Source organism: Pantoea sp. BAV 3049 (assembly GCF_009765445.1).
Lineage (GTDB): Bacteria > Pseudomonadota > Gammaproteobacteria > Enterobacterales > Enterobacteriaceae > Erwinia.
Genome location: NZ_WHOY01000031.1, coordinates 2256971 through 2314641, shown reverse-complemented (window position 1 = coordinate 2314641; position 57671 = coordinate 2256971). Strand labels below are relative to the sequence as shown.

53 protein-coding genes, 1 other RNA gene and 2 pseudogenes are annotated in these 57671 nt (G+C 51.7%); 38 read left to right on the top strand and 18 right to left on the bottom strand.

Annotated features, from left to right (window positions below; all coding sequences use genetic code 11):
- Positions 1-221 precede the first annotated feature (221 nt).
- Entirely contained in the window at positions 222-1823 is a 1602-nt protein-coding gene (nadB, locus tag GSQ70_RS11695) for an L-aspartate oxidase (RefSeq protein WP_158782699.1), read from the top strand.
- Here the strand turns inward: nadB and GSQ70_RS11690 are convergent, their stop codons facing one another.
- Positions 1824-2561, bottom strand: a complete 738-nt coding sequence (locus GSQ70_RS11690) for a tRNA1(Val) (adenine(37)-N6)-methyltransferase (protein ID WP_158782698.1) — start codon at positions 2559-2561, stop codon at positions 1824-1826.
- Between the two features lie 132 nt (positions 2562-2693).
- On the opposite strand from GSQ70_RS11690, the gene srmB reads away from it, so the two are divergent.
- Entirely contained in the window at positions 2694-4025 is a 1332-nt protein-coding gene (gene srmB / locus GSQ70_RS11685) for an ATP-dependent RNA helicase SrmB (protein WP_158782697.1), read from the top strand.
- A gap of 243 nt (positions 4026-4268) precedes the next feature.
- Here srmB and grcA read toward each other — a convergent pair whose 3' ends face one another.
- Positions 4269-4652, bottom strand: a complete 384-nt coding sequence (gene grcA / locus GSQ70_RS11680; RefSeq protein WP_158782696.1) for an autonomous glycyl radical cofactor GrcA — start codon at positions 4650-4652, stop codon at positions 4269-4271.
- 287 nt (positions 4653-4939) lie between these two features.
- On the opposite strand from grcA, the gene ung reads away from it, so the two are divergent.
- The gene (gene ung / locus GSQ70_RS11675) at positions 4940-5650 is read left to right on the top strand and encodes a uracil-DNA glycosylase (protein WP_158782695.1); all 711 of its coding nucleotides are present in this window, start codon (positions 4940-4942) and stop codon (positions 5648-5650) included.
- Between the two features lie 25 nt (positions 5651-5675).
- Here ung and grpE read toward each other — a convergent pair whose 3' ends face one another.
- Positions 5676-6257 (bottom strand): nucleotide exchange factor GrpE, encoded by a 582-nt coding sequence (gene grpE, locus GSQ70_RS11670; protein ID WP_158782694.1) that lies wholly within the window; start codon positions 6255-6257, stop codon positions 5676-5678.
- A 124-nt stretch (positions 6258-6381) separates the two neighbouring features.
- Between grpE and nadK the strand changes: the two genes are divergently transcribed.
- The 3 genes from nadK to bamE all read left to right on the top strand — a co-directional run bounded on the left by nadK (position 6382) and on the right by bamE (position 9509).
- The gene (gene nadK / locus GSQ70_RS11665; RefSeq protein ID WP_158782693.1) at positions 6382-7260 is read left to right on the top strand and encodes an NAD(+) kinase; all 879 of its coding nucleotides are present in this window, start codon (positions 6382-6384) and stop codon (positions 7258-7260) included.
- Between the two features lie 88 nt (positions 7261-7348).
- Entirely contained in the window at positions 7349-9010 is a 1662-nt protein-coding gene (recN, locus tag GSQ70_RS11660) for a DNA repair protein RecN (protein WP_158782692.1), read from the top strand.
- 151 nt (positions 9011-9161) lie between these two features.
- On the top strand, positions 9162-9509 hold the full coding sequence (gene bamE / locus GSQ70_RS11655) for an outer membrane protein assembly factor BamE (RefSeq protein WP_158782691.1): 348 nt from the start codon (positions 9162-9164) through the stop codon (positions 9507-9509).
- A gap of 56 nt (positions 9510-9565) precedes the next feature.
- On the opposite strand, the gene GSQ70_RS11650 is transcribed toward bamE, so the two are convergent.
- Together GSQ70_RS11650 and GSQ70_RS11645 are read right to left on the bottom strand one after the other, a co-directional pair.
- Positions 9566-9862 carry an RnfH family protein gene (locus tag GSQ70_RS11650; protein ID WP_158782690.1) on the bottom strand — a complete coding sequence of 99 codons (297 nt, stop codon included), beginning with the start codon at positions 9860-9862 and terminating at the stop codon, positions 9566-9568.
- Entirely contained in the window at positions 9855-10289 is a 435-nt protein-coding gene (locus GSQ70_RS11645; protein ID WP_199257253.1) for a type II toxin-antitoxin system RatA family toxin, read from the bottom strand. The genes GSQ70_RS11650 and GSQ70_RS11645 overlap by 8 nt, the downstream gene beginning before the upstream one ends.
- A gap of 158 nt (positions 10290-10447) precedes the next feature.
- On the opposite strand from GSQ70_RS11645, the gene smpB reads away from it, so the two are divergent.
- The 3 genes from smpB to GSQ70_RS11630 all read left to right on the top strand — a co-directional run bounded on the left by smpB (position 10448) and on the right by GSQ70_RS11630 (position 12728).
- On the top strand, positions 10448-10930 hold the full coding sequence (gene smpB / locus GSQ70_RS11640; protein ID WP_158782688.1) for an SsrA-binding protein SmpB: 483 nt from the start codon (positions 10448-10450) through the stop codon (positions 10928-10930).
- A gap of 47 nt (positions 10931-10977) precedes the next feature.
- Positions 10978-11341, top strand: a transfer-messenger RNA (tmRNA) gene (gene ssrA, locus GSQ70_RS11635).
- Between the two features lie 193 nt (positions 11342-11534).
- A complete protein-coding gene (locus tag GSQ70_RS11630) occupies positions 11535-12728 on the top strand; it encodes an integrase domain-containing protein (protein ID WP_158782687.1) in 1194 nt (397 codons plus the stop codon).
- A 474-nt stretch (positions 12729-13202) separates the two neighbouring features.
- Here the strand turns inward: GSQ70_RS11630 and GSQ70_RS11625 are convergent, their stop codons facing one another.
- The 3 genes from GSQ70_RS11625 to GSQ70_RS11615 form a co-directional block, all read right to left on the bottom strand.
- Positions 13203-14765, bottom strand: a complete 1563-nt coding sequence (locus GSQ70_RS11625) for a hypothetical protein (protein WP_158782686.1) — start codon at positions 14763-14765, stop codon at positions 13203-13205.
- 301 nt (positions 14766-15066) lie between these two features.
- Entirely contained in the window at positions 15067-15879 is an 813-nt protein-coding gene (locus GSQ70_RS11620; RefSeq protein WP_158782685.1) for a hypothetical protein, read from the bottom strand.
- Positions 15880-15896: 17 nt separating this feature from the next.
- Positions 15897-16172 (bottom strand): ogr/Delta-like zinc finger family protein, encoded by a 276-nt coding sequence (locus GSQ70_RS11615; protein WP_158782684.1) that lies wholly within the window; start codon positions 16170-16172, stop codon positions 15897-15899.
- Positions 16173-16704: 532 nt separating this feature from the next.
- Between GSQ70_RS11615 and GSQ70_RS11610 the strand changes: the two genes are divergently transcribed.
- From GSQ70_RS11610 to GSQ70_RS11590, 5 genes are read left to right on the top strand one after another with little or no spacing between them, the layout of a single operon-like run.
- Complete coding sequence (locus GSQ70_RS11610; protein WP_158782683.1) at positions 16705-16971, top strand: AlpA family transcriptional regulator; 267 nt, start codon at positions 16705-16707, stop codon at positions 16969-16971.
- Positions 16972-16999: 28 nt separating this feature from the next.
- Positions 17000-17539: a host cell division inhibitor Icd-like protein gene (locus tag GSQ70_RS11605; RefSeq protein ID WP_158785291.1), complete on the top strand. Its 540-nt coding sequence runs from the start codon at positions 17000-17002 to the stop codon at positions 17537-17539.
- Entirely contained in the window at positions 17536-17760 is a 225-nt protein-coding gene (locus tag GSQ70_RS11600; RefSeq protein ID WP_158782682.1) for a hypothetical protein, read from the top strand. The genes GSQ70_RS11605 and GSQ70_RS11600 overlap by 4 nt, the downstream gene beginning before the upstream one ends.
- Entirely contained in the window at positions 17757-18080 is a 324-nt protein-coding gene (locus GSQ70_RS11595; RefSeq protein ID WP_158782681.1) for a DUF5375 domain-containing protein, read from the top strand. The genes GSQ70_RS11600 and GSQ70_RS11595 overlap by 4 nt, the downstream gene beginning before the upstream one ends.
- Positions 18081-18094: 14 nt before the next feature.
- The gene (locus GSQ70_RS11590) at positions 18095-20284 is read left to right on the top strand and encodes a primase-like DNA-binding domain-containing protein (protein WP_158782680.1); all 2190 of its coding nucleotides are present in this window, start codon (positions 18095-18097) and stop codon (positions 20282-20284) included.
- Between the two features lie 283 nt (positions 20285-20567).
- Here GSQ70_RS11590 and GSQ70_RS11585 read toward each other — a convergent pair whose 3' ends face one another.
- Positions 20568-21413 (bottom strand): DUF2971 domain-containing protein, encoded by an 846-nt coding sequence (locus tag GSQ70_RS11585; RefSeq protein WP_158782679.1) that lies wholly within the window; start codon positions 21411-21413, stop codon positions 20568-20570.
- A gap of 161 nt (positions 21414-21574) precedes the next feature.
- Positions 21575-22363: a malate dehydrogenase gene (locus GSQ70_RS11580; RefSeq protein ID WP_158782678.1), complete on the bottom strand. Its 789-nt coding sequence runs from the start codon at positions 22361-22363 to the stop codon at positions 21575-21577.
- Positions 22364-23207: 844 nt separating this feature from the next.
- On the opposite strand from GSQ70_RS11580, the pseudogene GSQ70_RS11575 reads away from it, so the two are divergent.
- Positions 23208-24286 (top strand): annotated as a pseudogene (locus GSQ70_RS11575) (integrase domain-containing protein); the annotation flags it as partial.
- Between the two features lie 17 nt (positions 24287-24303).
- Here GSQ70_RS11575 and GSQ70_RS11570 read toward each other — a convergent pair.
- Positions 24304-25213: pseudogene (locus GSQ70_RS11570) on the bottom strand (integrase core domain-containing protein).
- A 444-nt stretch (positions 25214-25657) separates the two neighbouring features.
- On the opposite strand from GSQ70_RS11570, the gene GSQ70_RS11565 reads away from it, so the two are divergent.
- The 3 genes from GSQ70_RS11565 to GSQ70_RS11555 all read left to right on the top strand — a co-directional run bounded on the left by GSQ70_RS11565 (position 25658) and on the right by GSQ70_RS11555 (position 27488).
- Positions 25658-26350 carry a hypothetical protein gene (locus tag GSQ70_RS11565; RefSeq protein WP_158782677.1) on the top strand — a complete coding sequence of 231 codons (693 nt, stop codon included), beginning with the start codon at positions 25658-25660 and terminating at the stop codon, positions 26348-26350.
- Positions 26347-26571, top strand: a complete 225-nt coding sequence (locus GSQ70_RS11560; RefSeq protein WP_158782676.1) for a hypothetical protein — start codon at positions 26347-26349, stop codon at positions 26569-26571. The genes GSQ70_RS11565 and GSQ70_RS11560 overlap by 4 nt, the downstream gene beginning before the upstream one ends.
- A 443-nt stretch (positions 26572-27014) precedes the next feature.
- The gene (locus GSQ70_RS11555; protein ID WP_158782675.1) at positions 27015-27488 is read left to right on the top strand and encodes a hypothetical protein; all 474 of its coding nucleotides are present in this window, start codon (positions 27015-27017) and stop codon (positions 27486-27488) included.
- A gap of 641 nt (positions 27489-28129) precedes the next feature.
- Here the strand turns inward: GSQ70_RS11555 and GSQ70_RS11550 are convergent.
- Positions 28130-29167 (bottom strand): aldo/keto reductase, encoded by a 1038-nt coding sequence (locus GSQ70_RS11550; RefSeq protein ID WP_158782674.1) that lies wholly within the window; start codon positions 29165-29167, stop codon positions 28130-28132.
- 232 nt (positions 29168-29399) lie between these two features.
- Between GSQ70_RS11550 and GSQ70_RS11545 the strand changes: the two genes are divergently transcribed.
- The 3 genes from GSQ70_RS11545 (at position 29400) to speG (ending at position 33195) form a co-directional block, all read left to right on the top strand.
- The gene (locus GSQ70_RS11545; protein ID WP_158782673.1) at positions 29400-30305 is read left to right on the top strand and encodes a LysR substrate-binding domain-containing protein; all 906 of its coding nucleotides are present in this window, start codon (positions 29400-29402) and stop codon (positions 30303-30305) included.
- Between the two features lie 1310 nt (positions 30306-31615).
- Entirely contained in the window at positions 31616-32482 is an 867-nt protein-coding gene (locus tag GSQ70_RS11540; protein ID WP_158782672.1) for a nucleoside-specific channel-forming protein Tsx, read from the top strand.
- Between the two features lie 155 nt (positions 32483-32637).
- Positions 32638-33195, top strand: a complete 558-nt coding sequence (speG, locus tag GSQ70_RS11535; RefSeq protein ID WP_158785290.1) for a spermidine N1-acetyltransferase — start codon at positions 32638-32640, stop codon at positions 33193-33195.
- A 40-nt stretch (positions 33196-33235) separates the two neighbouring features.
- Here the strand turns inward: speG and GSQ70_RS11530 are convergent, their stop codons facing one another.
- From GSQ70_RS11530 to GSQ70_RS11515, 4 genes are all read right to left on the bottom strand, one after another.
- On the bottom strand, positions 33236-33655 hold the full coding sequence (locus GSQ70_RS11530) for a hypothetical protein (RefSeq protein ID WP_158782671.1): 420 nt from the start codon (positions 33653-33655) through the stop codon (positions 33236-33238).
- A 111-nt stretch (positions 33656-33766) separates the two neighbouring features.
- Entirely contained in the window at positions 33767-34684 is a 918-nt protein-coding gene (gene mmuM, locus GSQ70_RS11525) for a homocysteine S-methyltransferase (protein WP_370521110.1), read from the bottom strand.
- 1 nt (position 34685) lies between these two features.
- A complete protein-coding gene (locus GSQ70_RS11520; protein ID WP_158782669.1) occupies positions 34686-34847 on the bottom strand; it encodes a hypothetical protein in 162 nt (53 codons plus the stop codon).
- Between the two features lie 164 nt (positions 34848-35011).
- Positions 35012-35347 carry a DUF2002 family protein gene (locus GSQ70_RS11515; RefSeq protein ID WP_158782668.1) on the bottom strand — a complete coding sequence of 112 codons (336 nt, stop codon included), beginning with the start codon at positions 35345-35347 and terminating at the stop codon, positions 35012-35014.
- Positions 35348-35509: 162 nt separating this feature from the next.
- On the opposite strand from GSQ70_RS11515, the gene GSQ70_RS11510 reads away from it, so the two are divergent.
- From GSQ70_RS11510 to emrB, 12 genes are all read left to right on the top strand, one after another.
- On the top strand, positions 35510-35836 hold the full coding sequence (locus GSQ70_RS11510; RefSeq protein WP_158782667.1) for a DUF883 family protein: 327 nt from the start codon (positions 35510-35512) through the stop codon (positions 35834-35836).
- Positions 35837-36102: 266 nt separating this feature from the next.
- The gene (nrdH, locus tag GSQ70_RS11505) at positions 36103-36345 is read left to right on the top strand and encodes a glutaredoxin-like protein NrdH (RefSeq protein WP_158782666.1); all 243 of its coding nucleotides are present in this window, start codon (positions 36103-36105) and stop codon (positions 36343-36345) included.
- Positions 36346-36349: 4 nt separating this feature from the next.
- Complete coding sequence (gene nrdI, locus GSQ70_RS11500) at positions 36350-36760, top strand: class Ib ribonucleoside-diphosphate reductase assembly flavoprotein NrdI (RefSeq protein ID WP_158782665.1); 411 nt, start codon at positions 36350-36352, stop codon at positions 36758-36760.
- A complete protein-coding gene (nrdE, locus tag GSQ70_RS11495) occupies positions 36757-38883 on the top strand; it encodes a class 1b ribonucleoside-diphosphate reductase subunit alpha (protein ID WP_199257325.1) in 2127 nt (708 codons plus the stop codon). Before nrdI ends, nrdE begins: the two co-directional genes overlap by 4 nt.
- Positions 38884-38931: 48 nt before the next feature.
- Positions 38932-39891, top strand: coding sequence for a class 1b ribonucleoside-diphosphate reductase subunit beta (nrdF, locus tag GSQ70_RS11490; protein ID WP_158782663.1), 960 nt, complete (start codon positions 38932-38934; stop codon positions 39889-39891).
- A gap of 395 nt (positions 39892-40286) precedes the next feature.
- Positions 40287-41486: a glycine betaine/L-proline ABC transporter ATP-binding protein ProV gene (gene proV, locus GSQ70_RS11485; protein WP_158782662.1), complete on the top strand. Its 1200-nt coding sequence runs from the start codon at positions 40287-40289 to the stop codon at positions 41484-41486.
- On the top strand, positions 41479-42678 hold the full coding sequence (gene proW / locus GSQ70_RS11480; RefSeq protein ID WP_158782661.1) for a glycine betaine/L-proline ABC transporter permease ProW: 1200 nt from the start codon (positions 41479-41481) through the stop codon (positions 42676-42678). Before proV ends, proW begins: the two co-directional genes overlap by 8 nt.
- 77 nt (positions 42679-42755) lie before the next feature.
- On the top strand, positions 42756-43751 hold the full coding sequence (gene proX, locus GSQ70_RS11475) for a glycine betaine/L-proline ABC transporter substrate-binding protein ProX (protein WP_158782660.1): 996 nt from the start codon (positions 42756-42758) through the stop codon (positions 43749-43751).
- A 140-nt stretch (positions 43752-43891) separates the two neighbouring features.
- On the top strand, positions 43892-45082 hold the full coding sequence (locus GSQ70_RS11470) for an MFS transporter (RefSeq protein WP_158782659.1): 1191 nt from the start codon (positions 43892-43894) through the stop codon (positions 45080-45082).
- 568 nt (positions 45083-45650) lie between these two features.
- Positions 45651-46181, top strand: a complete 531-nt coding sequence (gene mprA / locus GSQ70_RS11465; RefSeq protein WP_158782658.1) for a transcriptional repressor MprA — start codon at positions 45651-45653, stop codon at positions 46179-46181.
- 167 nt (positions 46182-46348) lie between these two features.
- The gene (gene emrA, locus GSQ70_RS11460) at positions 46349-47521 is read left to right on the top strand and encodes a multidrug efflux MFS transporter periplasmic adaptor subunit EmrA (RefSeq protein ID WP_158782657.1); all 1173 of its coding nucleotides are present in this window, start codon (positions 46349-46351) and stop codon (positions 47519-47521) included.
- Between the two features lie 17 nt (positions 47522-47538).
- Entirely contained in the window at positions 47539-49074 is a 1536-nt protein-coding gene (emrB, locus tag GSQ70_RS11455; RefSeq protein ID WP_158782656.1) for a multidrug efflux MFS transporter permease subunit EmrB, read from the top strand.
- 49 nt (positions 49075-49123) lie between these two features.
- Here emrB and GSQ70_RS11450 read toward each other — a convergent pair whose 3' ends face one another.
- Entirely contained in the window at positions 49124-50161 is a 1038-nt protein-coding gene (locus GSQ70_RS11450) for a tRNA/rRNA methyltransferase (RefSeq protein ID WP_158782655.1), read from the bottom strand.
- Between the two features lie 257 nt (positions 50162-50418).
- On the opposite strand from GSQ70_RS11450, the gene trxC reads away from it, so the two are divergent.
- The 5 genes from trxC (at position 50419) to GSQ70_RS11425 (ending at position 56220) form a co-directional block, all read left to right on the top strand.
- Entirely contained in the window at positions 50419-50838 is a 420-nt protein-coding gene (gene trxC / locus GSQ70_RS11445; RefSeq protein WP_158782654.1) for a thioredoxin TrxC, read from the top strand.
- Between the two features lie 81 nt (positions 50839-50919).
- A complete protein-coding gene (locus GSQ70_RS11440; protein ID WP_158782653.1) occupies positions 50920-51654 on the top strand; it encodes a tRNA-uridine aminocarboxypropyltransferase in 735 nt (244 codons plus the stop codon).
- Positions 51655-51718: 64 nt separating this feature from the next.
- Complete coding sequence (locus GSQ70_RS11435) at positions 51719-54373, top strand: bifunctional acetate--CoA ligase family protein/GNAT family N-acetyltransferase (RefSeq protein WP_158782652.1); 2655 nt, start codon at positions 51719-51721, stop codon at positions 54371-54373.
- 114 nt (positions 54374-54487) lie between these two features.
- Positions 54488-55843, top strand: coding sequence for a CDP-diacylglycerol--serine O-phosphatidyltransferase (gene pssA / locus GSQ70_RS11430; RefSeq protein ID WP_158785289.1), 1356 nt, complete (start codon positions 54488-54490; stop codon positions 55841-55843).
- A 56-nt stretch (positions 55844-55899) separates the two neighbouring features.
- Positions 55900-56220, top strand: a complete 321-nt coding sequence (locus GSQ70_RS11425) for a YfiM family lipoprotein (RefSeq protein ID WP_158782651.1) — start codon at positions 55900-55902, stop codon at positions 56218-56220.
- On the opposite strand, the gene GSQ70_RS11420 is transcribed toward GSQ70_RS11425, so the two are convergent.
- On the bottom strand, positions 56221-57525 hold the full coding sequence (locus tag GSQ70_RS11420) for an MFS transporter (protein WP_158782650.1): 1305 nt from the start codon (positions 57523-57525) through the stop codon (positions 56221-56223). It abuts the gene before it with no gap.
- Between the last annotated feature and the right edge of the window lie 146 nt (positions 57526-57671).

The following is a 57671-nucleotide window of genomic DNA, read 5'->3' as shown; positions in this document are numbered from 1 at the left end:
ACCCCAAGAAGCCTGTTTTTTCATCTTTAAATCACGGTGATTCGAGTCTGTTCGCAATATTAAACCTCTTACGCACAAAAAACCGTGAATTTGCTGTATTTCCAACAAGAATGAAAATATCGACTGGCTCACGCTCTCCCGGAGGCGGGGAAAAAAGACTTTTTCACCGCCAAAATTGGGTGCTATGCTCAGCAAACAACCTGTTTAGTAAATTAAACAATATGATTTCTTCTCCCCATTACAACTGTGACGTATTGATTATTGGTAGCGGTGCCGCCGGTCTTACACTGGCGCTCCGCCTGGCCGGGAAACATCAGGTCACCGTATTAAGTAAAGGGCCAATCAGCGAAGGCTCAACGTTTTATGCTCAGGGTGGCATCGCCGCGGTATTCGATGAGGATGACAGCATAGAATCCCACGTCGAGGATACGCTGGTCGCTGGGGGCGGTTTATGTGAGCGCGAAGCGGTCTCTTTTATCGCCAGCAACGCCAGACACTGTGTGCAGTGGCTGATCGATAACGGCATGCTGTTTGACAAAGAGAGCCCGGAGAATGGCGATGGCCCCTATCACCTGACCCGCGAAGGCGGGCACAGCCACCGCCGGATACTGCACAGTGCCGATGCCACAGGGCGTGCCGTCGAAAATACGCTGGTAAGCCAGGCCCTTAGCCTCCCGAATATCCGTATCATTGAGCGCAGCAATGCCGTGGACCTGATCGTCTCCGATAAAATTGGCCTGCCCGGCGAGCGTCGTGTTATCGGAGCCTATATCTGGAACCGCAAGCGTGAGAAGGTTGAAACCTGCCGTGCTCGATCCGTTGTACTGGCAACCGGTGGCGCGGCGAAAGTCTACCAGTACACCACTAATCCGGACGTGGCATCAGGTGATGGCATCGCCATGGCATGGCGTGCAGGTTGCCGCGTGGCAAACCTGGAGTTCAACCAGTTCCACCCAACCTGCCTGTTCCATCCTGAGGCACGAAACTTCCTGCTGACTGAAGCATTACGCGGCGAAGGAGCCGTACTGAAGCGTCCGGATGGCACAAGGTTTATGCCTGATTTCGATCAACGTGCCGAGCTCGCTCCCCGGGATATTGTTGCCCGCGCTATCGATCATGAGATGAAACGGCTGGGTGCCGACTGCATGTATCTGGATATCAGCCATAAACCAGCTGACTTCATTCAGGCGCATTTCCCGACCATCAATGAAAAACTGAAAACGCTGGGCTTCGACCTGACCAAAGAACCCATTCCTGTCGTTCCGGCTGCACATTACACCTGTGGCGGCGTGGTGGTTGATCAGCAGGGACGGACGGATGTCTCCGGGTTATATGCTATTGGAGAGGTCAGTTATACCGGTCTGCATGGGGCGAATCGCCTCGCCTCTAACTCTCTGCTGGAATGTCTGGTTTATGGCTGGTCAGCCGCAGAACACATCAATGAACATCTGCAGGCTGTGCCGCCGGTTGAAGATCTTCCTGCGTGGGACGAGAGCCGCGTGGATGATTCGGATGAACAGGTGGTTATTCAGCACAACTGGCACGAGTTACGTCTGTTTATGTGGGATTACGTGGGGATAGTCCGCACCACTAAACGACTGGAGCGTGCCCTGCGACGTATCACTATGTTGCAGCAGGAAATTGACGAATATTACGCCAACTTCCGCATTTCTAACAATCTGCTGGAGTTGCGCAACCTGGTACAGGTAGCCGAACTGATTGTCCGCTGCGCAATGGAGAGAAAAGAGAGCCGGGGTCTGCATTACACGCTGGATTATCCGAATCAACTGGACGATCCCAAACCCACTGTCCTCACGCCATAATCACCGGAACAGATAGAATTCGCGGGTCAGGCTGCAATGCGCTTCAGAATAACGCTGGTCTGGCCCGCGGATGGTCATGCGATCGAGGAACTGTTCGCCCGGACGGGGGGAAAACGCCAGCAGCACGCGGTTAGGCGGCCGCGTTTCATTATCGGAAATATCGGTGCGGAAATGCAGATGCCAGCCGCGCTGCAGCGCCAGCTCCACCAGCTTGTTACCTGCAGATTCGGGCAGGATCACACAGAAATAGCCATCTTCCGTAATGAGATTCTCCGTACAGGCCAGCAATACGTCGTGAGTTAAGTCGCTGGTATAGCGTGCTGAAGCCCGTTCGGGTGTGGCACAATCGACGCCCGGCACAAAATAAGGCGGATTGCTCACGATCAGCGAGTAGCGCTGCCCGCAATTTTTCGCCCACTGCAGAATATCATCCTGATAGACAGTGATTCGTCCGGCCCACGGCGAGGCAGCGGCATTCTCCTGCGCCTGTCCGGCCGCCTGCTCATCCAGCTCAACTGCATCAATTGCCACGGTTTCTGCTGTACGTTGGGCCAGCATCAGAGCAATCAGCCCGCTGCCAGTACCGATATCCAGCACCCGCCCGGCCCCCGCTACCGGAGCCCAGGCGCCAAGCAGCACGCCATCGGTGCCAACCTTCATCGCACAGCGATCGTGGGCGACAAAAAATTGTTTAAAAGTAAACCCGTTGGCGCGGAGAATAGCTTTCTGTTGAGACATTTGACTGACCTGAAAGGGAAACGGCGCTAGCATAGGGCAATTAAGAAATAAGGAAAAGTCATTCAGACCACACAAACAGATGAAGATCGCGTTCAATCTGTCTATAATCAGCGCCCCAAACTGAGGTAGACCATGACTGTAACCACTTTTTCCGAACTCGAACTTGATGAAAGCCTGCTGGAAGCCCTGCAGGAAAAGGGCTTCACGCGCCCCACTGCTATCCAGGCCGCTGCAATCCCGCCTGCACTGGAGGGTCGTGACGTTCTGGGTTCGGCACCAACCGGTACAGGCAAAACGGCCGCATATCTGCTGCCGGCTCTACAGCATCTGCTCGATTTTCCCCGTAAAAAATCAGGCCCGCCACGCATTCTGGTGCTGACGCCTACCCGTGAACTGGCGATGCAGGTTGCTGACCAGGCACGTGAGCTGGCCAAACACACCCATCTGGATATCGCTACCATCACCGGTGGTGTGGCATACATGAACCACGCCGAAGTGTTCAGTGAAAACCAGGATGTGGTGGTGGCGACCACCGGCCGCCTGCTGCAATACATTAAAGAAGAGAACTTCGACTGCCGGGCAGTAGAAACGCTGATCCTGGACGAAGCCGACCGTATGCTGGACATGGGCTTCGCACAGGATATTGAGACTATTGCGGCGGAAACCCGCTGGCGCAAGCAGACCCTGCTGTTCTCCGCCACGCTGGAAGGCGATGCGATCAAAGACTTCTCCGAACGTCTGCTGAACGAGCCAGTGGAGATCGAAGCCGATCCTGCCCGCCGCGAACGCAAAAAGATTCTGCAGTGGTATTACCGTGCGGACGATGTTAAGCATAAAACCGCTCTGCTGATCCATCTGCTACAGCAGCCAGAAGTGACACGTTCAGTCGTCTTCGTTCGCAAGCGTGAGCGTGTGCATGAGCTCTGCGGCTGGCTGCGTGAGGCTGGCATCAACACCAGCTATCTCGAAGGCGAGCTTGAGCAGTTTAAGCGTAACGAAGCGATAAAACGTGTTGTCGACGGCCGGGTGAACGTGCTGGTTGCGACCGATGTGGCCGCTCGTGGTATCGACATTGATGATGTCAGTCACGTCTTTAACTTCGATTTGCCGCGCACTGCGGATACATACCTGCACCGTATTGGGCGTACTGGTCGCGCCGGTAAGAAAGGCACCGCAATCTCTCTGGTGGAAGCGCACGACAACGTGCTGCTGGGCAAAGTCAGCCGCTATGTTAATGAACCGCTGAAAGCGCGTACCGTTGATGAGTTGCGCCCCACTACCCGTGCGCCAAGTGAGAAACTGAGTGGTAAACCTTCCAAGAAGGTTCTGGCTAAGCGTAAAGAACAGAAAGACAAGGATGCTGAAGCAGCCAAGCCGCGCGTGAAGAAACGTCACCGCGATACCAAAAATATTGGTAAGCGTCGCAAGCCAAGCGGAACAGTCAAAACTGAAAGTGCCGAATAATCATACCGCCTGACATAAAAACCGCCTCGAAAGGGCGGTTTTTTAATAACATCAGTGACAGAAACAGCCTGTTTACTCACAATTTTCGGAAAACTGACGAATTACGCTGTCAGCACTCTGCACCCGCAAAAACCACAAGATTTTTCCTATGTTATTCATCATGTTAACAATGCGTTTTCACTGATGATCTTTTCTACTCGCAACCAATTATCCCGGCAGAAAACCGGGATTTTTCAGTCACTATTACAGACTTTCTGTAAAGGTACGCGCGATAACGTCACGCTGCTGTTCTGCTGTCAGAGAGTTGAAACGCACTGCATAGCCAGAAACACGGATAGTCAGTTGTGGGTACTTCTCAGGATGCTTGACAGCCTCTTCCAGCGTTTCACGGCGCAGCACGTTAACATTCAGATGCTGACCGCCTTCCACACGTACCTGAGGTTTGACTTCAAGTGGGATTTCACGGTATTCGATGTCGCCCAGATCACTGACAGACACCACCTGATCTTCGCTGTAATCAGCTTTGGCACAGACGCAGCGGGCTTCAGCTTTTTCATCATCCAGCAGCCAGAACGAATTCAGCAGGGCCGCATTGGTTGCTTTGGTAATTTGGATTCCGGTAATCATGATTGTGCCTCCCAGGCAGTCAGTGCTGAAGGTTATCAGCAGGTCAACGTTCAGAAAATTCAGTGATGCTATTCGACCTGTATATCAGCCTGCCGGAAGAGCCACTTTGATTTAAATCAAAACCGCCCAATGCCTCAGTGGCAACTATATATCAACGTTTTGATTTAGTTCAATTTTGCCAGGAAAAATAATTTCATATTTTTTTGCATATTTTCAACTTTATTTTAAGTTTGTAGCTGCGGCGATCCGCGTTAAGCTACGGGCAGGTTACCCCTAAGGAGGCAGATATGGTCAATGCACTGACCTGGCACGACGTGCTGGCACAGGAAAAAGAGAAGCCCTACTTTATCGACACCCTGTCGTTAGTGGCAAAAGAACGCGCAGCTGGCAAAACGGTTTATCCGCCCCAGAAAGACGTGTTTAACGCCTTTCGTCTGACAGAGCTGAGCGAGGTGAAGGTAGTAATTCTTGGGCAGGATCCTTATCACGGCCCTAACCAGGCGCACGGTCTGTCCTTTTCCGTATTGCCGGGTGTCGCCGTTCCGCCTTCGCTGGTCAATATGTATAAAGAATTGCTCACTGATATTCCCGGCTTCGAACGCCCCCAGCATGGTTTTCTTGAAAGCTGGGCAAGGCAGGGAGTGATGCTGCTGAACACGGTGCTGACAGTTGAAGCCGGACAGGCACACTCCCACGCTCGCTTTGGCTGGGAAACGTTTACCGATAACGTGATAGCGGCGATCAATGAGCATCGTGATGGCGTGGTGTTTTTACTGTGGGGATCGCATGCGCAGAAAAAAGGCGCGATTATCGACAGGAAGCGTCATCACGTGCTGCAGGCTCCGCACCCTTCCCCGCTTTCGGCACACCGTGGTTTTTTTGGTTGCGGACACTTCTCCAAAACCAACGAGTGGCTGGCTCAGCACGGAGAAAAACCCATTAACTGGACGCCCGTTCTGCCAGACCAGAGCGACAGCAATAAAAAAAGCACCTCATAGGTGCTTTTTTACTTTCAGCGGGCAACTACGCTTTGGCTTTAGAGACCGCAACCATCGCCGGGCGCAGCAGGCGACCATTCAGCGTGTAACCACGTTGCATCACCATCAGCACGTGATTAGGAGCCACTTCGTCAGATTCCATCATCGACATCGCCTGATGGATTTCCGGATTAAATGGCACATTGACATCGCCAACCACTTCCACGCCAAATTTGCGCACCGCACCCAGCAGGGATTTCAGTGTCAGATCAATCCCTTCAACCATCGCGGTCAGTTCAGGATTTTCTTTATCTGCCACTTCCAACGCGCGTTCCAGGCTGTCGATCACCGGCAGCAGCTCGTTGGCGAATTTTTCCAGGGCAAATTTGTGGGCTTTTTCCACGTCCAGTTCGACACGGCGACGGATATTTTCGATTTCAGCCTGAGCACGCAGCTGTGCTTCACGCACGCCGCCCTGCGCCTGAGCCAACTGGGCTTCCAGCTCGGCGATACGCTCATCACGCGGATCCACCCCTTCGGCTGTCTCTGCGTCCTGGTGTTGCGTCTGCTCCATCTCAATATCGTCTGAGACTTGCTCGTTTGGTGTGTTCTGTTCTTTACTACTCATGAAATTCTCCGCGTTTGTGCACATTCATCTCGCTGGTTCGCTTATTATGGGGATCAGAATTGCGGTTTCAAGGGAACCGGTCACATTGTCTGAGGTAGTTTACCTCATGAGGAACGCCAGCATCATGAACAACCATTTCAACTGCATTGGTATTGTGGGGCATCCGCGCCATCCTACCGCGCTGACGACGCACGAAATGCTCTACCGCTGGCTGACGACAAAGGGCTATGAGGTGATTATCGAGCAGCAGATTGCCCGTGAGCTGAACCTCTCCGATGTGGAAACCGGAACGCTGGCCGAGATTGGACAGAAGGCCGATTTGGCAGTGGTGGTCGGCGGCGACGGGAATATGCTGGGAGCGGCCCGGGTGCTGGCCCGCTACGACATTAAAGTGATTGGGATTAACCGTGGCAACCTTGGGTTCCTGACGGATCTTGACCCGGACAATGCCCAACAGCAGCTGGCCGATGTGCTGGAAGGAAAATACATCACGGAGAGCCGTTTTCTGCTCGAAGCCCAGGTTTGCAGGCATGGGCGAGACCCGAGAATTGGCACGGCGATTAACGAAGTGGTGCTTCACCCGGGCAAAGTGGCGCACATGATCGAGTTTGAGGTCTATATCGACGAGACCTTTGCTTTTTCGCAGCGTTCAGATGGCCTGATTATTTCCACTCCAACAGGCTCTACCGCTTACTCACTCTCTGCAGGCGGTCCGATACTGACGCCTTCGCTGGATGCCATTGCCATTGTGCCGATGTTTCCACACACGCTTTCCGCGCGCCCTCTGGTGATCAACAGCAGTAGCACTATCCGCCTGCGTTTTTCCCATATGCGCAGCGATCTGGAAGTGAGCTGTGACAGCCAGATTGCTCTGCCAATTCAGGAAGGGGAAGACGTGTTGATCCGCAGAAACGAGGATCATCTGAATTTGATCCATCCTCAAAACTACAATTATTTCAATACGCTGAGCTCCAAACTGGGCTGGTCAAAAAAATTGTTTTAAAATCCAGCGCCAGCTACTTTACTGGTTATAAAACCAGTATATACTGTATGAAAAACCATATCTGTGTTTTCATACAGGAACGCTAACTATGCTGGCACAACTGACCATCAGTAATTTTGCGATTGTTCGTGAACTTGAAATCGATTTTCAGCGCGGCATGACCGCCATCACTGGCGAAACCGGTGCGGGAAAATCTATTGCTATCGATGCGCTGGGTCTGTGCCTGGGCGGCCGTGCTGAAGCAGATATGGTGCGGCAGGGCGCAACTCGCGCGGATATTTGCGCCAGCTTCTCTCTGAAAGATACCCCCTCCGCCCTGCAGTGGCTGCTCGATAATCAGCTGGATGAAGGCAATGAGTGCCTGTTACGCCGTGTGATTAGCAGCGATGGTCGTTCACGCGGTTTTATTAATGGCACCGCTGTTCCTCTTTCACAGCTTCGCGACCTGGGTCAACTCCTGATTCAGATCCACGGGCAGCATGCTCATCAACTGTTACTGAAACCAGAACACCAGAAAACTCTGCTGGACGGTTATGCCGGAGAGAACAGCCTGTTGCAGGAGATGGCTGGCAGCTATCGCCAGTGGCATCAAAGCTGCCGGACTCTGGCTCAGCATCAGCAGTTGTCTCAGGAGCGTGAAGCACGGCGCGAACTGCTTCAGTATCAACTGAAAGAGCTGAATGAGTTCGCCCCACAGGCAGGGGAATATGAGCAAATTGACGAAGAGTATAAGCGCCTGGCGAACAGCGGGCAGCTGCTGTCCATCAGCCAGCAGGCACTGATGCTGCTGGCTGATGGTGAAGATACCACGCTGCAACACCAGCTCTATACTGCCCATCAACTGCTCAGTGAACTGGTGGCAATGGATGACAAACTCAGTGGCGTCTGCACTCTGCTTGACGAGGCCGCCATTCAGATCAGCGAAGCCAGCGATGAGCTTCGCCATTATTGTGAGCGGCTGGATCTGGATCCTAACCGCCTGCATGAGCTGGAACAGCGCCTCTCCCGGCAAATTTCTCTGGCGCGTAAGCACCACATTTCACCGGAAGAGCTCCCCGTCTTTCACCAGCAGCTGCTGGAAGAGCAGGCGTTGCTTAATCAGCAGGAAAGCGATCAGGATGAGCTGGCGCTGATTGTTGCGCAGCATCATCAGGTTGCCCTGACTTGTGCTGAGAAACTGCATCATCGCCGCGTGCACTATGCGCAGGAGCTTAGCCGGCTGATTGGTGAGAGTATGAACGCGCTGTCGATGCCTCATGGCCAGTTGGGTATTGAAGTCCAGTTCAACGCAGACCACCTCACCGCAGAAGGGGCAGACCGGATTGACTTCCGGGTCAGTACGAACCCTGGCCAGCCGCTGCAGCCGCTGTCCAAAGTTGCTTCAGGCGGCGAGCTTTCGCGCATTGCTTTAGCCATTCAGGTGATTACTGCCCGTAAAATGGATACTCCGGCACTGATTTTCGATGAAGTGGATGTGGGCATCAGCGGCCCAACCGCCGCGGTGGTGGGCAAAATGCTGCGCCAGTTAGGTGAGTCTACTCAGGTCATGTGCGTAACCCACCTGCCGCAGGTTGCAGGGTGTGGCAACCATCATTTTTACGTCAGCAAAGAGACCGATGGAGAGATGACGGAGACCCATATGCAGCCGCTCGATAAACGAGCCCGCCTGCAGGAGCTGGCGCGTCTGTTGGGCGGAAGTGAAGTAACCCGCAACACGCTGGCGAATGCGAAAGAGCTTTTAGCAGCCTGATGCCGCACTTTTTTGGGTGCCTGTGGTCATAACCATGCTCCGTAGAGGTTTCAAACTGCGGAAAGGTTTATTATCATCGACTTCTTACGCTGTTATCGTCGCGAGTTTCGATGCAGCCAGATTGTTGGCCCTAAAAGGAATAAAGATACTTATGCGCTGTAAAACGCTGACTGCTGCGGCGGTGGTTCTTCTGATGATGACCGCTGGATGTTCCACTCTGGAGCGAGTGGTTTACCGGCCAGATATCAACCAGGGTAACTACCTGGTTGCTAATGACGTTTCTAAAATCCATAACGGCATGACTCAACAGCAGGTGGCCTACACCCTGGGCACGCCGATGATGCGTGACCCGTTTGGCAGCAACGTCTGGTATTACGTGTTCCGTCAGGAGCCAGGCCACGAGCCAGTGACTCAGCAGACGCTGACGCTGACCTTTGACAAAAATGGCACGCTGACCAACATCGATAACAAACCGAATCTGAGCAGCAACAAAAGCTGAGTGGAGTCGCGGCCGGGCTGCGATGGCCGCAGATCGGAAGGAAAACAGTAAGGCGCTCAGGGCGCCTTATTTTTTGCGGCGCGCTCGGCACGCTGACGACGTAATTCTTTCGGGTCAGCCAGCAGGGGACGATAAATCTCGATTCTGTCACCGCTGTGAACTTCATCATTCAGCTTCACCGGACGGCTGAATACACCCACCTTGTTGCTGGCGAGGTCGATATCAGTGCGCAGCTCCAGAATGCCGGAAGCCCTGATCGCCTGCTCTACGGTGGCACCCTCTTCCACATTTACCGTGTAGAGATATTGTTTTTCCGGCAACGCATAGACCACCTCAATGGCAATATCAGGCACTGTAAACCTCTTTGGCGCGGCGGGTGAAAGCCTGCACCATGCTGCTGGCCAGTTCTTTGAATATTCGTCCGAAGGCCATTTCCACCAGCATATTGGTAAATTCAAACTCGAGGTTCAGCTCAACCTTGCAGGCATCTTCACTGAGCGCGGTGAACTCCCAGCCACCGGTCAGTTTGCGAAATGGGCCATCAACCAGCTGCATGTGAATGCTCTGATTGTCAGTCAACGTGTTTCGTGTGACAAAAGTTTTGCTGATACCGGCTTTGGAAACGTCCACCGACGCCGTCATCTGCTGTTCACTGGCATCAAGTACCCGGCTGCCGGTACACCCTGGAAGAAATTCCGGATAGGCATCCACATCGTTTACCAACCGGAACATTTGCTCTGCACTGTAGGGCACCAGCGCGGAACGACTAATCTGAGACATAGCGTTTCCTGTTAATCTTAAACCTGCCAATAATACCATCGCCGGCGATCAAACAAAAATTCTCAGCCGTCAGCGTTCTGCTAAAATAGCGCTTTTCCCTGCCGCTGTTGTTACAGGGGATGCCATCAATCACCGCTTCATGTACACTAAGTTGCACTATGACAAAGAAAAAAGCACATAAACCCGGTTCCGCCACCATTGCCATGAACAAGCGGGCCCGTCATGAATACTTCATTGAAGAAGAGTTCGAAGCGGGGCTTTCGCTACAGGGATGGGAAGTCAAATCTCTCCGTGCCGGTAAGGCCAATATCAGTGAGAGCTACATCATGCTGCGTGACGGTGAAGCCTTTCTGTTCGGCGCCACTTTCCAGGCGCTGATTGGCGCATCATCGCATGTGGTCTGCGATCCAACCCGTACCCGTAAGCTTCTGCTGAAAGAGCGTGAGCTTGCAAATCTGTTCAGTAAAGCAAACCGTGATGGTTACACTGTCGTGGCGCTGTCGCTGTACTGGAAAAATGCCTGGGCCAAGCTGAAAATCGGCGTGGCAAAAGGTAAGAAAGAGCACGACAAGCGTGATGACATTAAAGATCGCGAGTGGAAGACCGACAAAGCACGTATCATGAAACACGCTAACCGCTAAGCCATTGGCGCAGACGACGTTTTCTGATATACTGCTTCACAGTACTTGGGGCTGATTCTGGATTCGACGGGATTTGCGAAGCCCTAGGAGCATGCCGAGGGGCGGTTTGCCTCGTTAAAAGCCGCAAAAAAATAGTTGCAAACGACGAAAACTACGCTTTAGCAGCTTAATAACCTGCTCAGAGCCCTCTCTCCCTAGCCTCCGCTCTTAGGACGGGGATCAAGAGAGGTCAAACCCAAAAGAGATCGTGTGGATGTCCTGCCTGGGGCTGAAGCATTAAACCTAATCAGGCTAGTTTGTTAGTGGCGTGTCCGTTCGCAGCTAACCGGCGAATGTAAAGACTGGACTAAGCATGTAGTGCCGACGGTGTAGTAATTTCGGACGCGGGTTCAACTCCCGCCAGCTCCACCAAAATTCTTCAAAGATGGTTCCAGTGCCATCCGCAGAAGTCCTAAGAGCCCGCACGGCACAAGCCCTGCGGGCTTTTTTGTGTCTGTAATCTTCCGAGACGATCCGCCTGAATCCAGTGATAATTGGTATACGAATTGGTATACGATAGAATGTATGCCAATTCCGTATACCAATTCATGCAGGAAATGTAGACATGGCAAGGACTACACGCCCATTAACCAATACAGAAGTTCTACGCGCTAAAGCAGATGACAAAGATTTGACTTTGCATGATGGTGACGGGCTTTTCTTGGTCATCAAAACCAGCGGCAAGAAGCTTTGGCGCTTCCGCTATCAACGCCCCGCCACGAAGCAACGGACAATGATCGGATTAGGTGCCTTTCCCGCCCTTACGCTCGCCAATGCACGCAGCTTGAGGGCGGATTATCTTGCTCTCTTAGCTAATGGGATCGATCCGCAAGTACAGGCAGTGGTTGCAGAGGAGCAGAAACAGATTGCTCTGGATAGCGTTTTCTCAACTGTGGCTGCTAATTGGTTTCAGCTTAAAAGCAAAAGCGTCACACCTGATTACGCGAAAGACATTTGGCGCTCATTAGAGAAAGACGTGTTCCCTGCCGTTGGTGGAATTCCTGTTCAACAAATCAAAGCCAGGGCTTTAGTTGAGGCACTTGAGCCAATTAAAGCTCGTGGAGCATTAGAGACGGTTCGCAGATTGGTTCAACGTATAAACGAGATAATGATTTACGCGGTCAACACCGGTTTGATTGATGCAAACCCAGCATCAGGTGTTGGGATGGCTTTTGAAAAACCAAAAAAGCAGAACATGCCTACGTTGCGACCAGAAGAACTGCCTAATTTAATGCGATCTTTAACTATGTCGAACTTGTCTCTAACAACTCGTTGTTTAATAGAATGGCAACTCCTAACTTTAGTGCGCCCTGCGGAGGCTTCGGGTACAAAATGGTCAGAGATAAACCTCAATGAAAGGCTTTGGACGATTCCAGCAGAACGAATGAAGGCAAAAAGAGAGCACATCATTCCTTTATCGCCTCAAGCTTTGGGGATTCTTGAACTGATGAATTCTATAAGTGCACATCGCGAACACGTTTTCCCAAGTAGAAATGATCCAAAACAATCTATGAATAGCCAGACCGCTAATGCCGCTTTAAAACGAATCGGATACGGCGGAAAACTCGTTGCACATGGGCTACGGTCGATTGCCAGCACAGCCTTAAATGAAGCTGGATTCAATCCAGATGTCATTGAGGCAGCCTTAGCTCATAGTGATAAAAATGAAGTTCGCAGAGCATATAACCGCTCAACTTATCTCGTTCAAAGGAAAGAGCTCATGGAATGGTGGGGAGAGAGAGTTTCAAACTGTGAATAATTAGCCCCTGCTTATGTTGAATCAATTATTTCACCAGAACGCTCATCCCTCATTCACGGCTGAGTTAAATCAGGAATGCGTGAACAACATTGATTAGGTGATCAAAAAAAGGGTTAGGTAATTTCCGCAACTTTTTTATGTATTCACCGAATGGCAAGGGATGGAGTTTATGTTATCCCGCTGTTAGAAGTGGCAACAAGGATTAGATTATTAATATCAATAAAATAAGTCTCGACGATATAATAGCCCTTTACTGCGCGCCATTTAAGATCATGGATTTGCACCCAATAAAGCAAGTGAATTTAGATATATTGAGAAGAGTAGTTACGTTTTTTTGCAATGGACGCACATTAATATAAAAATGCTTTAATGTGATGAATAATCACCTAAAATATTAGCTCTTCGCATTCTCTCCCTATCCGTCAAATAGAAATGAGAAGTTAATATGGCGCCTAATTATAGGCGCCTACTTTTCTATCTTCCTTCATATAGAAGTTTTTTCTTTCTGATTTCCTCACCAAAACTCTTAGAGTTAAGATCGATTAATTCCAAACCGTGAACTTTTCGGGAGGCGGTGTATTCACTCGTATCCAACATAAAAGCCTGAAAAACTAAGCCTTCTGCACCTTTTTTCAGAGTAACTCGTGATTGCACTAAATGAATTAATCTTAAATCGATTAACTGATCTATTGCATCTCTGACAGGCCCCGCTAATCTTTGATTAATTAAGAATATATTACATTTAGCATCATTTAAACAAAATGACACTAAATGGGCGAAAGCATCTTCTAAAATCTTCCTATCTTCATCCGCATCAAGTTTGAATTCTTCTCTTTTGATTTCCCCATACTCACCTGTAGCTAAATTGACATCCTCAGCACCAATTCTCGGCCCTCGATGATGATCAGTTCCACGATTTCTTGCTTGATTAATGGCTTTTGTAAAAATCCCTATAAAATCCCTAGTCACGCCGCCAGAAGCAATTATTAGCCTATCTATAGCTGTAGGATTTAAAATACTGTTAACTGTAATAGGCGGAGTTTCATCCATTAAATTAGAAAGAATTTTTTTCATAAATTCTTTTAGAGAGGTAAACTTTTCAAGAGATATATCAATGTTTATCTCTTTTGCGTCATCACCTAATTTTACACCAGTAGGAGGGTCAGTATGAATATACCACTCACTACGATGCTTTATGGTCCCAACCTTCAACCATAAACCATTGCCTTTAGCTATTCTGTGAAAATAGTCGATAACCTTAGCCTGATCGCTTCTTCGTATATGGTATAAATCATCCAAAATTAAATATGCCGGACCTTCCGACAGGTTGGATAAATTACTGAAGAACCTTTGGAACTTTAAAATATTCTGATGCAGATACTCTGTCTTAGCAGATTTATAGCCCTCACTTACCTCTTTAGAGACTGCTCCGCTTCTTTTACCTGACACTCCAGCCTCAACCCCTGAAGTCTTAACTCCCAAATTAGCAGCAACCTCTTGGGAGTTAGTTATAGTTTCTTTTACTTGAACATCTATGTTTTCAGGTTGTGAAAGCTTCTCCTCCAGACCATGTATAATTGATTTCAACTCTTCAATTAGTTCGTGTGTTTGGACTCTATTAAATGGCTTTCTCTCTGGCGCCCTTCCAAAAATCTTATTCCAAAAGGAAGTTTTGGTAGCTGGCGTTAAAGCTGCTGTTTCAAGCCAACGTTGAAATTCATGAAGGCTCTTAATTAGAACGCTAATAAGAACATCTGGGTAAGAATGTCCTTTAAAAGTCTCCATATCAACAAATGAGATTGGCCTTCTATCAATGGTGAGGTCAGCAACCACCTTACGTAGAAGAGATGATTTACCTGATCCTCTTCGGCCAAAAATCAAACTGTGCTGCTTTGCTTTAGACTGCGCTAAAACCCCCGGTGCTGGCTCAATAAAACGTTTGACGTTTTCTGGCGTAGCACGCATTGCTTCATCACATAAAATTAAAAGTTTATCTACTTGCTCCAATGCAAGATGAGAATCATCGCTTTTAGCCATATCTACTCCATGATAAGAAAAATCTCAAATTAGCAGCATTGATAATCAGCATCAACTCTCATACATAAAGTATCTCAGCGCGCGCTCGTAGCCCCGCCACGCCTGCGCACTTCATGCAGCGATTTTCATGCACCTGCATGAGTGGCTCCGGGCCGGGCCGCTGCTGGCCTTTGCTACCGCTTTAGGGTGCCTGGGACTCATGCGTTTTCATGCAGCATAGACATGCACGCTCACGCTGGTGTGAGCAGGCAAAAAAAAGCCCGGCACATTGCCGGGCATCTGCGGGAATTTAAACAGAGACTCAGAAAATTTTGCGCTTGCGCCGGTCGGTTCTTGCTCCCCTGAAGGGGTAAGCGCCAGACAGGCTGATGACGTCATCCCGGAACATCAACGGCAGTTTTTTATGCGTCCACTCTTCAATAAGGTTCACTGCAAATTTTCGATACAGCGTGTCCGCGTCGTTTGCACCCTCGATAACGCCCGGCGCATAGACTGAGCCATTCCGCTCAAACTGGCTGTACTTCATCCTGAGCAGACTGCCAAGTTCAACACCATGGACGATAAAAAATTCATCAATAAGCGTGTCGATACGCTCGTCCATGATTCCCTCGTGGCAGAACACGTAGGCATTTGCCTTGCGTCCGGTGGCGTCGGCCAGCGCGGGCAGCTGTTTTTCCCTTTCGGCAATCAGTCCGGCAAGGTCAGATGCCGTTTCCTGCTGCTCCAGATATTCTGCGCGCAGCGCCTTCATTTCCGGCGTGACGGTGCCGCCGTTCTGCTCAAGCAGTTCACGAAAGCGCGCCCGGTTGTCCTGGCTGGTCTGCTCCGTTTCGGCCTTACGCTGGCGCAGTGCGCTGATGCTGTCCTCAGCGGCGGCTTCTGCCTGCTTTGCCTCCAGCCAGGCCAGCATTTTGCACTGGAGGTCCTGTACGCGGGGTTGCCAGCCTGCGGGAAGATCCTTCACCAGCCTGGTTGTATGGCTGATAACGTCGGCCTCGGGCAGCTTCATGAGCCACCCCGCATCCTGCAGCGGTTTCTGGCTTTTTGCTACGAGCGAGCCAACGAGTTCAGCGATTGTCTTCATCTCTTCTTCTGTCATGTTCTGCTGTGTCATGCTGTTTTTCCTCTCTGTCAGGGCTGTGCGTGACGGTCTTTGCGGGCGCTTGCTGAACCATAGCGGCCCAGCGTCTGCGGCTGGCGAACCGGTACGTCATTCTGCGGCTCCGGCTCTGCCGCTGCGGGCTTGTGCGGCTTCATGATGATTTTCTCGACGCTCTCCAGCGCGGTGAAGGTGCAGGAGCAGTCGAGGTTCTGGCACTGGTACCAGGTACGCTTTACGGAGGGCGCTTCATAAGCGCTGGTGCGGGTATGGGCTACCTGACCACATTCGGGACATTTAAGTGCCATCTCGTTTCCTGTCGGCTGGTTTCAGTAAGTCAATTGTGCCGGGTCTGGCACAGCGGCTTCTACCGGAGGGCGTTGTATGACGGACCAGACAAAAGCATTACTTCTGGCGAGCCAGAAAAAGGTCTCACTAAAGCCTGTTATCAGATTTCAGTTTTATATAAATCCTTCACCATTCTTCACCAGAGAGAAAAAGATAGTAAATACAGTAAATTAAGAGGTGAAGAGTGAAAAAGTAATCCTTCACCCTCTGTTCACCATTGTTCATCGCTGGAATTCCGGTTTTATTCGCCCTTTAGAATGAGTAGTTTTTAAAATCCGACTGGAGCAAACTTAAAGTTATTGGATAAAACCTTACTATCCCTCTTTAGTACTATTTAGTACTGTTCTGGTACACCCATGCTTTATGTGGTTTTTGTGCGACCGGTCAGACAGATTTCTGTTGTTGTCACCGGCAAAAATATTCGCAAAATAAAGAGCTACCCGATGCCGTACACGCCTGTGCGGCGCTTAACGGATACATAAGAGGTAGCTCATGCACACGACTTTAAACGCTCATTCATCCGCCCCGGCGGCCCCTGCCATGCCGGTATCATTCCCGGTCCAGGAACGCTTTATGCGCCTTCCGGAGGTGATCCACGTCTGCGGCCTGTCCCGCTCAACCATTTACGATCTTATCAGCCGCAGCGCTTTTCCGGCGCAGGTGTCGCTTGGCGGCAAGAACGTCGCGTGGCTTGCCAGCGAAGTCAGCGCTTGGATGAATGCACGCATCGCTGCACGCAGTCAGGAACGGGCGGCATGATCTTCACCAACTGTTGAGATTTTCCGCCATGCTGCATTTTCCTGTGTTCCCCGGCTTGCGCGCCGGGGCCATTCCCTGGTACAGTCTTTCTGCTGTCGCAAAATCGGCAGCCGGGCGTAGGAACCCGAGCGAAACAAAGGCGACACCAGACGCGCCATGCGTCTTTTTTTGTGTCTGTGCCCATGTGCACCCATTTTTCGGGCAGCGGTTCTGTTTCCGCTGTGCCGTCTGCGTAATGGTGGCCCGGGCGGGGCAGCCTTCGGGCTGGCCGGTTTCCTTTGTTGCCGGTATTCCTACCCCCGTCCGGGCTGCCACCCTTGAGCGTAGGAACTCTGGTGGTAGCTGTAAAAAGCTAACAAAGGAGTTTGCCCTTATGGCTGCGGTCCTTAATTCCCCATACCCTCAGTTTGTTTTCGTCTTTGCTGCCGTGCGCCGTAGTGAACACCAGCAGCGTATCCACATGCTCCGCACCGTTGCCGCTGACGAGCGCGCTGCCCGCCTGCCGCTGGCCCGCGATTACGTGCTGTCCCTTGCTGCCCGCCTGCCGGTCCGGGAGGTACGCGCATGACTCACGCCACCATTTCTCACGCCGACCTGTTACGCCTTGAACACCTGCGTAACGCCGGACGCTTTATCAGTGACATGACTCTTCTTCAGGAGTGCCACGAGCAGCCACCGGCCACACAGCAGGCGCAGCTGAACTCGCTGATTTTCCTCATCACCGAGCAGCTGGACGGAGTGGTGAACCGCTGTCAGAACGGCTGGATGAACGGGGAGGTTGAGCCATGAGCACTCGTACCCTTTCACCCGAACTGCGTTCCGCGCTTTCACGCCGCGCGGTGGCCTGCGCCTGGCTGACCGTATGCCGCGAACAAAAGCGCTATCCCGGCCTGACGCTGGCGCGTCTTGAGCACGCCATTGAAACCGAGCTGGAGGGCTTCTACCTGCGCCAGCACGGACGCCAGCGCGGTCTGGAAATTGCCTACGCGCTGCTCGACGACCTGCTTGCCGCCGGGCCGCTGAAGTCGGCCCCGTGCCTGAGCTTTCTGGGACAGGTGGTGATGGATGAACTCTGCGGGCGTCTGAAAGACGCGCCGGTGCTGCATTAGGGGAGAAAAGAAGAATGAAAATGACCGTATCAGACGCGGCAAAGGCCGCGCGGGGCCAGTGGCCCCGCATCCTGCCCGCGCTGGGCGTGAAGGTGGTAAAGAACCGCCATACTTCCTGCCCGGTATGCGGCGGAACCGACCGCTTCCGCTTTGACGACCAGGAGGGGCGCGGCACATGGATTTGTAATCAGTGCGGTGCCGGTGACGGCATGGACCTGGTGAAAAAGGCCCTCTCACTGAGCCTGACCGAAGCCGCTGCGCGGGTAAACGGCCTGACCGGCAGCCTGTCACCGGTGGACAGCTCGCCTGCCGCCAGCGCAGGCGAAGATAACGAAGCAGCCCGTGCCGCCGCCATAAAGCAGGCACAGCAGCTGGTCAGCACCGCGCAGCAGACAACCGGCAACGCCTACCTGTCCCGCAAAGGCTGGCCGGAGCAGTCCTGCCTGACGCTGGCGAAGCCGCAGAAAGTCGCACTCACGGCCTATCGTGCCGGTGATGTGCTCGTTCCCCTGCACGATACGGGCGGCCAGCTGGTGAACGTGCAGCTGATTAACGCCGCGGGTGAAAAGCGTACGCTGAAGGGTGGACAGGTAAAAGGCGCGTGCCACATTCTCAGCACCGGCAAACCGGCAGCGCGCATCTGGCTGACGGAGGGCTACGCCACCGGTCTGACGGTGCACAACCTGACCGGGGATGAGGTGTGGATTGCCCTGTCGTCCGTCAATCTCCTTTCTCTGGCTGGCCTTGCCCGTGAAAAGCACGCCGCGCTGCCGCTGCTGATTGCCGCCGACCGCGACCTGAACGGCGACGGCCAGAAAAAAGCAAAGCAGGCAGCCGAAGCCAGCCGCGCAGCCGTGGCCCTGCCGCCGGTGTTCGGTGACTGGAATGACGCCTTCATGCAGCACGGTGAAGAAAGCACCCGGCGGGCGCTGGCCGGAGCCGCCACGCCGCCCGTCGCCAGTCCGTTCGACGTGATGAGCGAGGCGGAGTTTTCAGCCATGAGCGCCAGTGAAAAGGCGGAGCGGGTTGCGGAGCACTACCGCAGCGCGCTGGCCGTGGACGCCAGCGGAGAAATTCTGTCCCGCTACCGCTCCGGCGCGTGGAAGGTGATTTCCGGGAAGCAGTTTGAGCGGGACGTGGCGAAGCTGTTCCAGCGCCTGCGCGCGCCGTTTTCGGCGGGCAAGATTTCGGGCGTAGTGGAGACGCTGAAGCTGATGCTGCCGCAGCAGGCCGACCCGGCGCGCCGCCTGATTGGCTTTCGTAACGGCGTGCTGGACACCCGCACCGGCGACTTCAGCCCGCACAGTAAAGACTTCTGGCTGCGCACGGTCAGTGAGGTGGACTACACGAAGCCTGTTCAGGGTGAAACGCTGGCAGACCACGCACCGCACTTCTGGCAGTGGCTCGACCGCGCCGCCGGACGTGACCCGGCCAAACGCGACATCATTCTGGCCGCGCTGTTTATGGTGCTGGCGAACCGCTACGGCTGGCAGCTGTTTCTGGAGGTCACCGGCCCCGGCGGCAGTGGCAAAAGCATCATGGCAGAAATCGCCACCATGCTGGCCGGAACGGACAACACCACCTCAGCCACCATTGAAACGCTGGAGTCGTCGCGCGAACGCGCGGCGGTGATTCTGGCGGTGAACAACAACCCGATGCGCTTCACCGACCGCAGCGGGGGCGTGTCGCGCCGCCGGGTGATACTGCACTTCCCGGAAATAATTCCGGCAGACGAGCGCGACCCGCAGCTGAAGGAAAAAATCAGCGGGGAGCTGGCCGTCATTGTGCGCCAGCTGATGCAGCAGTTCAGCCAGCCGCAGCAGGCCCACTCGCTGCTTCAGTCGCAGCAGAACTCCGACGAGGCGATGCGCATCAAGCGCGATGCAGATCCGATGGTGGACTTCTGCGGCTACCTGTTCACCACGCCCGAGCCAAATGCGCTTTACATGGGTAACGCCAGCATCAGGCCGCTTCAGCCCAGGCGTTACCTTTATCACGCCTATCTGGCCTATATGGAAGCCAACGGCTATAAGAATCCGCTCAGCATGAATATGTTTGGCCTGTCGCTGGAGAGCATCATGCGGGAATACGGACAGCACTACATGAAACGCCGGACAAAGCTGGGGATGCAGACCAACCTTGACCTGACGGACGAAAGCAGCACTGACTGGCTGCCGAAGTGCGACGCCCCTCCAGCAGCATGACTATCTAAACCGGCGAAAGCCGGTTTTTTATGCCTGAACTTCACCGGTGATGAATAATATCCTTCACCCTACACCTATCATTCATCGGGTAATCATCTGATATATATAAACAAAATCGCAGAGTGAATAGTGTGAAGGGTTTTCTGTAAAATCTTTTTCTAGGCGCTCCCCCTTCTTAACGAGCGAATGATCTATTTGTTTCGCTATGTGTCGTAAGCGGATCTGCATTTATTTCTAATCACTGGACGTTATAGTCATCCTGTCTAATAAGTTTAACTTTTGGTTAGGCACGGAAAGGCGCACTAGTGTAAGAAATTTTTGTTTTTCTGTATCCATTGTAATGAAGAAGAAACTCAATACCTTGCTTCATGAACGCCCGGTTTTTACAGGGGCCGATCTTTACGCTTTTTAAGGGCAGGCGTCCGTTAGTAGCGTTATCTGTGCTTGCCTTTACTTCAAGATAAGGAATGAGACCGTGCTGATTTACCCTGAACTTAACCGGTGCTGAGTTTACATCCGGTTGTATGATAATCCGGTATTCGCTTTCTTCCCGAAAACTCTCGTGCTTGAAAAACGGTATTAATCTATTAATGATTTCATTAGCACCTGCATATTCAAAAAGCGGCTTCCCTATACTTTCCTCAATAATTTTCTCTTGCTGTAAAAAATTTAGAATCTCCGTTTTCGCTTCCAGAGTAGAATCAGGGCTGGAATAAAAAACTCTCTGAGATAAAATGTTAGACCCACGAAAATCGAGGGAGTTTTCTAACTCTTCACTGTCAAACTCCAGGCATACACCCTGCGATGCGGCGTAGCCTCGCCACTGACTAAGCAGGTCTGAGTTCTGGCAGAATGAGATATTATAATTATGTTTCCCCCGAAATAACTGGTGCCCATATAGTGTATTTCTTAAGATACTGATGCTTTTTTCACTCAGATCTTCATTCAGATGTTTAAGTGCATTTTCGAAAGCAGTAATCCCATGATTCATTTCCTCTTCGTCATTAAGGAAATGTACATTGGTCGCCCAAAGACAATGATTTTCAACGATGCCCTTGAGTCCGTTCAGGTCGGTGTAGTGGTATATCCTATTCATTCGTATCAGCCTATATAGAGAGAGGTCAATCATTATAAATCAATTATATCGCTGGACCCTGACATCATGCAGTGCTACTTTAACCACACTGGAAAGAATAGGTATTTTTTCCAGTTTCTGGCCTGCCGAATTTTGTTATTTTCAACCCACTGACACTGTGGCAAACTTTTATTTCCAGATTGATACTTACTGTGTCAGAACTGCGCAATAACCACCTTCACCTTTCCTTCCGCATCTCCAGATTCCAAATCGGCTTTCACACCTAAAGGGTTATTTATGTAACCATCAGGGTCATACACAAACAATATCAGCGTTTCGCAGTCCTGATGAGCGCGGTAGCGGGCCATATCAATAAGTAGCTCTCCGCCGACCTTACCGGCTCCCAGTGATTCACGGGTTTTCTTCACCTCGATCACAATTTTTTCTTTTTTCAAAAGAAAGTCCTGTCTTGAAGCTGCGCCCGCAAAGCTGGGGGTATACTCTTCCGCTCTGATATCATTAAAGTGCAAAGTCAGCAGCGCATAAACCAAATCCTGCACGTCATACTCATCGTTAACTTCAAGCGGCGCACGGCCATTATATCGTCTCTTTAATTGACGGACAAAGGCCGGAAACCTGTTCAAAATATTCAATACGAGACCTAGTGCTGAACCCTCCACAGATGTTTCAGCACTGACTGCGGAGTGCGAAAGGTCATCTCTCGCAGCATCAAACAACGGCTTATAACTTCTTATCAGCGTGTTATAATTAGTAGACCAGCTACTACTTACCGTATTAAAGTCATTATAATAGTCTGACTGTTTTCCGTAGCTGTCCTCGATTAACTTTTTCACTCTGGCAATCCAGTTTTTGTATTTACCAGAATCAACATAAGTTTCCATTTTGTGAGTGAGAACACTTTGGTCAATATATTTTGTAGAAAGCAATGCTTCATAATCCTGCTCAAGCGCCTTAAATCTCTCTACTAGGGTTTGCTTTGTCATAGTGCCATCCGGGCTAAATAGTTGGGTAACAAGATCTGTGTATATAGGAATTCTACCATGTCTGGCTTCCATCCCTTAAACTGGATGTTACGGCCATTCTGTCAAGTGGCCCGCATCTCAGTTTGCTGCAACCACAATCCTACATCTGGTATCATGTTTAACTGACATCATCAATATATGTAGTGTCCTGTAGGCCTATGCTGAGGCACATCGCGGCATTTGGCTGTTCGATCGCCGGAACCACGCAGGAAAAAATTCCCGGAAGTGCAAAATGTCAAGTACCGGGCGCGCCCCTATTCGATTTATTTAATTTTTACCTTTCAATAAGAAAGGAATGTTTTCTTATTTTTGCTGTGATTTGTATCCAACGGTTCTATGCTTGCTTTTGCTCATAAAGAACATGGCTTAACCTAAATCCAGTGCTTTGCTCAACGTAAGCAGTTATCGGGAATGAATTTCAGACGTACAAAATTTCAGCGTTGCGATCTACTTCAAGTAACATTAAATGTGCATTAGGTAAACAATTTTGATGTGAGGAAGTACGCTGTGCCCTACTCCATATACGTCTTAATAAAAGTAATTGGTATACGCTTTGGTATACGCACTTAAAATCAATTCAGATTTTTTATTTATATTCATAAAGATAAGTTATAAATACAGACTCCGCCAGCTCCGATGAAGTCCTAAGAGCCCGCACGGCGCAAGCCCTGCGGGCTTTTTTGTGCCTGTCATTTGTCCCGCGAAGTCCGAAGAGAACTAATTAAATCCGAACCTTTTAGGCCCATTGATAGGCCCAACGAAAAGCTCTATTGTTTTCGTTGGGCCTAAACGCATGGAGACTCCCATGGCAAGAAAAACCAAGCCGCTAACGGATACGGAAATCAAAGCCGCCAAACCTAAAGATGCCGATTACCAGCTGTATGATGGTGACGGGCTTACTCTGTTAATCAAGTCCAGTGGTAGCAAGCTCTGGCAGTTCCATTACTATCGACCTCTGACCAAGCAGCGAGCCAAACAGAGCTTCGGTGCCTACCCTGCCGTCTCGCTTTCTGATGCACGTAAACTCAGAGCCGAATCTAAAGTTTTATTGGCGAAAGACATTGATCCTCAGGAGCATCAGAAAGAACAGGTGAGAAATTCTCAAGAGGCCAAAACCAACACTTTCCTGTTAGTTGCTGAGCGTTGGTGGAATGTGAAGAAAGCCAGCGTAACAGAGGACTATGCCGACGACATCTGGCGTTCGCTTGAGAGAGATATTTTCCCAGCAATCGGTGATATCAGTGTCACTGAGATTAAGGCTCATACTCTGGTTAAAGCAGTGCAGCCTGTTCAGGCTAGAGGGGCATTAGAGACTGTTCGCCGCCTTTGTCAGCGTATTAACGAAGTCATGATTTACGCCCAGAACTCGGGCCTGATTGATGCGGTTCCCAGCGTAAACATCGGGAAAGCATTCGAGAAACCGCAGAAGAAAAACATGCCGAGTATCCGCCCGGATCAACTTCCACAGTTAATGCAAACAATGCGTACGGCAAGTATCAGTGTGTCCACGCGGTGTCTCTGTTCATGTGGCAGCTTCTCACCATCACCCGCCCTGCCGAAGCTGCTGAGGCTAGATGGGATGAGATCGATTTTGATGCTAGCGAATGGAAAATTCCAGCAGCCCGAATGAAGATGAACCGGGACCATACGGTTCCACTATCCAATGAGGCTCTCTCTATTCTGGAAATGATGAAATCACTCAGTGGTGGCCGAGAGTTTATCTTTCCCAGTCGCATTAAACCAACGCAGCCAATGAACAGCCAAACAGTGAATGCAGCACTCAAGCGTGCTGGCTTAGGAGGTTTACTCGTATCACACGGTTTACGTTCTATCGCTAGTACGGCACTCAATGAGGAAGGATTTCCTCCTGATGTCATTGAAGCAGTGTAAGTACACCCGTTTTAGTTCCACACACTTTTTGAGATTTCCGGGGTTTCAGCCATCAGCCGGTATTCTTTCGGCGTCAGGTTATTCAGGGATTCATGAGGGCGTTCGCTGTTATATTCAGCCAGCCAGCGCTCTGTTATTTCCCGTACTTCATTCAGTGTTCTGAACAGATAAAAATCCAGTATTTCTGTCCGGTACGTCCGGTTAAAGCGCTCGATAAAGGCATTCTGCGTGGGCTTGCCGGGCCTGATAAATTCCAGCATCACACCATGCTCTTCTGCCCATTGTGCCAGTGTCAGCGAGATCAGCTCTGGTTCATCGCCTCTGGCGTCGCCAGCGGAGCCGGATTACGCACCGGCAGGCGTTGTTTTCCCTTACGGCGAAAATTCAGTTTCAGCAGGCAGTAAATCCGGTAAACCCTTTTATGATTCCAGCCATGTCCCTGTCGGCGCAGGACCTGAAACAGCTTCTTAAACCCGTAGCGTGGATAACGTTCAGCCGCTTAAGTCAACATCCGGATCACCGGTTCATCACGCTGTGTGTCTGGCTGATAAAAATACACCGTCCTGCTCAGCGACAATGTCCTGCATGCCTGACGTAAGCTCAGGGCAAACTGCGCGGTCAGATAGCTGACCAGCTCACGCTTTATCGCTGGTTTTAAAGCTTTTTTTCAATGACATCTTTTAACGCCCGATTCTCAAGGCTCAGATCTGCAAACATCTGTTTCAGACGGCGGTTCTCATCCTCCAGATCTTTCATCTTTTTGATATCAGAGGCTTCCATACCGCCAGACTTCGCTTTCCAGTTGTAATAACTGGCTTCGGAAATACCGGCTTCCCGGCAGACATCCTTCACGGTGCGTCCGGCTTCGACGGACTTCAGAACGGCGATGATCTGGTGTTCGGTGAATCGGGCTTTACGCATGGCGATCTCCTTACGGGACATAGTCAGTATGCCGGAAGATCTCTGAAAGTGAATGGTCCGCTTTACAGGGATGCTTACATAATCCCGTTATTCCTGATCATGACTGAATTAGTGTCGGAAACGGGATCACGCGATCTAGAGCCAAATCAGAAACCACCGCCACATTCTTCCGGGCGCTTAGAGAACACCCCGCCGCCATCAATAAAGCCTCACCCATCCCTTTCAAATTACTGTCTTTGCTCCATAATCACTGTGAAAAAACACAGCGTAAACATAGTATTAACTCTGCAAGCAATTTGCTACGGTCTCCACTTAACTGTTTACAATCCACTTGCTAAACCACATAGTAACGGAGGTTAATCGACTACCAAATATTGTTTCAGTCCTGCACAGCAAGGGAGATCGGTTAGCCACTCTACGTAAGGAAGAATTTGAGAGGGAAAAGTGATTTACAACCAACTAATTAGCGATAAATTACAAGCTGATAAACAACTGGCCATTCTTTTGGATAAAGGTGTCCAAGGATCGGGTCGTATGGCACTGGAGCAGGCTAATAAAATTGCGTCAGGATTCACCCGGCTAACATGGTATTCATCTTGTTTCTTTGAAAACTACCAGGATGTTTGCTCTAATTTAAAGCACGAGGATATAAGATTTATTAAAGCATTGGTGAAGTTGACTCTTCATCCAGATGTAGTATTCAACATTGTCCAGATAATGGTTAAAGACATGTTAGGTGGACAGTCTGAAGAAAAAATAAACAAAATACATTTAATTCTTCTACAAAAAGGCGCAGGATTCGCGAGTAGTAGATACACAAGTAAAGCCTTTACCTTCTCCATTTCAACTGCTATTTGTTCTGGTTTTGGAATGCGAATTGCTATCGATAGTTTCACGACGAGTGTATCAAAATGGGGAGTTCTTGCGGTAGGCGTTTACTCATACGTTAAGGTTGCTGCTGATGCTGCCAGCCGATTAAAATCTCGTAAACCGATGGTATACGCAGCCTTGTATCAAGCCGAGCTTGAAATGCTTTACTTCATTATTGAGCCAATATTCTCAAAGATTGATACCACCAGTTATTCAATGAAGAGCGAAAATGAGATAGCATCAGACATAATGAGATTAATCAAATGAAAAAATTACTTAAGCTACTATGGGATGATTTTATTGATGACATCATTGTTGCATACATCCCCGTCGCCAGCATAATAGCATTCTCAATCATTGCGATGATATTCTGGCCTAAATATGCTTGGGAGTCCATTATTTTCTATATTATATTAATTCCTGTCGGTTTGTACTTTTATCGAAAAAAACACCCTAACCTTAATCCTTTCAGTAAGAATAAAAAATAAAAAACTGGCTTACGCCGTGCCAGTTTTTTATGCAGGAAAAACCACTGTCAAATAAGCACAACAGGATGGTTATGGAATAACAGGAAGCTGTCATAGATAATTTTTAAGTTAAAAAATGCTACGTTTTCATTCCATCTGGCATGATATCGACAATATACACGACTCGGACAAATACCGCTTGGTACCCTGGCATCTTCAGCTCTTTTAATGGTTCCGACATAACTTTGTGAAAGGTTTGGCCTGCAACATTGTGGTGATGTTCTTTTCATGCTCTCATAGATTATGAAGATGCATATAAGCAAAGTGTTCAGTTCGATTTGATAAGCTTTCTTGCTATATTCATATCTGGCATCAATATGCATCAACACCTCTGAGACTGGTTGTAGCTGAAAGATTGAAGGCTTCTGAAGAACACTCTCTATGGACAAACGGCTGAACTGAACATGAAAGAAGTTACTACAGTAGCGCTAACAGAAGTGACTGAAGCAACGAATACCTCCCAGGCTGAGTCTGAGGTTTTGATTGAAAGCCACCCAACAGGGATCATCATTCCTGGTAAAGTGCTGGAAGCCGCAACAATAGTTGATGCGTATCGTTATCTTTTGTTCGTGACTGATGACATTATCTTTGAAGAAACCTTGACGGTTCTACTGATCGAGCTTCCTCAGGGAATAGTTGAGAAACTGGTTATCGGAGGTGTTTACGCTTCAGGTCATTTTGAAGGACTGACAGTTTCGCCCCACTCCGTAAGGTTTAGTTTCATTGGCGATACGATCTGGACGATAAAAGTCCCGGAATCGCCGATGTTTAAGTTGCCGTTCTCCGCTCCTCGCGGTGTGAGCCGCCCAATGGGATTAAGAAAATATATTGATATCTCTGCTAACACTTTTCCAGCCAGGGCTGACAGTAGCCGTTAGGGCAGTCTACAGCCTGTATGTTATACCTTCGACTAAACAACATCGATTTACGCTTAGGTATACCATGTAAAGTTAGAATCGGGGAAAAACTACAAAAGCACAGTTCCCGATAATAAAATCGCATCAGATATCACGAGACTAATAAAATGAATAGATTATTTGCAGTATGGTCTAGCTCTATTAAAGATGATTTTATTTTTGGTTACTTCCCTGTTTGCATAGCCATTATACTGGGTGGTATATCATATAAAATCTGGCCCAATCACATACTGTTAACTGTTGTATCGTCTTTTCTTCTTATAGAATTAGCGTTAATTATATATTTTAAAAAAATATCTAACAAAATAAAAGATAACAAACCCGGTTTTAAAGCCAGGCCTGGTAATGATGCAAAATGCAGTCCAGTCACAAAAAGAGAGAGGCACCTGGCTCGACTACACAACACCTGGCAGCGGCCGAAATCTGGCGCTCATCAACCGTCCAGCATAAATATCTCCGCCTCCCCTACTCCGGCCAGAGCTGACAGGACCAGTCAGGACGTCCGCAGAAGTCCTGGGAGCCCATACGGTGATAACCTTGTGGGCTTTTTTATGTCTGTAATGTATCCTGCGAAGTATTAACTCCCTTGGTTCTTTACTCCCCTAAACAGGATGCGGATACCTGCCTGCATTCTGGTGATCTATCATCCAGCCGGGATAGTAAGGAGGAAGTGCGCTGACTGAATCGAGCCGTTCAAGCTCATCTTCACTCAGAACAATATCGACCGCAGCGAGATTGTCTTCGAGCTGCTCAAGACGTTTTGCACCGATAATAACGCTGGTAACCTGTGGTCTGGAAAGTAACCAGGCAAGCGCTATCCTGCTCACTGTGACACCACGCGCATCGGCAATGGTGCGCATCTCAGCCACACATCGCCATGCCTGTGCAAGTTCGACGGGGGGAAAGTCGAAGTGGCTTCGCCGGGAACCTTCTTCCGTTGGGGCTCCGGGACCAAACTTCCCGGAGAGTAACCCACCGGCAAGGGGCGACCAGACAAGCAGGCCCATCCTCTCTTCTGTAACCAGTGGAACCAGTTCACGCTCCACGTCTCGCCCGGCGATCGAATAATACGCCTGCAGCGTCTCGAAACGAGTGGCGTGAAGCGCTTCGCTCAGCCCCAGAGCTTTACCCAGCTTGCCTGCAGGCCAGTTTGAAACGCCGACATAACGAATTAATCCCTGCCGCGTCAGGTCATCAAGGGCCCGAAGTGTTTCCTCAACGGGAGTAACCGGATCGCAGGTATGAATCTGGTAAAGATCAATATGATCTACCTGAAGCCGCTCCAGGCTTCTTTGCACCGAATCCATGATATGCCCGCGTGACGCGCCCTGATCGTTGGGTTTATCTCCCATTACACCCGCTGTTTTGGTAGCCAGAACTACCTCACTCCTGGCTATTCCCAGATCTCTCAGGGCCTGACCTACCCTACGTTCTGACTGGCCAAAAGAATAAACATCAGCCGTATCGATGAAGTTAACACCTTGGGCAAAAGCACCGGCAATCAGCAGGTTAGCCTCACGCTGATCAAGCGCCCCAATTTCCGACCATACTCCCGCATCGGGGTTACCGCCGAGCGTCATGGTGCCAAGACAAAGCTCCGAGACGAAGAGACCTGTCCGGCCCAGTTGATTATATTTCATCACTTTCTTCCTGATAAATTATTGTAACGAAGCACTGAAACCTGTGTTTAACCCAGCCAGCAAACGGGCAACTTAGGATTTCCCGTTGTTCAACTGCTGAGCAATTTCAGCGACATGTGCGCCATAGCGACGTGCCGTTTCAAGGCGGACGAACGTTTTGGCTAGTCTATTGTGTGGAAGATAGGATATAAATAACGCAATAAATAACTCACTGTTCCCTTCAGGATGAACAATGAAGAATCTTGATGCTCTGGTAATTTTTTCGCGTGTTGCTGAAATGGCCAGCTTTACCCGTGCGGCCGAAAGTATGGGAACACAAAAAGGACGAGTCTCCGCAGTAATCCGGGAGCTTGAGCGGGAAGTCGGTGTTGCACTGCTGCACCGTACCACGCGCAGCGTGCAGCTTACGGAAGATGGCCGGGTCTTTTATTCCCGTGCGCGTGACCTGCTTGCAGAAGCGCAGGAGTTGCAGTCCATGTTTGCAGACAAAGATGCTCAGCTGAGGGGAAAATTACGGGTTGATATGCCAACCGAGCTGGCACGCAGCGTGGTCGTTCCCGCCTTGCCACAACTGCTTTCAGCGCATCCAGAGCTGGAACTGGAACTCTCCAGCACTGACCGTCGTGTCGATCTTGTTCAGGAAGGTTTTGATTGTGTAATCCGCCTCGGCCCCGTCATTGACGAAACTCTCATTGCCCGGCCACTCGGACATCTGCGTATGATAAATGTGGCAAGTCCGGACTATCTGGAACGCTATGGTGTGCCTCATACCATCGACGATTTGATCAATCAGGGACACCAGATGGTTCACTACACACGTACATTTGGCTCCAGACTCGCCGGATGGGAATATCCTGACGGCGATGGCTATTCATCGCTTCCTCTGCCGGGTGTGATGCAAGTCAACAGCGTACAGACCTATCACGAAGCCGGACTTGCAGGTGTTGGGTTAATTCAGGCTGGCTATTCGTCACTCAGACACCACCTTGAACGGGGTGCTCTGGTGGAAATATTGCCCGGCCTGCGTCCGGCACCTCTCGCAGCATCACTTGTGGTAGCCCACCGGCGTAATCTTTCGCAACGGGTCCGTACCTTCATCACCTGGATCGAAACTACACTGGAGCCCTGGCTGGATTAACAGGCAGCCAGAAATCATCTTCGGCCGGGAGTGGCGCTTAATTCATAAAGGGATGTGATATTTTTTCTGGGTTACATTTGGTTGTTATTGCTTTTCTTTTAACGTTTATTTACCCACTAAATTCTTTTAAGTCAGCATAATGTTTCTTTACCCACCATAAAGTTCATCTAAATCTTATTATTGATAACCAGTACTCCTAAGATTAATCTAACAGAGAATCTCATAACCTTCTGCGACACCAGTGCAACCTCTAAGACTAAAATTAGAGCAACACTCTCCAGAAAAAAGTAACTACCTGATAATTAGCACTAATTTCAATCAAAAATCACAAACTATCAAATAATTAACAATGCCATCGAAATTGGCACCTCCCACTACCATAAACATTAAAATATAAAAACCGCTTAAAACGCAACTTAACTCAAATCAGAAATTATGAATCAAAAATCACTTTAGAATATATCCGGAATGATTCGTATTTATTAAGATACAATCGATCCTTTTTTGTTCAAATTATAACATACATACCCAAATACCCTAAACTAATAAAATTAAATATCCAATTCCCCACTTTAAGTATTAGTTTTTACTGTCGTGATATTTATAATCGATACTTCAGTTAAGAATGATTCACTTAATGCCCCAGCATTCACTGCCTCATTCTTACTCTGAAATAAGGCTGTACATAAATCTAAAGATGAGCTTCCCGGCCTTATGGCCGGGCTTTTTTATTTCCTTCACGTTAATTTAGATTAATTTAATGTTAAATAATTTACTTAACTCAAATTAATTTTTGTGTCACCGATTAATATTTTTTCATAACAAACTGCGTCCTGATATCAGCCTTGCTACAGAAACAATACCTCAGCCCTGGACCTGTAGTTGTATAAAAATCGAACTCACTCCATTCTGGATACAGAGCAAAACCATAAGTAAAACTTATAAAAATATCACCTGTCAGTGCACAAAATTCACTACTGTGTTCCAGTTTGTTGAAGCCATTTCACTTCCCCACCGAGGCAAACGATTACTCACGGTAAAAATTCATCTGAGAACGTCACCGAATCCTCTCTCTCACTGAATGCTTATATATGTGATGCATATCACACTTTAATTGAACTGAAATGAAACAAGGTTTGACAAGTGTGATCAATCTCTATTTCCTTAAACGCGGATGACGGCACACTGCCACAACATCCGGTACGGGTGTTTTCCGCTGTAAATACAGCCACCCACTTCTCCCCTGATAACGTCTTAATAAGACCATCGCGCTGTCAGCAGAAAATGGTCGATAAGCATGTGGTAATATAATGAAATATAAAATTGTGATGGCTGGCGCCCTGGCTGCGCTTTCTTATAGTGCCTCTTCTTTTGCTGCAACCGATGGTCCTGAATATGTTTCCGACTGGTGGCACCAGAGCGTAAACGTGGTGGGTAGCTACCACACCCGCTTTGGACCTCGTCTGAATAACGACGTTTATCTGGAATATGAAGCCTTCGCCAAAAAAGACTGGTTCGACTTTTATGGTTACGTTGATGTGCCTAAATTCTTCGGCGCGGGTAATTCAAATGACAGCGGCATCTGGGACAAAGGTTCTCCCCTGTTTATGGAGATCGAACCTCGTTTCTCTATTGATAAGCTGACCAACACCGATCTGAGCTTCGGCCCGTTCAAAGAGTGGTACTTTGCCAACAACTATATCTACGATATGGGCCATAACAGCGCGAACCGTCAGAATACCTGGTATATGGGGCTGGGCACCGATATCGATACCCATTCTGATGTCGGCCTGTCGCTGAACGTCTATGCCAAATATCAGTGGGAGAACTACGGTGCTGCCAATGAAAACAGCTGGGATGGTTATCGCTTCAAGGTGAAATACTTCGTGCCAATCACCACCCTTTGGGGCGGTAACCTGAGCTACGTAGGCTTCACCAACTTTGACTGGGGTTCAGACCTGCGTGACAAGTCTGATGCTTCGCGCACCAGCAATTCCATTGCCTCAAGCCATATCCTCTCGCTGGGCTATGATCACTGGCACTACTCCTTCGTAGCGCGCTGGTTCCACAACGGCGGACAGTGGGCTGATGGCCAGGAACTCAACTTCGGCAACGGTCCGTTCGAAGTGAAATCCACTGGCTGGGGTTACTACCTGGTGGTTGGCTACAACTTCTGATTTAGCTTAACCGCTGTTAAACCGCCAGCCACTTTTTCCGGCTGGCGGCTCAGTTATTGATCCAGCTCCTGCCCTGCTCAGTGCCATTCCTCACCGCCAGACGTATACTTCTTCAGGCAATAATGCATCTGCAACAAGGAAAATATATGTCTGCCATGCCTGCAGAACAGGGTGTCAAACTCCGTCCGCTGGAACGGGAAGATCTGAGATTTGTTCACCAGCTGGATAATAACGCCAGCGTCATGCGTTACTGGTTTGAAGAACCTTATGAGGCGTTTGTCGAACTGTCCGATCTTTATGACAAACACATTCACGACCAGAGCGAACGCCGATTTGTAGTGGAATATGAAGGGGATAAGGCCGGACTGGTTGAACTGGTTGAGATCAATCACATTCATCGCCGGGCAGAATTTCAGATTATCATCGCCCCCAGCCATCAGGGCAAAGGGCTGGCCAGTAAAGCGGTCAGGCTGGCGATGGATTACGGTTTCTCAGTGCTCAACCTCTACAAGTTGTACCTGATTGTCGATAAAGAGAACGAAAAGGCGATCCACATCTATTCCAAGTTAGGTTTTGAAATTGAAGGGGAACTGATCCATGAGTTCTTCATCAACGGTGAATACCGTAATACCATCCGCATGTGCATCTTCCAGCCGCAGTATCTGGCCAGGCACAAGCCGCCTCATACGATGGTTCAGCCTACCGCACAATAAGTCGTTCTGTTCCGGGGCACCTTACCAATGCCCCAATTTATCAGCCGCGCGCGCCCACCGGATTCATAATGGTCTGCACTTTTGCTGGCTCAATGTTATACATCCCCCCGTTGAACGGGTCGACAATCAGCCAGCCCGGGAAACCGCCCAGAGGGATGTTGCCCAGGATATACCAGAGGTTAGCCCTCTCCTCCAGCGGGATGGTCTGCGGGACATAACCCGCACGCTCAAGCTGCAGCGTATATTTTTTCTTGCCTAAGTAACTGCCGTCAGATTTCTCAAGCGTCACGGTTTTCGGGGTGATACCTTCAGCAACTGCTCTTCCAGTCTCATCCTGCACCACAAACTTCACGCCCTGAGGCCACGTCTGGATCGCCACATCCTGGGTTTTATCGCCCACTATTGTTGCACAGCCGCTCAGCAACCACGCTGAAGCCAGTGCCAATAAAAGCTTTCTCATAAGCCTTCCTGCCGGATTAAATATTCAGAATAGTCTAAGCGCAGTGAGGCGGGTTTTCATTATTAACACCCGGCAAGTGCGGGCGTTATAACGCAAATTTTCAGTGGGTTATCACGAGCGGCAATGTTGAGCAATGGCCGCGATGTCGGCAGGCGTGGTCCGGCAGCAGCCGCCTATCAGCTTCGCACCGACTTTTTGCCAGACCTGAAGATTATCAATCAGTGTGCAGGTGGAAGCATCACTGTGCCATGTTTTGCTGGTGGCATCATACTGCTCACCAGAATTTGGATAGACCACCAGCGGCCTGGCAGTCAGCGATGAAAGGGCTTCCAGCGCTGCGGTTACTTTATCCAGTGCGATGCAGTTAATGCCCAGCGCGACGGCCTGCGGGCAACCGTCCAGCAGAGCCACCACTTCACTTAGCGGCGTGCCATCGCTCAGGTGTTCGCTGTCACGCAGCGTAAAGGAGAACCATGCTGGCGTGGCCGGGAATTCCTGTAGCAGAGCCACCAGCGCCTGGATTTCCGCAAAGGAAGGCAGGGTCTCACAAGCCAGGATATCTGCACCCGCATCAATCAGGGCTCGAATGCGCGGACGATGGAAATCCATCATTTCCTGCTGCGGCAGCGAATAATCGCCACGATATTCCGAGCCATCCGCCAGGAAAGCACCATAAGGTCCGACAGACCCCGCTATCAGCAACGCTCCCGCCTCCGGATGCTCAGCAAGATAATCCCCTCTGGCGCGGCTGGCCAGCTCAACGCTGCGGGCAATCAGCTGCAGCGAATCTCCTGTACTCAGCCCACGCTTTGCAAAACCCTGGGGCGTAGCCTGATAGCTGGCGGTAATAGCAACTTGTGCGCCCGCTTTAAAGTAGTCGTAGTGAACCTGGTAGATTAGTTCCGGATTTTCAATCAGTACCTTCGCCGACCACAGCGCGTCGGTCAAATCGCAGCCGCGCGCTTCCAGTTCGGTCGCCATTGCGCCATCCAGCACCAGGCCAGCGGCTACCCTTTGTTGCACGGTCATATCAGTCGGAAACATGCTGAATCTCCTTCGCGGTATCGCGCTTCTTCAACAACTGCGTGAAACAGTAAGCCCCATAACAGAGCGCCACAAAAGGCAGGCCGCAGTGGCGGGTTTTCATGCTGCGTTTGAATTGTTGCGCGGTGTCCTGCTGAGTTTGCTGCATCGCTGATTTATCCGTATAGACGTCTAAACTTCCACATAAGCCAGCGTTATACCGATTATTCCGCAGCAAAACAACGGTACAGAGTGTGGGGATGAGTGCAGCAGAAGAGAGGTTTCAGCGCCATCAGTACAGATATGCGCTGAATTCACGAGGATCGTCAGAGATTATCCGAACATAAGAGTGATGTAACGCTCCAGCGCCGCACGCGAACTGAAGCCGTGTGGGATGCCGTAGTGATCCTGATTGTCACCGGCCAGATACATTGGAAACTGCACATAGTGTTCACAGGTTTTCATATCGGAAGCGGGTTCCGCATAGCTGTGGCTTTTTTCTTTTAACGTCGGGTGGATCACCAGTGCGGTACGGCCCATCCTTGCTTCACGGTTCACATACACGTAGCTGTCTCCGCGGCGGTATCCATAGGCTTTTGCGGTCACCGCATCCATCTCAAACCCCGCTTTTTCCAGTACGCGAGCAACCTCATCAGGGCGTAAATACATGCTTAATCCTCTAAAACGTGCCAACCCAGCAACCTTACAACAGCGTGAAGGGCTGGCGCTTTCGGAATAATCCAGAAACGGCCCGGATCCCGGTTCGGGTCACTAAAAATCTCTGTAATGGTCTACAGTTAATAGTACGTTTCATATCCAGGGGAGAGATAAATGTTTAACCGGACACCTAAAAACGAAGACATTGATATCAATCAGGACGTTTCACAGCTGGCTGATACCCTTGACGATCTGCTGAAATCTTACGGCAGCAAAACAAAGGATGAAGTTGATGGCGCGCGTTCACGTGCTGAAGCTTTGCTGAAAGAAACCCGCGCTAAATTGCATGGCCGCAACCGTGTTACTCAGGCGGCAAAAGATGCTGGCGATCACGTTGATTCTTATGTCCGTGACAAGCCCTGGCATGGCGTGGGAATTGGTACTGCATTGGGCGTTTTTGTGGGCGCGCTGATTGCCACTACCACAACTTCCCGTCACTGATCCCGTCCTTTCCCACCGAAATCCCTGCAGTTTGCGCTGCGGGGATTTTTTTTATCTGGCCTCAAGCCTCTGGTGACAAGGCTTCGCAACGGTCAGAATAAAGAAATCATAAAAACCTGGATATTGCGTGGTTGCAATTCCAAACCACTATATCTAGTATTTAACTCATTGAGACAGCCACTACATGTGGCACTCCGGCGGTAACGATAGTCAGCAAAAATCGTGCCATTCGAGACGTCATCCGGCCAACAAGGTAAATACGAATCATGCGCATTATTATTTACACAAAGAACAACTGTGTCCAGTGCAATGCGACGAAAAATGCGATGGATAAGCAGGGCATCGATTACCAGCTGGTCAATCTCGACCATGAACCCGCCGCAGTGGAAACGCTGAAATCCATGGGCTACCGCCAGGTGCCGGTGGTGATGGCGGAAGAAGATCACTGGAGCGGTTTCCGCCCGGATAAAATCTCTGCCCTCCGTCAGTTCTCCGCCATGCGGGGCTGAGCAGATGTCGACACTGGTCTATTTCTCCAGCCAGTCGGAAAACACGCATCGCTTTGTCCTTCGCACCGGCTTACCCGCCCTGCGCATTCCGCTGGAGAGTGAACACTGCCTGAGGGTCGATCAACCCTATATCCTGGTTGTCCCCAGCTATGGCGGCGGCACGGCCAGGGGAGCAGTGCCCAGACAGGTCATCCAGTTTTTAAACGATGTCAGTAACCGCCAGCTAATCCGCGGTGTGATTGCCGCGGGGAACCGTAATTTTGGTGAAGCCTATTGTCTGGCAGGCACCATCATTGCGCAGAAATGTCAGGTGCCGTGCCTGTACCGCTTTGAACTGCTGGGCACCCGTGACGACATCGCTAACGTATCTCAGGGAGTAACCGAATTTTGGCAGCGACAGAAAGTACACTCATAATCCCAAATCCGGCCGCAGCGGATTACCACTCGCTGAACGCGATGCTTAATCTCTATGACGCAGACGGCAAAATTCAGTTCGATAAAGACCATGAGGCGACCCGCCACTATTTTCTGCAGCACGTGCTGCCGAACAGCGTCACCTTTGATTCGGTGGGCGAGCGCTTACAGTATCTGGTTTCTGAAGGCTATTACGAGGCGGAGGTGCTTAACGCTTACCCATTCGAATTTGTCAGTTCGCTGTTTGAACAGGCCTACGCACGCCGTTTCCGATTCCAGACATTCCTTGGTGCCTGGAAATTTTACACCAGCTACACGCTGAAAACGTTTGATGGCAAACGCTATCTGGAAGGTTTCACCGAGCGCGTCTGCATGGTCGCTCTGACGCTGGCGAAAGGTGACCAGACGCTGGCCCTGTCGCTGATGGAAGAGATGCTGGCCGGGCGCTTCCAGCCTGCCACCCCGACTTTCCTGAACTGCGGTAAGCAGCAGCGCGGCGAACTGGTCTCCTGCTTCCTGCTGCGCATCGAAGACAATATGGAATCCATTGGCCGCGCGGTAAACTCGGCCCTGCAGCTCTCCAAACGTGGCGGCGGCGTGGCGTTTCTGCTGTCGAACCTGCGTGAATCCGGTGCCCCCATCAAGCGTATTGAAAACCAGTCGTCCGGGGTGATCCCGGTGATGAAAATGCTGGAAGATGCCTTCTCTTACGCCAACCAGCTGGGCGCGCGTCAGGGCGCTGGCGCAGTATATCTGCACGCTCATCACCCCGATATCCTGCGCTTTCTGGATACCAAACGAGAAAACGCCGACGAGAAAATCCGCATCAAAACGCTGTCGCTTGGCGTGGTGATCCCGGATATCACCTTCCAGCTGGCGAAAACTAACCAGCCAATGGCGTTGTTTTCTCCTTATGACGTGGAGCGGATTTACGGTCAGCCGTTTGCGGATATCAGCATCAGCGAGAAGTACGAAGAGATGTTGGCCGACGATCGCATTCGCCGCACCTTTATTAATCCACGTGAGTTCTTCCAGACGCTGGCGGAAATTCAGTTTGAGTCTGGCTATCCCTACATCATGTTTGAAGACACGGTGAACCGTGCGAACCCGATTCAGGGCAGGATCAATATGAGCAATCTTTGCTCGGAGATCCTGCAGGTCAACACGCCTACCGAGTACAACGACGATCTCAGCTATCGTCGCATCGGCAAGGATATTTCCTGCAATCTCGGCTCGCTGAACATCGCGCACACCATGGACTCTCCGGATTTTGCCCGCACGGTGGAAATCGCAGTGCGCGGCCTGACCGCAGTCTCGGATCAAAGCCATATCAACTCAGTGCCTTCGATTGAGCGCGGCAATGCGCAGTCACACGCTATTGGTCTGGGGCAGATGAACCTGCATGGCTATCTGGCGCGTGAAGGCATTCAGTACGGCTCAGAAGCCGGGCTGGATTTCACCAATCTTTACTTCTACACCATCACTTACCACGCGCTGCGCACTTCAAACCTGATTGCTCAGGAGCGCGGAGAGCGTTTTGCCGGTTTTGAGGATTCCCGCTATGCCAGCGGAGAATACTTCGAACAGTATGTGAATCAGAGCTGGCAGCCGCGCACTGCAGAAATTGCCGCGCTGTTTCAACGTGCCGGTTTCACCCTGCCCTCGCAGCAGGACTGGCTGGAACTGCGCAATCTGGTCATGGAACACGGAATTTACAACCAGAATCTGCAGGCAATTCCGCCAACGGGGTCTATCTCTTATATCAATCACGCCACTTCCAGCATCCACCCGATTGTGTCGCGTATTGAAATTCGAAAAGAGGGAAAAACCGGCCGCGTCTATTACCCTGCGCCATTTATGAATAACGATAACCAGGCGTTTTACCGCGATGCTTATGACATCGGGCCTGAAGCGATTATCAATACCTATGCTGAAGCCACCCGCCACGTCGATCAGGGGCTGTCGCTGACGCTGTTCTTCCGCGATACCGCCACCACTCGCGACATTAATAAGGCGCAGATATACGCCTGGAAAAAAGGTATCAAGACGCTCTATTACATCCGCCTGCGCCAGATGGCCCTGCTGGGTACCGAAGTCGAAGGCTGCGTTTCCTGCTCGCTGTAAGCTAACACCCAGAGGGCAGGCCAGCAGCCTGCCCCGGAAGACTAAATAATGAAACTAAAACGTATTCACGCCATTAACTGGAATCAGATCGAAGACGAGAAGGATCTGGAGGTCTGGAACCGCCTGACGTCTAACTTCTGGCTGCCGGAAAAGGTGCCACTGTCCAATGATATTCCCGCCTGGAACAGCCTGAACGCTGACGAACAGCAGCTGACTATCCGGGTCTTTACCGGCCTGACGCTGCTGGATACGATCCAGAATACCGTCGGTGCTCCGGCACTGATGGAAGATGCACTGACGCCTCATGAAGAGGCGGTGATGTCCAATATCAGCTTTATGGAAGCGGTGCATGCCCGCTCATACAGCTCGATTTTCTCCACGCTCTGTCACTCCAGTGATGTGGACGCCGCCTATGTCTGGAGCGAAGAGAATCAATCCCTGCAGCGTAAAGCCGATATCGTGCTGGAGCATTACCACCATGCTGACCCGCTGAAAAAGAAAATAGCCAGCGTGTTTCTGGAGTCATTCCTCTTTTACTCCGGTTTTTATCTGCCGATGTACTGGTCCAGCCGCGGCAAGCTGACCAACACCGCCGATCTGATCCGTTTAATCATCAAAGATGAAGCGGTTCATGGCTATTACATTGGCTATAAGTACCAGAAAGCGCTGGAGAAAGAGAGCCAGGCGCGGAGGGATGAACTGCAGCAGTTTGCTGTAGAACTGTTGCTGGCGCTTTACGAGAACGAACTGGTCTATACTGCCGAATTGTACGACGGGGTGGGCTGGACGGAAGAGGTGAACAAATTCCTGCATTACAACGCCAACAAAGCGCTGATGAACCTCGGCTACGAGGCGTTGTTCCCGGCGGAACTGACTGACGTCAACCCGGCAATCCTCTCAGCCCTGTCGCCCAATGCGGACGAAAACCACGACTTCTTCTCCGGTTCCGGATCCTCCTATGTGATGGGCAAAGCGGTCGATACTGAAGACGAAGACTGGAATTTTTAAGCCCCTTTCAGGTGGCTGAGCCCTTCGGCCACTTTAACCTGCTTTCCGTGCCATTATTTTTTTATTAATCAGCCGTTCAACCAAGATCGGATGACAAATAAATGACATTTTCCCTCGCTTTATTTGACAGAAAAATGCGACACCTGACGCAATATTTTGCCAGCCAAACGGTGTTTTTGCGGCGAAATATTCATTTTTTTTAGCCCATTGAAATTCCCCTCAATCCCTTACCCCCTCTGGCATTTTCGGAGATTGCTGTCTCAACCTGAATTTCCAGAAAGCGCCTGAAGGGTTGTCTCAGAATCTCAGTGTGCTACGGTATAGGCCGCTAATATTCAACCAGGACAAAACAGAAACAGAAGAAATTAACCGCCAACCAGGAATATAACCATCACATGGCTATAAAACTCGAAGTTAAAAATTTATATAAAGTTTTCGGGGAACATCCCGACCGTGCCTTTAAGCACATTGAAAAAGGGATCGGTAAAGAAGCACTTCTGGAGAAAACAGGACTCTCCCTCGGCGTGAAAGACGCCAGTCTGGCCATTGAAGAAGGCGAGATATTCGTGATCATGGGATTATCCGGCTCTGGTAAATCCACAATGGTTCGCCTTCTCAATCGTCTGATAGAACCAACTCGCGGTCAGGTTATTATTGATGGCATCGATATCGCCAAAATATCCGACCACGAATTACGCCAGGTTCGTCGAAATAAAATCAGCATGGTATTCCAGTCCTTCGCATTAATGCCGCATATGACGGTGTTAAATAATGCCGCCTTCGGAATGGAATTGGCCGGAATTCCGCTACAGGAACGTCAGGAAAAAGCGCTTGATGCTCTGCGCCAGGTGGGGCTGGATAATTATGCCCACGCCTACCCTGATGAATTATCCGGCGGTATGCGTCAGCGTGTTGGATTAGCCCGTGCCCTGGCGATTAATCCGGATATATTATTGATGGATGAGGCCTTCTCAGCACTTGATCCTTTAATCCGCACCGAAATGCAGGATGAACTGGTGAAATTGCAGTCCCGCCACCAGCGCACCATCGTATTTATCTCTCACGACCTGGATGAAGCCATGCGTATCGGCGACCGCATTGCCATTATGCAGGGCGGTGAAGTGGTCCAGGTCGGCACGCCGGATGAGATCCTCAATAACCCGGCCAATGACTATGTGCGCACCTTCTTCCGCGGCGTGGATATCAGCCACGTCTTCAGCGCGAAAGATATTGCCCGTCGTGGTGCTGGTTCGCTGATGCGTAAAGCGCCGGGCTTTGGCCCGCGTTCGGCGCTGAAGCTGCTGCAGGACGATGATCGTGAGTACGGTTATATTCTGGAAAAACAGCGCTTTGTTGGCGTGGTGTCAACCGATTCACTGAAGGCCGCTCTGGCTTCCGGTGAAGGACTGGATGGCGCCATCCTCGCAGCTCCTGCCGCTATGCCTGGTGAGACCTCACTGAGCGACTTGTTGTCACACGTTGCCCAGGCACCCTGTGCCGTCCCGATTGTGGGCGAAGACAACCAGTACATCGGAATCATTTCCAAAGGCATGTTATTACAGGCATTAGATCGCGAAGGAGCCAGCAATGAGTGAACAGACAACCGATCCATGGGCAACAGCGTCCTCCCAGCCAGCTCCGGCTCCTTCGGCACCGGCCGCTGACAGCGCCCAGCCTGCTGCCAGCAGCAGCGATCCCTGGTCCACTCCGGGAGCCTCCTCCGCGCCGGCAGATGCCGCACCAACCGGCAGTGCAGCCCATACGGGTGGCGGCGATGCCTGGAGTAGCGGAGCAGCCCCTGCGGGGCATGATGCCGCTGCCAGCGGAGGCAGCGACTGGCTGAACAGCGCCCCGGCCCCCCAGGTGGAACATTTCAATATTCTCGATCCGTTCCACAAAACATGGATCCCGCTGGACAGCTGGGTAACAACCGGTATCGACTGGATCGTTTCCCATTTCCGGCCGGTTTTCCAAGGCATTCGCATACCGGTGGACTACATTCTCAGCGCCTTCCAGCATATGTTGCTGGGCATGCCTGCTCCGGTAGCCATCGTGGTGTTTGCCCTGATCGCCTGGCAGATGTCCAGCCTCGGTATGGGCATCGCCACGCTGGTTTCACTGATCGCCATTGGCGCGATAGGCGCCTGGTCACAGGCGATGGTGACGCTGGCGCTGGTGCTCACTGCGCTGCTGTTCTGCATCCTCATCGGGCTTCCGCTGGGCATCTGGCTGGCCCGCAGCGAGAGGGCAGCGAAAATCATCCGTCCGCTGCTGGATGCCATGCAGACCACGCCGGCCTTCGTTTACCTCGTGCCTATCGTCATGCTGTTTGGTATCGGCAACGTGCCCGGTGTGGTGGTGACCATTATCTTTGCCCTGCCGCCGATTGTTCGCCTGACCATTCTGGGGATTAAACAGGTGCCAGCCGATTTGATTGAGGCTGCGGACTCCTTCGGGGCCAACCCACGCCAGCTGCTGTTCAAAGTGCAGCTGCCACTGGCGATGCCGACCATTATGGCCGGGGTCAACCAGACGTTAATGCTGGCGTTGTCGATGGTGGTCATCGCCTCGATGATCGCCGTGGGCGGTCTGGGCCAGATGGTGCTACGCGGGATTGGCCGCCTGGATATGGGGCTGGCTACCGTGGGTGGTGTGGGGATTGTGATCCTCGCCATTATCCTCGACCGTCTGACCCAGTCGGTGGGCCGTGACAGCCGCAGCCGGGGAGCACGCCGCTGGTATGCCAGTGGTCCACTGGGCCTGCTGACTCGTCCATTTATTAAATAACACCATTACGCTTCTGGTGGCGTGCCCTGCGCGCGTCACCTGCTTCTGTGCAAGATAAATCAAAATAAGGATCCACTATGCGTAGGACAGCATTGTTAGCCGCCGCATTTACCACGCTGGCCGCCTCTCACGTTTCCGCTGCCGACCTGCCAGGCAAAGGGATCACTGTTAAACCCCTGCAGAGCAGCATTTCGGAAGAAACTTTCCAGACTCTGCTGGTCAGCCGTGGTCTGGAAAAGCTGGGTTACACCGTCGAACAGCCTTCCGAAGTCGACTATAACGTTGCCTACACGTCAATCGCGTCAGGTGACGGCACTTTTATCGCCACCAACTGGCAGCCACTGCACGATGATATGTACAAATCCGCAGGCGGCGACGCGAAATTTTATCGTCAGGGAACCTATGTTGAGGGCGCTGCCCAGGGTTATCTGATCGATAAAAAAACCGCAGAAAAATATCACATCACCCGCATCGATCAGCTGAAAGATCCGAAGCTGGCGAAGCTGTTTGACAGCAACGGAGATGGCAAAGCGGATCTGACCGGTTGTACGCCAGGTTGGGGCTGTGAGGCAGTGATCAACCACCAGATTCAGGCGTATGGTCTGAGCAATACGGTGACCCATAATCAGGGTAACTATTCAGCGATGATTGCCGACACGATCACTCGCTTCAAAGAAGGCAAACCAATCCTGTATTACACCTGGACGCCTTACTGGGTGAGCGACGTGCTGGTTCCGGGCCGTGATGTGGTGTGGCTGCAGGTGCCGTACTCTTCAATGCCTGGCGCGCAGAAGGATATCGACACCAAACTGCCTAATGGCGCTAACTACGGCTTTCCGGTTAACGTGATGCATATTGTTGCCAACAAAGCCTGGGCAGAGAAAAACCCGGCGGCAGCGAAGCTGTTCTCTGAAATGAAGCTGCCAATTGCGGATATCAACGCACAGAACTCCCGCATGCATCAGGGCCAGTCTTCAGAAGCAGATATCAATGCGCACGTTGACGGTTGGATCAAAGCACACCAGGCACAGTTCGATGGCTGGGTGAAGGACGCGCTGGCCGCACCGAAGTAAGCAATAACAAACTGCATCAGAGGGTGGCGCTGGCGTCACCCTTTTTTTTACTGGTTTGTCCTGTGAATTATCTTGTGAATGAAATAGTTTTTTAGGTTACTATTCGGTTACTGCATTTATTTACTACCATATTGAGCGCGATGAAATCCCCCCAGCCAGGTCTTAACCCTGCCCTTGTTGCCCTGATGTCCGTAGCAACCGGCCTTTCTGTAGCCTGCAACTATTATGTGCAGCCTCTGCTGGAGACTGTCGCCCGTACTTTTGCCCTTTCCGTGAATCAGGCTGGTTTTATCGTGACCACCGCCCAGCTCGGCTACGCTGCCGGATTGCTGCTGCTGGTTCCGCTGGGTGACATGCTGGAGCGCCGTGGGCTAATCGTTATCATGAGCCTGCTGGCCTCAGGTGGGATGGTGATCACTGCCCTTTCACCAACATTACCCGTGATGCTGCTGGGAACCGTGCTGACCGGCCTGTTCTCTGTCGTTGCCCAGATTTTAGTCCCACTGGCTGCCACACTGGCCGCGCCGGAAAAACGCGGCAAAGTGGTGGGCACGGTGATGAGTGGCCTGCTGTTAGGCATTCTGCTGGCCCGAACGGTGGCAGGTGGCCTTGCTCAACTGGGTGGCTGGCGAACCGTCTACTGGGTGGCCAGCGTATTGATGGTGTTGATGGCTCTGGCGCTGTGGCGTTTTCTGCCCCGTTATAAGCAATCGGTTCCGTTGAACTACGGCCAGCTGCTCGGCTCCATTTTTACTCTTTACTTCACCACGCCGGTTCTGAGAACGCGGGCAGTCACTGGCTGCCTGGCATTTGCCAACTTCAGCGTGCTGGGGACCTCAATGGCTTTCCTGCTGGCATCGAAGCCGTATGGCTACTCTGAAGGCGAGATCGGGCTGCTGGGCCTGGTGGGCGCTGCCGGGGCACTGGCCGCACGGCAGGCTGGCTCACTGGCTGACAAAGGCAAAGCCCGACTGACCACCACCGGCGGATTGGTCATCATGCTGCTCTCCTGGGGCATCACCGCAGTGGGAAGTCATTCACTGGTCGCGCTGATTGTTGGCATTATCCTGCTCGACCTGTCCGTGCAGGGCGTCCATATAACCAATCAGAGCGTGATCTACCGTCACATGCCGGAGGCCCGTAACCGGCTAACCGCAGGGTATATGACCAGCTATTTTATTGGCGGCGCATTTGGCTCACTCATTTCTGCCACCGCTTTTCAGCACGCGGGCTGGCACGGAGTCTGCGTTGCGGGTGGTTTCATAACGATACTTAATCTGTTGAACTGGTGGTGGGGAGCCCGTTATGAAGCAAGCACTTCTCAACCGTAAAATAATTAATTAAGTAATTTTCAGGACCAGTGCCTTGTTAACCGTTTACACAGTCTGGTATGGTTAGCATTGTAGTTATTCATGTTGGTTATTTTTTCGCATGAAACTATTAAGAGATGAACGGAATGCCCGATCGAGTAACGTTCATTTACTGTACTGATTGAATTTTAAAGACTTGTTACCTGTTGTGAAAGTTGCAGAGATAAAAATGTTCCGCTCTTCACCACACAGCAGATGATATGCCCGTCCATTGTGGCCGGGTTCGTCCGCAAAGAGGTTGAGAATATCATCGCTGCGTTCATCTTAACGTCACTTTTGACGTTCAGCGTGGCCGGGGTTTCCAACATTCTGCGCGGCTTTGGCCTGCCCTGAGGGGTTCAGGCTTTCAGGTTAACTGAATCAACCTGCAGCATCACTCTGTCGATGCTGTTTAGCGCCCTGGGTTATGGAGTGACCTGGACATTACGGATGGTGTTCCCCGGTCATGAAAAAACAGCCTGACCGCAGGAGTAACCCTTGTTTATCACCATCGTTACGATACCAGTTGCAACTTATGAGGTTCCCCCAGATGGAAAGTTCGTTTACTCCCATTGAACAGATGCTGAATTTCCGCGCTAACCGTCAGAAAGATTTCCCGTTACAGGAAATCATGCTGACGCGGCTGTGCATGCACATGCAGAGCAAACTGCTGGAAAACCGCAACAAAATGCTCAAGGCTCAGGGAATTAACGAGACGCTGTTCATGGCATTAATCACCCTGGATGCACAGGAAAACCACAGCATTCAGCCTTCTGAACTCAGTTCCGCGCTGGGCTCATCCCGTACCAATGCCACCCGCATTGCCGATGAGCTGGAAAAACGCGGCTGGATTGAGCGTCGCGAAAGCGATAACGACCGTCGCTGCCTGCATCTGCACCTGACCGAGAAAGGCAATGAATTCCTGCGTCAGCTGCTGCCACCGCAGCATCAGTGTCTGCAGTTGTTGTGGTCCGCCCTGAGTTCTTCTGAAAAGACTCAGCTGGAAGGGATCACCCGTAAGTTGCTGACCCGCCTCGATCAAATGGATGAAGAAGAAGTGATTACCGCACTTTCTCGCTAAGTCATCCGGCAATAGCATATTAAGCGACACCCCGCCCGCCGATAACCGCTATTTTAAACCGCTAATTATCAAACTTATGCCAGCGCTAACCCGCTGGCATTTTAGAATCCGGACAGAGCTACCGCCAGGTATTCTGTCGGGCAGGCTAGGAAAACGTGGAGAAAACCATGAGTGCAAATGCGGAGATCCAACAACCGCAGCAGCCAGCTAACAAAAAGAAAAAACGCAAAGGCGCGTTAATTTTTCTGGCTGTGTTGTTCATTTTAATCGGGGCTGCCTGGCTGGTTTACTGGTTTATGGTGCTACGCCATTACCAGGAAACCGATGATGCTTATGTCGCAGGAAACCAGGCGCAGGTGATGGCCCAGGTCTCCGGCAGCGTGAATAAGGTGTGGTTCGACAACACCGACTATGTCAAAAAAGGCGATGTGCTGGTCACGCTGGATAAAATCGACGCTGAGCAGGCCTTTGAGCAAGCGCAGACGGCCCTGGCCACCAGCGTACGCCAGACTCATCAGCTGATTATCAACGGCAAGCAGTATCAGGCGACAATTGACCTGCAGAAAACCGCGCTCGATCAGGCGCAGGCCGATCTTAAGCGTCGTGAGCCGCTGGGTGCCGCCAATCTGATTGGCAAAGAAGATCTGCAACATGCACGCGATGCTGTGGCCACCGCCAAAGCTCAGCTGGATGTCGCTGTGCAGCAATACAATGCTAATCAGGCAATGATCCTGAACACCTCGCTGGAAAACCAGCCTGCGGTGAAACAGAGCGCGGCCGAGCTGCGTGACGCCTGGCTGGCTCTGCAACGTACTGAAGTGGTCAGCCCGATTGACGGCTTTATCTCACGTCGCAGCGTTCAGGTTGGTTCACAAATCTCCTCCACCACTCCTCTGCTGGCTGTGGTTCCAGCCAACAACCTGTGGGTGGATGCCAACTTCAAGGAAACGCAGCTTGCCAACGTTCGTATTGGTCAGCCTGCCACCGTGACCAGCGACATATATGGAGATGATGTGGTGTATCACGGCAAAGTGGTCGGTCTGGATATGGGAACAGGTAGCGCGTTCTCACTGCTGCCCGCGCAGAACGCTACCGGTAACTGGATCAAAGTGGTTCAGCGTCTGCCGGTGCGTATCGAACTGGATCCGCAGGAAGTGGCGAAGCATCCGCTGCGTATTGGCCTGTCGACGCTGGTCAGCGTTGATACCGACAATACAGAGGGTGCCGTGCTGGCCACCAGCGTTCGCTCAACTCCGGCTTACGAAAGTAATGCGCTGGCACTGGACCTGGCACCAGTTAACCAGCTGATTGCCGATATCATCCGCGCGAATGCGGGCTGAGCAGGCGGGGGGCTGTTATGGCACAAAAACCGCTTGAAGGAACCCAGCTGGTTCTGATGACCATCGCGCTGTCGCTGGCTACGTTTATGCAGGTGCTGGATTCGACCATCGCTAACGTTGCCATCCCGACTATCGCCGGTAACCTCGGAGCATCCAACTCCCAGGGAACCTGGGTAATCACCTCGTTCGGCGTCGCCAATGCCATTTCGATACCGATTACCGGCTGGCTGGCGAAGCGCGTCGGTGAGGTGAAGCTGTTCCTGTGGGCCACGGCGGCGTTCGCGGTGGCATCCTGGCTGTGTGGTATGTCCAACAGCCTCACGATGCTGATCTTCTTCCGCGTGATCCAGGGCGTGGTGGCGGGCCCGTTGATCCCGCTGTCGCAAAGTCTGTTGCTGAGCAACTATCCGCCCGCCAAGCGAAGTATCGCCCTTTCGCTGTGGGCAATGACGGTGATCGTCGCGCCGATTTGCGGCCCGATCCTCGGCGGCTGGATCAGTGACAACTATCACTGGGGCTGGATTTTCTTCATCAACGTGCCGATCGGTGCGGTGGTGGTGATGCTGACGCTGCAAACGCTGCGCAACCGGGAAACGGCCACGGTCATCAGACCGATTGACACAGTCGGGCTGGTGCTGCTGATTGTTGGCATTGGCTGCCTGCAGGTGATGCTGGATCGCGGCAAGGAACTGGACTGGTTCAGTTCTAAGGAGATCGTCATCCTGACGATCATTGCGGTGGTGGCGCTGCTGGTATTGCTGGTCTGGGAGCTGACTGACGATCACCCGATTGTCGACCTGTCGCTGTTCAAGTCCAGAAACTTCACCATCGGCTGCCTGTCGATCAGTCTGGCTTATATGCTTTATTTCGGCTCGATAGTGCTGTTGCCACAGTTGCTTCAGGAGGTGTATGGCTATACCGCCACCTGGGCCGGGCTGGCGTCCGCGCCGGTGGGAATACTGCCAGTGATCCTCTCGCCGATTATCGGGCGCTTCGCGCATAAGCTGGACATGCGCAAGCTGGTCACCTTCAGCTTTATTATGTATGCGGTGTGCTTTTACTGGCGTGCTTATACATTTGAACCGGGGATGGATTTTGGGGCATCAGCCTGGCCGCAGTTTATTCAGGGCTTTGCCGTGGCCTGCTTCTTTATGCCGCTGACCACAATCACCCTGTCAGGTCTGCCACCTGAAAGACTGGCGGCGGCATCCAGTCTGTCGAACTTTACGCGAACGCTGGCCGGTTCTATCGGCACTTCGATCACCACAACGATGTGGACCGATCGGGAGTCGATGCACCACAGCTATCTCAGCGAGTCGGTGAACGCTTACAACGTTAACTCGCAGCAGATGTACGACAAGCTGGAGCAGATCGGTATGACGCACGATCAGGCTTCCTCGTGGATTGCGCAGCAGATCACCAATCAGGGACTGATTATCTCCGCCAACGAGATCTTCTGGGCTTCGGCAGCGGTGTTCCTTGCTCTGCTGGTGCTGATCTGGTTTGCCCGCCCGCCGTTCGGTTCCGGCAGCGGTGGCGGTGGCGCGCACTGATTTTCAGGCAAAAAAAACGGCCCTTCCGGGCCGTTTTTCATATCATGCTTTAAGCGTTCTGACGCCACCATTCGGCAAGCAGAATACCGGTGGCGACCGAAACATTGAGGCTTTCAACGTTACCGGTTCCCCCGATAGAGACGCTCAGGTCGCCCTGTTGCCAGACGCTGTCTGAGAGACCGTCGCTTTCCTGTCCCAGCACCAGAACCGTTTTAGCCGGCAGTGTTGCCTGTGCTAAAGGAGTTCCCTTGTGGCTGGAAGTGGTCACAATGGTATAGCCTGCTTTACGGAAAGCGTTCAGACCGGCTTCGAAGCTTTCGCCACTGATCGCCTGAACGTGTTCAGCCCCGCCTTCTGCGGTGCGCACTGCTGCACCTGACTCCAGCAGGGAAGCATCATCTACCAGCAATCCTTTCGCACCAAAATGCGCACAGCTGCGCATCATGCCGCCCAGGTTATGGGGATTGCCAATCTGTTCCAGCGCCAGCACGCAATCTTTTTCACCCGCAGCTGAGAGCCACTGGCTGACCGGCATACCTGAACGCTTTTTGATCAGGAAGCAGACGCCGCCATGGTGCTCAGTGCCGGAAGCTTTAGCCAGTTCGGCTTCATCAACCACATGATAAGCTTTACGGTTAGCCGCCATCCATTTCAGTGCCTCGCGGAAACGCGGAGTCACTTCCTGAACAAACCACGCACGCACGATGCAATCCGGACGGCTCTGGAACAGGGCCTGGCAGGCGTTTTCGCCATACACCCGCGTCTCTTCCATGCGCTGACGACGGATCTGCTCCGGGTCAATATAACTTTTGCCGCTGATGCCACCGTGATCCGGTTTGTCATCCCCGGCAGATGAGGCCGAAGGCGCGCGTGAAACCGTGCGCCATGGTGAGTCACCTGGTGCTACATCGCGATCGCGCCCGCCACGCGGCTTGCTGTCTGCGTTTCGTGAAGGACGACGATTGCCATCCTGACGAGGTCCACCTTTGCCGGTGCGGGGATTTTGCCCGCCTTTGCTGTTCTCGTCATCACCGCGGACATACATCACTTTGACTTTACCGCTTTTACCTTTAAATTCGTCGTTCATTTTCCCTCCACCTGGCTGAGCGCGAAGCGCGCAGATTACCTGATGTGGCAGCGCTTAGCTATTAACTTCCAATATAAAGCGCGCCTCTGGCATTTTCCCGCCCTGACGTCCAGCCGCAAAACGTTGTGAGCCACTACCTATTATACCCATTGAACAAATCTCTTTGTTGCCTGCGATAAGGGCAGCCATAATTACCGCACTCTGAGGCAGACACACGGTAAGTAACTGCTTACCCCGAACATCACCGAGGTGAATCAATGAATACGGTTTGTGCATCATGCCAGGCGACGAATCGCGTTCCGCAAGAGCGTATCAGTGACGGCGCGAAATGCGGCCGCTGCGGCAGCGATTTGTTTAACGGCGAAGTCATTAATGCAACCACCGCCACGCTCGACAAATACCTGCAGGATGACTTGCCAGTAGTAATCGATTTCTGGGCACCCTGGTGCGGTCCGTGCGTCAACTTTGCGCCTGTCTATAAAGACGTGGCGGGAGAGCGCAGCGGCCAGGTGCGCTTCCTGAAGGTGAACACGGAAGCCGAACCTGAGCTGAGTGCCCGTTTCGGCATTCGCAGCATCCCTACGATTATGGTCTTCAAACAGGGTCAGAAGGTGGATATGCTCAGCGGTGCCATGCCGAAAGCGCCGTTTACCGAGTGGCTCGACGAAAACATCTGATTGCCGGTGGTCAGGTTCGCCTGGCCACTACTGCTTCTCCCGCATTTCCGCTAGAATGGCGTTTTTCCCGAATTCGCCTCCATGACTGAAAACGCTGTCCTTCGCCTGCGCGCTGAGCGTCTCGCCCGTGCCACCCGCCCTTTTCTTGCCCGTGGCAACCGTATTCCACGCTGCCAGCGCTGTTTGCTGCCGAAGAAAAACTGCCTTTGCGCCACGCTACAACCACAACAGGCACGCAGTCGTTTTTGCCTGGTGATGTTCGACAGCGAACCGATGAAACCCAGTAATACCGGGCGACTGATTGCCGATATCCTGCCGGATACTCAGGCTTTTGGCTGGTCACGCACCGAGCCGGATCCGGCACTGCTGGCGGCGGTAAAAAATCCGGATGTGCAGCCGCTGGTGGTATTCCCTGAATCTTACGCGGATGCGGGCCGCCCGGTAATGAATGTGCCGCCGCTCAGCGGTAAGCCACCACTGTTTATCATGCTGGACGGAACATGGACCGAAGCGCGCAAGATGTTTCGTAAAAGCCCGTGGCTGGATGCCCTGCCAGTGATGTCACTTCAGCTTTCGACGCCGTCCAATTATCAGCTGCGCGAAATCCACGCAGAAGGTCAGCACTGCACGGCGGAAGTGGCGGCAGAATTGCTGATGCAGGCTGGCGATACTGCGGCCGGGATGGCGCTGACCCGGCATTTCGATCTGTTCCGCCATCGCTATCTGGCCGGTAAACCTCACCACCCGTTACATCAGCAAAAAGCTTCAGCGCCCACGTTTCTCCCAGACGGCTTTAATCCTGATAACCTCGGGTAACCCGCAGCAATAAAGCGCGAAAGCGTTTAAAATCAGGGATAACTACTCGCATCAGGAGCCGGAAATGAGCCAACGAGGGCTGGAAGCGCTGTTACGTCCCAAATCTATCGCGGTCATTGGTGCCTCAATGCGCCCGGAACGCGCGGGCTACCTGATGATGCGTAACCTGCTGGCAGGTGGCTTCAGCGGCCCGGTTCTTCCGGTCACCCCTAAATATAAGGCTGTCTGCGGCGTACTGGCCTGGCCGGATGTTGCCAGCCTGCCGCTCTCTCCCGATCTCGCTGTAATTTGCACCCATGCCAGCCGTAATCTCGATCTGTTGCGCGCGCTGGGCGAACGGGGCTGTAAAGCCTGTATTATCCTCTCTGCCCCAGCCAGCCAGCTGGAAGCATTAAAGCAGTGTGCCGCTGAATGGCAGATCCGCCTGCTTGGTCCGAACAGTCTCGGCCTGCTGGCACCATGGCAGGGCCTGAACGCCAGCTTTTCCCCGGTGCCCATCCATCGCGGTAAACTGGCGTTTGTCTCCCAGTCCGCGGCCGTCTCCAATACCATTCTCGACTGGGCTCAGCAGCGCCAGCTCGGCTTTTCCTGGTTTATCGCACTGGGGGACAGTCTGGATATTGATGCCGATGACCTGCTCGACTTCCTCGCAAGGGACGGTAAGACCAGCGCTATCCTGCTCTACCTGGAACATCTGAGTGATGCCCGACGCTTTGTTTCGGCGGCCAGGAGTGCCTCCAGAAATAAACCTATTCTGATTATCCGCAGCGGACGCAGCCAGCAGGCACAGTTATTGCTCAATACGCACGGCGGCCTGGACGCAGCCTGGGATGCGGCTATTCAGCGTGCTGGCCTGCTGCGTGTGCAGGATACGCATGAACTGTTCTCTGCTGTTGAAACATTAAGCCATATGCGACCGCTGCGCGGCGAACGGCTGATGATTGTGAGCAACGGTGCAGCTCCGGCCGCGCTGGCTCTGGATGCGCTTGATGCCCGTAACGGCAAACTGGCCACGCTGAGTGAGGATTTACTCACCAATCTGCAAAGCCTGCTGCCTGGAGAGATCGCCGCCGGGAATCCGCTCGATCTGAAAGATGACGCAACACCAGAGCGTTATCAGCAAACAGTCTCCCGCCTGTTGGACAGCCCGGATATTGATGCGTTGATGATTATCCACGCGCCCAGTGCAGTTGCTCCGGCCACGGTGACGGCTCAGCGCCTGATTGAGACCGTCGCCAGCCATCCTCGCGGAAAGCAGCTAAGCCTGCTAACCAACTGGTGCGGAGAGTTCTCTTCTCTGGACGCAAGAAAACTCTTCAGCGATGCCGGGATTCCAACTTATCGCACGCCGGAAGGAACGGTAACCGCCTTTATGCATATGGTGGAATATCGGCGTAACCAGAAACAGCTACGTGAAACGCCCGCACTGCCTGCGGATCTGAAAGCCAACACCGCTGAAGCTCACCAGTTAATTCAACAGGCACTGGATGAGGGAGCCACCACGCTGGATACCCATGAAGTTCAGGCGATTCTGCAGGCCTACGGTCTGAGCACTCTGCCAACATGGATCGCCAGCGACAGCGCGGAGGCAGTACATATCGCCGGGCAGATCGGCTATCCGGTCGCTCTTAAGCTCCGTTCACCTGATATCCCGCACAAATCCGAAGTTCAGGGTGTGATGCTTTATCTGCGCACCGCCAGCGAGGTTCAGCAGGCCGCTGAGGCAATTCTCGATCGCGTTAAGCTGGCCTGGCCTCAGGCCCGCATCCACGGTCTGTTAGTGCAGAGTATGGCAAACCGTGCCGGAGCGCAGGAACTGCGGATTGTGGTTGAGCAGGATAAAGTATTTGGCCCGATGATCATGCTGGGCGAAGGCGGCATTGAGTGGCAGGCGGACAAACAGGCCGTTGTGGCCCTGCCGCCGCTGAATATGACGCTGGCGCGCTATCTGGTTATTCAGGCCATTAAAAGTGGCAAGATCCGGGGACGCAGCGCACTGCGTCCTCTTGATATTACCGGCATCAGCAGAGTACTGGTGCAGGTTTCCAACCTGATTGTCGACTGTCCGGAAATTGTACGTCTGGATATTCATCCACTGCTGGCCGCCGGTGAAGAGTTTTCGCTGCTGGATGTCACCATGCAGTTGGTGCCCTTTGCTGGCGATCCGCAAGCACGACTGGCGATCCGCCCTTATCCCCACGCACTGGAAGAAGCCATTGAACTGAAAAATGGTCAGCACTGCCTCTTCCGCCCTATTTTGCCGGAAGATGAACCTCTGTTACGGCAGTTTATTGCCCGGGTGACAAAAGAGGATCTCTACTATCGCTACTTCAGTGAGATCAATGAGTTTACCCATGACGATTTGGCTAACATGACGCAAATCGACTACGATCGAGAGATGGCGATTGTCGCGGTGCGGGAGCATCACGGCGCGGAAGAGATCATTGGCGTCACGCGGGCGATCTCCGATGCAGACAATATTGACGCCGAGTTTTCAGTATTGGTGCGATCCGATCTCAAGGGGCTGGGCCTGGGTCGGCGGCTGCTGGAGAAGATGATAATCTACACCCGTCAGCACGGTCTGCAGCAGCTGAACGGCATCACCATGCCACGTAATCAGGGGATGATAACCCTGGCGCGCAAACTGAATTTTGCCATTGATGTGCAGCTGGAGGACGGGATTGTCAGCCTGTCTTTGCCGTTGAACGCCGCCGGATAATGTCTGGAAACGTAAAACTGCCGACTTCGGCACTAACTAATGGTAATATTCGCGGTTAGGGTGATGATTTTATGGCAAAAGGCCATTCTATGAACAGAGAAGATACGCACTGTGATGTTGTCTAAATTCAAACGTAACAAACACCAACAGCACCTTGCGCAACTGCCAAAACTGTCTCAGTCGGTTGCTGACTTCACCACGCTCTATTCCCCTGCTGATTTTCGTCAGACATTGTTGGAGAAAATCGCCGGTGCGACGCGGCGTATCTGCATTGTTGCCCTTTATCTGGAAAATGATGACGGTGGCCGCAGCATTCTTTCCGCTCTGTATGACGCTAAGCGTCGTCGCCCTGAGCTGGACGTCCGCATTCTGGTTGACTGGCATCGTGCCCAGCGTGGCCGAATCGGTGTGGCGCGTGGCGCAACTAACGCTGACTGGTACTGTGATATGGCGGACCAGAATGCAGATATCGCCATTCCCGTTTATGGTGTGCCGGTGAATACCCGTGAAGCGCTGGGCGTACTGCACCTTAAAGGCTCAGTGGTAGATGACACACTGCTGTATACGGGTGCCAGCCTGAACGATGTTTATCTGCATCAGCACGATAAATACCGTTACGATCGCTATCAGCTGATCACCAATCCCCAGCTGTCCGACACTCTGGTTAACTGGATCGATAAGAACCTGATTCAGGCCGAAGCGGTTCACCGTCTTGACCAGCATGAACGTCCGAAGAGCCCGGAAATCAAAAACGAGACGCGACAGTTCCGCCAGGATCTGCGCGGCTTTGATTATGATTTCAAAGGTGATGCCAATAATGAACAGCTTGCCGTCACACCGCTGGTTGGCCTTGGTAAACGCAGCCTGCTCAACAAAACCATCTATCACCTGATGCCCTGCGCCGAGCAGAAGCTGACGCTGTGTACCCCCTATTTCAATATGCCAGCCATTCTGGTTCGCAATATCATCTGGCTGCTGCGCCAGGGCCGTGAGGTTGAAATCATCGTTGGCGATAAGACCGCCAATGACTTTTATATCCCTGAGGATCAGCCGTTCAAGATTATTGGTGCGCTGCCTTATCTGTATGAGATCAACCTGCGCCGCTTCCTCAGCCGCCTGCAGTATTACGTCACCAGCGGGCAACTTACCGTGCGCCTGTGGAAAGACGGTGAGAACAGCTACCATCTTAAAGGTATGTGGGTTGATGATGAGTGGATGCTGATTACCGGCAACAACCTCAACCCACGCGCCTGGCGTCTGGACCTGGAAAATGCGGTGCTGATCCACGATCCGCTGCAGCAGCTGGCTGAACAGCGAGAGAAAGAGCTGGCCCTGATCCGTAAAGACACCACTGTCGTGCAACATTTCCGCGATCTGGAAAGTATCGCTGACTACCCGGTAAAAGTCAGAAAGCTGATCCGCCGCCTGCGCCGCATCCGCATCGACCGGCTGATCAGCCGTATTCTGTGAGTCCGCTTTGCTTTCTGGCCCTGTCTTCGCACAGGGCCTTTTTACAGGGAAGGATTATGCGCAAACTTCTGCTGCTGTTAACGCTATTTTGTACAGGCTGTACCCACATGGCTGAAGACAGCTGGACGGGCAAAGACAAAGCTCAACACTTCATCTCTTCGGCTTTCCTCTCTGCTGCCGGGAATGCTTACGGCCAGCGTCAGAACTGGAGCGAGGGGCACAGCGGCAGCTTCGGCCTGATGTTTGCCATCAGCCTTGGGGCAGCCAAAGAGTTGTATGACAGTCGTGAAGGTGGAACGGGCTGGAGCTGGAAAGATTTCAGCTGGGATGTAGCCGGTGCAGCTACCGGCTATGCATTATGGAATATCGGTCATTAGTCAGAGCCTGATACCCTTCCCTTTGCCATGCAGCATCAGTGATACCAGAAAAGCGACCGCGCCAAGAGCGGAGACATACCAGAAGAAGCTGGTTTCACTTCCCGCCGCCTTCAGCGAAAGCGCAACATATTCTGCAGAGCCGCCAAAAATTGCGTTGGCTACAGCATAAGAAAGTCCCACTCCCAGCGCTCTGACTTCGGGGGGAAACATCTCCGCTTTCAGGATGCCACTGATCGAGGTGTAAAAACTGGTGATCAGCAGTGAAAGCATAACCAGCATAAAGGCAATGTACGGGCTGCTGACGCTTTGCAGCAGTGTCAGCACCGGTACGGTACAGACTGCAGCCAGCCCACCGAAGATCAGCATTGAGTTTTTACGTCCAATCTTGTCAGACAATGCGCCAATCAGTGGCTGTACCAGCATAAAAATAAACAGCGCAACGGTCATTAAGGCACTGGCTGTACGGGTATCCATGCCCGATGTGTTGACCAGATATTTCTGCATATAGGTTGTAAAGGTGTAGAAGCTCAGAGATCCGCCCGCAGTGAAACCCAACACCATAATAAAGGCACGGCGATTCTTCCAAAGCCCCCTCAGCGATCCGGCATCTTTGTGCTCACGGCTTTTACGATCGGACGTTTCATTCAGCGATCGGCGCAGATAAAGCGCGACAATGGCCAGCACTGCGCCCAGAGCAAAAGGAATTCGCCAGCCCCATGCCCGTAACTCTTCTTCCGTCAGGATTTGCTGCAATACCACTACCGTCAGCAGCGCCATCAGTTGTCCACCAATCAGCGTGACGTACTGGAATGAGGCGTAGAATCCCTTGCGACCTTCAATGGCAACCTCGCTCATATAGGTGGCGCTGGTACCGTACTCTCCGCCGACCGACAGCCCCTGAAACAGGCGGGCGAGCAACAGCAGAGCAGGAGCCCAGATGCCAATCGTCCCATACCCCGGCAGGCAGGCGATCACCAGCGAGCCAAAGCACATCATACATACGGAGATCAGCATTGATTTCTTACGGCCATATTTATCACCAATATAACCAAACACCCAGCCACCAACAGGTCGCATCAGAAATCCGGCCGCAAATACACCGGCGGTTTGCAGCAGCTGGGTGGTTGGATTGCCTGAAGGAAAAAAAATATGGGCGAAATAGAGTGAGCAGAAGGAATAGACATAAAAATCAAACCATTCTACCAGGTTACCGGATGAAGCACCCACGATTGCCCAGATTCGCTGGCGGGTGTCCGCTGCAGGAGCTGTCGCTCTCACAGTCTGTTGTGATGTGGCCTCTGCCATGGGATTAACCTCTTCTTTTCCTTGCTAATAATTAGCGACAAAATGCAAATACGCTTTAGCAGTAAACCTCAGAGGCTTATTGTTAAGAAATTGTTTTTGATCTGGAAGGCAATTTTGTGAGGAAGGTTTGGTTTTCAGCGGCAAGA

Excerpts from the sequence above, each read along its gene's own strand:
- nadB (WP_158782699.1), top strand. The coding sequence starts at position 222 with ATGATTTCTTCTCCCCATTACAACTGTGACGTATTGATTATTGGTAGC.
- GSQ70_RS11690 (WP_158782698.1), bottom strand. The coding sequence starts at position 2,561 with ATGTCTCAACAGAAAGCTATTCTCCGCGCCAACGGGTTTACTTTTAAA.
- srmB (WP_158782697.1), top strand. The coding sequence starts at position 2,694 with ATGACTGTAACCACTTTTTCCGAACTCGAACTTGATGAAAGCCTGCTG.
- grcA (WP_158782696.1), bottom strand. The coding sequence starts at position 4,652 with ATGATTACCGGAATCCAAATTACCAAAGCAACCAATGCGGCCCTGCTG.
- ung (WP_158782695.1), top strand. The coding sequence starts at position 4,940 with ATGGTCAATGCACTGACCTGGCACGACGTGCTGGCACAGGAAAAAGAG.
- grpE (WP_158782694.1), bottom strand. The coding sequence starts at position 6,257 with ATGAGTAGTAAAGAACAGAACACACCAAACGAGCAAGTCTCAGACGAT.
- nadK (WP_158782693.1), top strand. The coding sequence starts at position 6,382 with ATGAACAACCATTTCAACTGCATTGGTATTGTGGGGCATCCGCGCCAT.
- recN (WP_158782692.1), top strand. The coding sequence starts at position 7,349 with ATGCTGGCACAACTGACCATCAGTAATTTTGCGATTGTTCGTGAACTT.
- bamE (WP_158782691.1), top strand. The coding sequence starts at position 9,162 with ATGCGCTGTAAAACGCTGACTGCTGCGGCGGTGGTTCTTCTGATGATG.
- GSQ70_RS11645 (WP_199257253.1), bottom strand. The coding sequence starts at position 10,289 with ATGTCTCAGATTAGTCGTTCCGCGCTGGTGCCCTACAGTGCAGAGCAA.
- smpB (WP_158782688.1), top strand. The coding sequence starts at position 10,448 with ATGACAAAGAAAAAAGCACATAAACCCGGTTCCGCCACCATTGCCATG.
- GSQ70_RS11630 (WP_158782687.1), top strand. The coding sequence starts at position 11,535 with ATGGCAAGGACTACACGCCCATTAACCAATACAGAAGTTCTACGCGCT.
- GSQ70_RS11625 (WP_158782686.1), bottom strand. The coding sequence starts at position 14,765 with ATGGCTAAAAGCGATGATTCTCATCTTGCATTGGAGCAAGTAGATAAA.
- GSQ70_RS11620 (WP_158782685.1), bottom strand. The coding sequence starts at position 15,879 with ATGACACAGCAGAACATGACAGAAGAAGAGATGAAGACAATCGCTGAA.
- GSQ70_RS11615 (WP_158782684.1), bottom strand. The coding sequence starts at position 16,172 with ATGGCACTTAAATGTCCCGAATGTGGTCAGGTAGCCCATACCCGCACC.
- GSQ70_RS11610 (WP_158782683.1), top strand. The coding sequence starts at position 16,705 with ATGCACACGACTTTAAACGCTCATTCATCCGCCCCGGCGGCCCCTGCC.
- GSQ70_RS11605 (WP_158785291.1), top strand. The coding sequence starts at position 17,000 with ATGCTGCATTTTCCTGTGTTCCCCGGCTTGCGCGCCGGGGCCATTCCC.
- GSQ70_RS11600 (WP_158782682.1), top strand. The coding sequence starts at position 17,536 with ATGACTCACGCCACCATTTCTCACGCCGACCTGTTACGCCTTGAACAC.
- GSQ70_RS11595 (WP_158782681.1), top strand. The coding sequence starts at position 17,757 with ATGAGCACTCGTACCCTTTCACCCGAACTGCGTTCCGCGCTTTCACGC.
- GSQ70_RS11590 (WP_158782680.1), top strand. The coding sequence starts at position 18,095 with ATGAAAATGACCGTATCAGACGCGGCAAAGGCCGCGCGGGGCCAGTGG.
- GSQ70_RS11585 (WP_158782679.1), bottom strand. The coding sequence starts at position 21,413 with ATGATTGACCTCTCTCTATATAGGCTGATACGAATGAATAGGATATAC.
- GSQ70_RS11580 (WP_158782678.1), bottom strand. The coding sequence starts at position 22,363 with ATGACAAAGCAAACCCTAGTAGAGAGATTTAAGGCGCTTGAGCAGGAT.
- GSQ70_RS11560 (WP_158782676.1), top strand. The coding sequence starts at position 26,347 with ATGAAAAAATTACTTAAGCTACTATGGGATGATTTTATTGATGACATC.
- GSQ70_RS11555 (WP_158782675.1), top strand. The coding sequence starts at position 27,015 with ATGAAAGAAGTTACTACAGTAGCGCTAACAGAAGTGACTGAAGCAACG.
- GSQ70_RS11550 (WP_158782674.1), bottom strand. The coding sequence starts at position 29,167 with ATGAAATATAATCAACTGGGCCGGACAGGTCTCTTCGTCTCGGAGCTT.
- GSQ70_RS11545 (WP_158782673.1), top strand. The coding sequence starts at position 29,400 with ATGAAGAATCTTGATGCTCTGGTAATTTTTTCGCGTGTTGCTGAAATG.
- GSQ70_RS11540 (WP_158782672.1), top strand. The coding sequence starts at position 31,616 with ATGAAATATAAAATTGTGATGGCTGGCGCCCTGGCTGCGCTTTCTTAT.
- speG (WP_158785290.1), top strand. The coding sequence starts at position 32,638 with ATGCCTGCAGAACAGGGTGTCAAACTCCGTCCGCTGGAACGGGAAGAT.
- GSQ70_RS11530 (WP_158782671.1), bottom strand. The coding sequence starts at position 33,655 with ATGAGAAAGCTTTTATTGGCACTGGCTTCAGCGTGGTTGCTGAGCGGC.
- mmuM (WP_370521110.1), bottom strand. The coding sequence starts at position 34,684 with ATGACCGTGCAACAAAGGGTAGCCGCTGGCCTGGTGCTGGATGGCGCA.
- GSQ70_RS11520 (WP_158782669.1), bottom strand. The coding sequence starts at position 34,847 with ATGCAGCAAACTCAGCAGGACACCGCGCAACAATTCAAACGCAGCATG.
- GSQ70_RS11515 (WP_158782668.1), bottom strand. The coding sequence starts at position 35,347 with ATGTATTTACGCCCTGATGAGGTTGCTCGCGTACTGGAAAAAGCGGGG.
- GSQ70_RS11510 (WP_158782667.1), top strand. The coding sequence starts at position 35,510 with ATGTTTAACCGGACACCTAAAAACGAAGACATTGATATCAATCAGGAC.
- nrdH (WP_158782666.1), top strand. The coding sequence starts at position 36,103 with ATGCGCATTATTATTTACACAAAGAACAACTGTGTCCAGTGCAATGCG.
- nrdI (WP_158782665.1), top strand. The coding sequence starts at position 36,350 with ATGTCGACACTGGTCTATTTCTCCAGCCAGTCGGAAAACACGCATCGC.
- nrdF (WP_158782663.1), top strand. The coding sequence starts at position 38,932 with ATGAAACTAAAACGTATTCACGCCATTAACTGGAATCAGATCGAAGAC.
- proV (WP_158782662.1), top strand. The coding sequence starts at position 40,287 with ATGGCTATAAAACTCGAAGTTAAAAATTTATATAAAGTTTTCGGGGAA.
- proW (WP_158782661.1), top strand. The coding sequence starts at position 41,479 with ATGAGTGAACAGACAACCGATCCATGGGCAACAGCGTCCTCCCAGCCA.
- proX (WP_158782660.1), top strand. The coding sequence starts at position 42,756 with ATGCGTAGGACAGCATTGTTAGCCGCCGCATTTACCACGCTGGCCGCC.
- GSQ70_RS11470 (WP_158782659.1), top strand. The coding sequence starts at position 43,892 with ATGAAATCCCCCCAGCCAGGTCTTAACCCTGCCCTTGTTGCCCTGATG.
- mprA (WP_158782658.1), top strand. The coding sequence starts at position 45,651 with ATGGAAAGTTCGTTTACTCCCATTGAACAGATGCTGAATTTCCGCGCT.
- emrA (WP_158782657.1), top strand. The coding sequence starts at position 46,349 with ATGAGTGCAAATGCGGAGATCCAACAACCGCAGCAGCCAGCTAACAAA.
- emrB (WP_158782656.1), top strand. The coding sequence starts at position 47,539 with ATGGCACAAAAACCGCTTGAAGGAACCCAGCTGGTTCTGATGACCATC.
- GSQ70_RS11450 (WP_158782655.1), bottom strand. The coding sequence starts at position 50,161 with ATGAACGACGAATTTAAAGGTAAAAGCGGTAAAGTCAAAGTGATGTAT.
- trxC (WP_158782654.1), top strand. The coding sequence starts at position 50,419 with ATGAATACGGTTTGTGCATCATGCCAGGCGACGAATCGCGTTCCGCAA.
- GSQ70_RS11440 (WP_158782653.1), top strand. The coding sequence starts at position 50,920 with ATGACTGAAAACGCTGTCCTTCGCCTGCGCGCTGAGCGTCTCGCCCGT.
- GSQ70_RS11435 (WP_158782652.1), top strand. The coding sequence starts at position 51,719 with ATGAGCCAACGAGGGCTGGAAGCGCTGTTACGTCCCAAATCTATCGCG.
- pssA (WP_158785289.1), top strand. The coding sequence starts at position 54,488 with ATGTTGTCTAAATTCAAACGTAACAAACACCAACAGCACCTTGCGCAA.
- GSQ70_RS11425 (WP_158782651.1), top strand. The coding sequence starts at position 55,900 with ATGCGCAAACTTCTGCTGCTGTTAACGCTATTTTGTACAGGCTGTACC.
- GSQ70_RS11420 (WP_158782650.1), bottom strand. The coding sequence starts at position 57,525 with ATGGCAGAGGCCACATCACAACAGACTGTGAGAGCGACAGCTCCTGCA.